At 64.3% G+C, this 57,671-nt stretch carries 48 protein-coding genes and 2 pseudogenes (2 of these 50 running past the window's edge); 24 read left to right on the forward strand and 26 right to left on the reverse strand.

The genetic code is table 11. From position 1 onward, the window contains the following. Window positions 1-68: the 3' portion of an enoyl-ACP reductase FabI gene (gene fabI, locus IOC69_RS02035; RefSeq protein WP_290541850.1), read on the forward strand. Its footprint begins 733 nt before the window's first position; the window shows 68 of its 801 coding nt (coding positions 734-801); the start codon falls outside the window, past its left edge; its stop codon occupies window positions 66-68. 177 nt (window positions 69-245) lie between these two features. On the opposite strand, the gene moeB is transcribed toward fabI, so the two are convergent. From moeB to mutS, 8 genes are read right to left on the reverse strand one after another with little or no spacing between them, the layout of a single operon-like run. Beyond that, entirely contained in the window at window positions 246-1,061 is an 816-nt protein-coding gene (moeB, locus tag IOC69_RS02040) for a molybdopterin-synthase adenylyltransferase MoeB (RefSeq protein ID WP_290541851.1), read from the reverse strand. Further along, window positions 1,061-1,501 (reverse strand): dUTP diphosphatase, encoded by a 441-nt coding sequence (dut, locus tag IOC69_RS02045; protein WP_290541852.1) that lies wholly within the window; start codon window positions 1,499-1,501, stop codon window positions 1,061-1,063. Before dut ends, moeB begins: the two co-directional genes overlap by 1 nt. Further along, window positions 1,498-2,721 carry a bifunctional phosphopantothenoylcysteine decarboxylase/phosphopantothenate--cysteine ligase CoaBC gene (gene coaBC, locus IOC69_RS02050; protein ID WP_290541853.1) on the reverse strand — a complete coding sequence of 408 codons (1,224 nt, stop codon included), beginning with the start codon at window positions 2,719-2,721 and terminating at the stop codon, window positions 1,498-1,500. Before coaBC ends, dut begins: the two co-directional genes overlap by 4 nt. Window positions 2,722-2,762: 41 nt before the next feature. Continuing rightward, window positions 2,763-4,325 (reverse strand): 2-polyprenylphenol 6-hydroxylase, encoded by a 1,563-nt coding sequence (gene ubiB, locus IOC69_RS02055; protein ID WP_290541854.1) that lies wholly within the window; start codon window positions 4,323-4,325, stop codon window positions 2,763-2,765. Beyond that, on the reverse strand, window positions 4,325-5,092 hold the full coding sequence (ubiE, locus tag IOC69_RS02060) for a bifunctional demethylmenaquinone methyltransferase/2-methoxy-6-polyprenyl-1,4-benzoquinol methylase UbiE (protein ID WP_290541855.1): 768 nt from the start codon (window positions 5,090-5,092) through the stop codon (window positions 4,325-4,327). The genes ubiB and ubiE overlap by 1 nt, the downstream gene beginning before the upstream one ends. Window positions 5,093-5,116: 24 nt before the next feature. Continuing rightward, window positions 5,117-6,667: a murein biosynthesis integral membrane protein MurJ gene (gene murJ / locus IOC69_RS02065; RefSeq protein ID WP_290541856.1), complete on the reverse strand. Its 1,551-nt coding sequence runs from the start codon at window positions 6,665-6,667 to the stop codon at window positions 5,117-5,119. An 11-nt stretch (window positions 6,668-6,678) separates the two neighbouring features. Then, entirely contained in the window at window positions 6,679-9,438 is a 2,760-nt protein-coding gene (locus IOC69_RS02070; protein ID WP_290541857.1) for a [protein-PII] uridylyltransferase, read from the reverse strand. Continuing rightward, window positions 9,435-12,119: a DNA mismatch repair protein MutS gene (mutS, locus tag IOC69_RS02075; RefSeq protein WP_290541858.1), complete on the reverse strand. Its 2,685-nt coding sequence runs from the start codon at window positions 12,117-12,119 to the stop codon at window positions 9,435-9,437. The genes IOC69_RS02070 and mutS overlap by 4 nt, the downstream gene beginning before the upstream one ends. A gap of 143 nt (window positions 12,120-12,262) precedes the next feature. On the opposite strand from mutS, the gene IOC69_RS02080 reads away from it, so the two are divergent. Beyond that, window positions 12,263-14,533: an NADP-dependent malic enzyme gene (locus tag IOC69_RS02080; RefSeq protein WP_290541859.1), complete on the forward strand. Its 2,271-nt coding sequence runs from the start codon at window positions 12,263-12,265 to the stop codon at window positions 14,531-14,533. Here IOC69_RS02080 and IOC69_RS02085 read toward each other — a convergent pair. From IOC69_RS02085 to trpS, 11 genes are all read right to left on the reverse strand, one after another. Continuing rightward, a complete protein-coding gene (locus IOC69_RS02085) occupies window positions 14,530-15,339 on the reverse strand; it encodes a GNAT family N-acyltransferase (RefSeq protein ID WP_290541860.1) in 810 nt (269 codons plus the stop codon). The two genes, IOC69_RS02080 and IOC69_RS02085, sit on opposite strands and share 4 nt — an antisense overlap. A gap of 64 nt (window positions 15,340-15,403) precedes the next feature. After that, window positions 15,404-17,245, reverse strand: a complete 1,842-nt coding sequence (locus IOC69_RS02090) for a response regulator (protein WP_290541861.1) — start codon at window positions 17,243-17,245, stop codon at window positions 15,404-15,406. A 74-nt stretch (window positions 17,246-17,319) separates the two neighbouring features. Then, window positions 17,320-18,852, reverse strand: a complete 1,533-nt coding sequence (locus IOC69_RS02095) for a YifB family Mg chelatase-like AAA ATPase (RefSeq protein ID WP_290541862.1) — start codon at window positions 18,850-18,852, stop codon at window positions 17,320-17,322. A gap of 58 nt (window positions 18,853-18,910) precedes the next feature. Beyond that, window positions 18,911-19,933, reverse strand: a complete 1,023-nt coding sequence (locus IOC69_RS02100) for a hemolysin family protein (RefSeq protein ID WP_290541863.1) — start codon at window positions 19,931-19,933, stop codon at window positions 18,911-18,913. Further along, window positions 19,920-20,393: an rRNA maturation RNase YbeY gene (ybeY, locus tag IOC69_RS02105; RefSeq protein WP_290541864.1), complete on the reverse strand. Its 474-nt coding sequence runs from the start codon at window positions 20,391-20,393 to the stop codon at window positions 19,920-19,922. Before ybeY ends, IOC69_RS02100 begins: the two co-directional genes overlap by 14 nt. Next, window positions 20,390-21,370: a PhoH family protein gene (locus IOC69_RS02110; protein WP_290541951.1), complete on the reverse strand. Its 981-nt coding sequence runs from the start codon at window positions 21,368-21,370 to the stop codon at window positions 20,390-20,392. Before IOC69_RS02110 ends, ybeY begins: the two co-directional genes overlap by 4 nt. Before the next feature lie 45 nt (window positions 21,371-21,415). After that, on the reverse strand, window positions 21,416-22,789 hold the full coding sequence (gene miaB / locus IOC69_RS02115) for a tRNA (N6-isopentenyl adenosine(37)-C2)-methylthiotransferase MiaB (RefSeq protein ID WP_290541952.1): 1,374 nt from the start codon (window positions 22,787-22,789) through the stop codon (window positions 21,416-21,418). A 91-nt stretch (window positions 22,790-22,880) separates the two neighbouring features. Then, complete coding sequence (locus tag IOC69_RS02120; protein ID WP_290541865.1) at window positions 22,881-23,657, reverse strand: 1-acyl-sn-glycerol-3-phosphate acyltransferase; 777 nt, start codon at window positions 23,655-23,657, stop codon at window positions 22,881-22,883. Then, window positions 23,654-24,763 (reverse strand): tRNA (adenosine(37)-N6)-threonylcarbamoyltransferase complex dimerization subunit type 1 TsaB, encoded by a 1,110-nt coding sequence (gene tsaB / locus IOC69_RS02125; protein ID WP_290541866.1) that lies wholly within the window; start codon window positions 24,761-24,763, stop codon window positions 23,654-23,656. Before tsaB ends, IOC69_RS02120 begins: the two co-directional genes overlap by 4 nt. 34 nt (window positions 24,764-24,797) lie before the next feature. After that, window positions 24,798-25,358 (reverse strand): NifU family protein, encoded by a 561-nt coding sequence (locus tag IOC69_RS02130; protein ID WP_290541867.1) that lies wholly within the window; start codon window positions 25,356-25,358, stop codon window positions 24,798-24,800. Between the two features lie 84 nt (window positions 25,359-25,442). Then, complete coding sequence (gene trpS, locus IOC69_RS02135) at window positions 25,443-26,483, reverse strand: tryptophan--tRNA ligase (RefSeq protein WP_290541868.1); 1,041 nt, start codon at window positions 26,481-26,483, stop codon at window positions 25,443-25,445. Window positions 26,484-26,592: 109 nt separating this feature from the next. On the opposite strand from trpS, the gene mutM reads away from it, so the two are divergent. Together mutM and IOC69_RS02145 are read left to right on the forward strand one after the other, a co-directional pair. Further along, on the forward strand, window positions 26,593-27,477 hold the full coding sequence (gene mutM, locus IOC69_RS02140; RefSeq protein WP_290541869.1) for a bifunctional DNA-formamidopyrimidine glycosylase/DNA-(apurinic or apyrimidinic site) lyase: 885 nt from the start codon (window positions 26,593-26,595) through the stop codon (window positions 27,475-27,477). A gap of 10 nt (window positions 27,478-27,487) precedes the next feature. Continuing rightward, window positions 27,488-28,261 carry an enoyl-CoA hydratase gene (locus IOC69_RS02145; RefSeq protein ID WP_290541870.1) on the forward strand — a complete coding sequence of 258 codons (774 nt, stop codon included), beginning with the start codon at window positions 27,488-27,490 and terminating at the stop codon, window positions 28,259-28,261. Between the two features lie 266 nt (window positions 28,262-28,527). Here the strand turns inward: IOC69_RS02145 and IOC69_RS02150 are convergent, their stop codons facing one another. Beyond that, window positions 28,528-28,959 carry an RbsD/FucU domain-containing protein gene (locus IOC69_RS02150; RefSeq protein WP_290541871.1) on the reverse strand — a complete coding sequence of 144 codons (432 nt, stop codon included), beginning with the start codon at window positions 28,957-28,959 and terminating at the stop codon, window positions 28,528-28,530. Then, window positions 28,959-30,188, reverse strand: coding sequence for an ROK family transcriptional regulator (locus IOC69_RS02155; protein WP_290541872.1), 1,230 nt, complete (start codon window positions 30,186-30,188; stop codon window positions 28,959-28,961). Before IOC69_RS02155 ends, IOC69_RS02150 begins: the two co-directional genes overlap by 1 nt. Window positions 30,189-30,516: 328 nt before the next feature. Between IOC69_RS02155 and IOC69_RS02160 the strand changes: the two genes are divergently transcribed. From IOC69_RS02160 to IOC69_RS02170, 3 genes are all read left to right on the forward strand, one after another. After that, on the forward strand, window positions 30,517-31,554 hold the full coding sequence (locus IOC69_RS02160) for a sugar ABC transporter substrate-binding protein (protein ID WP_290541873.1): 1,038 nt from the start codon (window positions 30,517-30,519) through the stop codon (window positions 31,552-31,554). Window positions 31,555-31,688: 134 nt separating this feature from the next. After that, window positions 31,689-32,747, forward strand: coding sequence for an ABC transporter permease (locus IOC69_RS02165; protein ID WP_290541874.1), 1,059 nt, complete (start codon window positions 31,689-31,691; stop codon window positions 32,745-32,747). Next, a complete protein-coding gene (locus tag IOC69_RS02170; protein ID WP_290541875.1) occupies window positions 32,747-33,529 on the forward strand; it encodes an ATP-binding cassette domain-containing protein in 783 nt (260 codons plus the stop codon). Before IOC69_RS02165 ends, IOC69_RS02170 begins: the two co-directional genes overlap by 1 nt. Window positions 33,530-33,549: 20 nt before the next feature. Here the strand turns inward: IOC69_RS02170 and IOC69_RS02175 are convergent, their stop codons facing one another. From IOC69_RS02175 to IOC69_RS02185, 3 genes are read right to left on the reverse strand one after another with little or no spacing between them, the layout of a single operon-like run. Beyond that, the gene (locus IOC69_RS02175) at window positions 33,550-34,488 is read right to left on the reverse strand and encodes a 3-hydroxyacyl-CoA dehydrogenase (RefSeq protein WP_290541876.1); all 939 of its coding nucleotides are present in this window, start codon (window positions 34,486-34,488) and stop codon (window positions 33,550-33,552) included. Beyond that, window positions 34,485-35,510 (reverse strand): aldo/keto reductase, encoded by a 1,026-nt coding sequence (locus tag IOC69_RS02180; RefSeq protein ID WP_290541877.1) that lies wholly within the window; start codon window positions 35,508-35,510, stop codon window positions 34,485-34,487. Before IOC69_RS02180 ends, IOC69_RS02175 begins: the two co-directional genes overlap by 4 nt. Continuing rightward, window positions 35,507-36,238 (reverse strand): GntR family transcriptional regulator, encoded by a 732-nt coding sequence (locus IOC69_RS02185; protein ID WP_290541878.1) that lies wholly within the window; start codon window positions 36,236-36,238, stop codon window positions 35,507-35,509. The genes IOC69_RS02180 and IOC69_RS02185 overlap by 4 nt, the downstream gene beginning before the upstream one ends. A 61-nt stretch (window positions 36,239-36,299) precedes the next feature. On the opposite strand from IOC69_RS02185, the gene IOC69_RS02190 reads away from it, so the two are divergent. Both IOC69_RS02190 and IOC69_RS02195 read left to right on the forward strand, forming a co-directional pair. Next, complete coding sequence (locus IOC69_RS02190) at window positions 36,300-37,835, forward strand: UxaA family hydrolase (protein WP_290541879.1); 1,536 nt, start codon at window positions 36,300-36,302, stop codon at window positions 37,833-37,835. Window positions 37,836-38,017: 182 nt separating this feature from the next. Beyond that, a complete protein-coding gene (locus tag IOC69_RS02195) occupies window positions 38,018-40,147 on the forward strand; it encodes a transglycosylase domain-containing protein (protein WP_290541880.1) in 2,130 nt (709 codons plus the stop codon). A 385-nt stretch (window positions 40,148-40,532) separates the two neighbouring features. Here IOC69_RS02195 and IOC69_RS02200 read toward each other — a convergent pair. After that, window positions 40,533-40,757 (reverse strand): annotated as a pseudogene (locus IOC69_RS02200) (IS5/IS1182 family transposase); the annotation flags it as partial. A 241-nt stretch (window positions 40,758-40,998) separates the two neighbouring features. Between IOC69_RS02200 and IOC69_RS02205 the strand changes: the two are divergent. From IOC69_RS02205 to IOC69_RS02220, 4 genes and pseudogenes are all read left to right on the forward strand, one after another. Beyond that, window positions 40,999-41,352, forward strand: a complete 354-nt coding sequence (locus tag IOC69_RS02205; RefSeq protein ID WP_290541881.1) for a hypothetical protein — start codon at window positions 40,999-41,001, stop codon at window positions 41,350-41,352. Between the two features lie 34 nt (window positions 41,353-41,386). Continuing rightward, a complete protein-coding gene (locus IOC69_RS02210) occupies window positions 41,387-41,857 on the forward strand; it encodes a DUF2271 domain-containing protein (RefSeq protein WP_290541953.1) in 471 nt (156 codons plus the stop codon). A 12-nt stretch (window positions 41,858-41,869) separates the two neighbouring features. Continuing rightward, window positions 41,870-44,077 carry a PepSY domain-containing protein gene (locus IOC69_RS02215; protein ID WP_290541882.1) on the forward strand — a complete coding sequence of 736 codons (2,208 nt, stop codon included), beginning with the start codon at window positions 41,870-41,872 and terminating at the stop codon, window positions 44,075-44,077. After that, window positions 44,058-44,951 (forward strand): annotated as a pseudogene (locus IOC69_RS02220) (FAD:protein FMN transferase); the annotation flags it as partial. The gene IOC69_RS02215 and the pseudogene IOC69_RS02220, both read left to right, overlap by 20 nt. Before the next feature lie 41 nt (window positions 44,952-44,992). Here the strand turns inward: IOC69_RS02220 and IOC69_RS02225 are convergent. Continuing rightward, a complete protein-coding gene (locus IOC69_RS02225; RefSeq protein WP_290541883.1) occupies window positions 44,993-45,901 on the reverse strand; it encodes a LysR family transcriptional regulator in 909 nt (302 codons plus the stop codon). Window positions 45,902-46,079: 178 nt separating this feature from the next. On the opposite strand from IOC69_RS02225, the gene pxpA reads away from it, so the two are divergent. The 11 genes from pxpA to IOC69_RS02280 all read left to right on the forward strand — a co-directional run. Further along, window positions 46,080-46,808, forward strand: coding sequence for a 5-oxoprolinase subunit PxpA (pxpA, locus tag IOC69_RS02230; RefSeq protein ID WP_290541884.1), 729 nt, complete (start codon window positions 46,080-46,082; stop codon window positions 46,806-46,808). Between the two features lie 24 nt (window positions 46,809-46,832). Then, entirely contained in the window at window positions 46,833-47,063 is a 231-nt protein-coding gene (locus IOC69_RS02235; RefSeq protein WP_290541885.1) for an acetyl-CoA carboxylase, read from the forward strand. A 2-nt stretch (window positions 47,064-47,065) separates the two neighbouring features. Then, the gene (locus tag IOC69_RS02240; protein ID WP_290541886.1) at window positions 47,066-48,433 is read left to right on the forward strand and encodes an acetyl-CoA carboxylase biotin carboxylase subunit; all 1,368 of its coding nucleotides are present in this window, start codon (window positions 47,066-47,068) and stop codon (window positions 48,431-48,433) included. A 16-nt stretch (window positions 48,434-48,449) separates the two neighbouring features. Then, window positions 48,450-49,325, forward strand: a complete 876-nt coding sequence (locus tag IOC69_RS02245) for an allophanate hydrolase subunit 1 (protein ID WP_290541887.1) — start codon at window positions 48,450-48,452, stop codon at window positions 49,323-49,325. Next, complete coding sequence (locus IOC69_RS02250) at window positions 49,315-50,283, forward strand: biotin-dependent carboxyltransferase family protein (protein ID WP_290541888.1); 969 nt, start codon at window positions 49,315-49,317, stop codon at window positions 50,281-50,283. Before IOC69_RS02245 ends, IOC69_RS02250 begins: the two co-directional genes overlap by 11 nt. 91 nt (window positions 50,284-50,374) lie before the next feature. Beyond that, window positions 50,375-52,165, forward strand: a complete 1,791-nt coding sequence (locus IOC69_RS02255; RefSeq protein WP_290541889.1) for a hydantoinase B/oxoprolinase family protein — start codon at window positions 50,375-50,377, stop codon at window positions 52,163-52,165. A 20-nt stretch (window positions 52,166-52,185) separates the two neighbouring features. Next, a complete protein-coding gene (locus IOC69_RS02260) occupies window positions 52,186-54,270 on the forward strand; it encodes a hydantoinase/oxoprolinase family protein (RefSeq protein WP_290541890.1) in 2,085 nt (694 codons plus the stop codon). 9 nt (window positions 54,271-54,279) lie between these two features. Further along, entirely contained in the window at window positions 54,280-55,023 is a 744-nt protein-coding gene (locus IOC69_RS02265) for an ABC transporter ATP-binding protein (protein WP_290541891.1), read from the forward strand. Next, the gene (locus IOC69_RS02270; protein WP_290541892.1) at window positions 55,020-55,742 is read left to right on the forward strand and encodes an ABC transporter ATP-binding protein; all 723 of its coding nucleotides are present in this window, start codon (window positions 55,020-55,022) and stop codon (window positions 55,740-55,742) included. The genes IOC69_RS02265 and IOC69_RS02270 overlap by 4 nt, the downstream gene beginning before the upstream one ends. A gap of 1 nt (window position 55,743) precedes the next feature. Further along, complete coding sequence (locus IOC69_RS02275; protein ID WP_290541893.1) at window positions 55,744-56,658, forward strand: branched-chain amino acid ABC transporter permease; 915 nt, start codon at window positions 55,744-55,746, stop codon at window positions 56,656-56,658. A gap of 2 nt (window positions 56,659-56,660) precedes the next feature. Further along, window positions 56,661-57,671, forward strand: the 5' portion of a protein-coding gene (locus tag IOC69_RS02280) for a branched-chain amino acid ABC transporter permease (RefSeq protein ID WP_290541894.1). Its footprint extends 60 nt past the window's final position; the window shows 1,011 of its 1,071 coding nt (coding positions 1-1,011); it begins with the start codon at window positions 56,661-56,663; the stop codon falls past the right edge of the window.

The raw sequence follows: 57,671 nt of genomic DNA on the forward strand, positions 1-57,671 counted from the left end.
TCCACTATGTGGATTCGGGATACAACATCATCTCCATGCCACGCCCCGAAGACCTGAAGGCGGTTTGAGAGAACTCAGGGCAGGCTGATTGGATCAGGGACAGCGTCCTTCTGAGCGCCAGCCTGGAGGAAATTCTCGAAACGCTGTTCGTGGCCATCTGCATGGGGGCAGGGCCGCCGGTTATATGCTGGGTCCACGCGCACCGGCGCCTACAGACCGATTGCGCAGGCGGGAGGCAAGACGGCCTACATGTCGATATAGTTTGAATGCATCAGCGAGGTGATGCTTGGATTTCGTCCGTTGAGCGGGTTATCGGGGTTCCAGGCGAGCTTCGTTTCGTAGAAGCGGGCCGCCAGCGCGTCATACATCAGCAGGCGGCCGGCGAGGCTTGCGCCAATTCCGAGGATTTCCTTGATGACTTCCATCGCCTGCATCGAACCAAGAATGCCGGGCAATGCACCGAGGATGCCGGCCTCCTCGCAAGCTGGAAACAGCCCGCGCGGAGGCAGTTCGCCCATCAGACAGCGGTAGCTGGGCCAAGGCGTGCCCTCGGGTGATGATGCGTGCGGCTTGAAGGTGGAGATCTGGCCATCGAACTGTCCGACTGCCGCCGTCACCAGCGTCTTCTTCGCAAAGTAGCAGGCATCGCTGACGAGATAGCGCGTGGGGAAGTTGTCGCAGCCGTCCGCGACGATGTCATAGCTCGAGATGATATCCAGCGCGTTCTCTGCGGTGATGCGACAGACATGTTCCACCACCTTAACATGCGGATTCAGGCCCTGCATGGTCTCTCGGGCGCTTGATGTTTTCGAAATGCCGACGCGTGCGCTTGTGTGGATAATCTGCCGCTGCAGGTTGGAGAGGCCCACCGTATCGTGATCGACGATGCCGATTGCGCCGATGCCGGCCGCCGCCAGATAGTAGAGCAACGGCGCGCCGAGGCCGCCAGCGCCCACGACGAGAACCTTGGAGTCCTTCAGCTTGCTCTGTCCCGGACCGCCGACTTCATGCAGAACGAGATGGCGCGCATAGCGCTCGATCTCGTCGGGAGACAAAACCATCAGCGGTGTCCTGAGGAACCGAAGCCGCGGGCGCCCCGTGCCGTCTCGTCAAGCAGGTCCACTTCCGACCAACCGATGCGCGTCACGGAGGCGATCACCATCTGCGCGATGCGGTCGCCGCGGGCGATGGCGAAGTCATCCTGTCCGTGATTGATCAGCGGCACCTTAACCTCGCCCCGATAATCGCAGTCGATGGTGCCGGGCGAATTCAGAACTGTCACGCCGTGTTTCACGGCAAGGCCGGAACGCGACCGCACCTGGGCCTCATAACCTTCGGGCAGCGCTATGGACAATCCGGTCGGCACCAGGTGGCGTGCCCCGGGCTTCAGGATCACGGCCTCGGCCGCCCGCAAGTCCATGCCCGCGGCGCCCGCTGTTTCATAGGCCGGCAGCGGGAGGTCTTCATTGTTCGGAAGCCGCTTGATCTCGACACGGATCATTCTGCGGCCTTCCGATCCGGCGCCAGCATCCGGGCAAGGCGCTCCATCAGCTTCCGCGCCACTTCATCCTTGCTCATGTTCGGCCAGTTCTCGATTCCCGCAGTGGAGACGAGATGCACGGTATTCCGGTCGCCGCCGAACACGCCTGACTCCCTGCCGACGTCATTCGCGACGATGAGGTCACAGCCCTTGTTCTTTAGCTTCTCAGCGGCATGTTCCGTCACCTTCTCGGTTTCGGCGGCAAAGCCGACGACGATGCGGGGGCGCCTGGGATCGCGCGAAATCGTGGCGAGGATATCCGGGTTCTCCGCAAGCGACAGACCGGGCGGCGCGTTTCCCGTCTTCTTGAGCTTTTCGGCAGCCTCCGCCGCCACACGCCAGTCCGCGACGGCGGCCGTGAAGACGGCGATGTCAGCTGGCAATTCGCCTTGGCAGATTTCAAGCATCTCCTGCGCAGTCTCGATGGGCATCATCTGGACGCCCGGCGGTATCGGCAGGGAGACCGGGCCGGAGACCAGGATCGTCTCGGCGCCGAGTTCCACCGCCGCCCTGGCGATGGCATAACCCTGCTTGCCCGAAGAATAGTTGGAGATGAAGCGCACCGGATCGATCGGTTCGCGGGTCGGTCCGGCAGTGATCAACACCTTTTTCCCCGCCAGCGGCTGTGCCCTGGGCTTCAGCATGCCCACGATAGCCGCGAGAATCTCGTCGGGTTCCGCCATGCGACCGGGGCCGAATTCACCACAGGCCATCTCGCCGTCATTGGGACCGGTCAGAGCAAGGCCGTCGCGCTTCAGTGTCTCCACGTTGCGCACGGTGGCCGGGTGCCGCCACATGCGCAGGTTCATCGCCGGGGCAATCAGCACAGGCTTGTCCGTGGCGAGAAGAGTGGTGGTGGCGAGGTCGCCGGCGAGGCCGTTGGCCATCTTGGCTATCAGGTCCGCCGTTGCCGGCGCAACGACGACAAGGTCCGCCGCACGGGAGAGCTGGATATGGCCCATTTCCACTTCATCGGTCAGGCTGAACAGCGAGGTATGGACCTTCTCCCCCGACAGCGAGGCGAGAGACAGGGGCGTCACGAACTGTTCGGCCGCCTTGGTCAAAATGATGCGGATGGCAGCGCCCCGGGTTTTCAGCAGGCGAACCAACTCATGCGCCTTGTAGGCGGCAATGCCGCCGCCGACGATGAGGAGGACCGATTTTCCCGCAAGCGAGGTCATGACCTATTATGACAGCAAAGGCTTCAACCTGCCAACCGCCCTCAGGTGATGAGCTTAATGGCGATGGCGGCGAGCGAAACGGCGCCCAGGGCGAGCCAGAAGCGAGTCCACCGGGCATGGCGGGCCTGGGAAAGGGCCAATTGCTCCGTCGTCTCCCGGTCGAGCCTCAGGCCTCCGGTCGCGGCCATAGCCGAGAGCATGGTTGTGGCGCGTTTGGCGTCCGCCAGCATGGCGGGAAGGCCGGCAAAAATCTGGCCCAGTGAACCCGCCGCCTCCTCCAGCTTGCCTGCAGGTCCAAGCTTGCGCTTGATCCAGCCGCCGACCACCGGTTCCGCGGTCACCCACATATTCAGATCCGGGTTCAGCGTGCGCGCCACGCCCTCGACCACCACCATGGTCTTCTGCAGCAGCAAGAGCTGGGGCTGGGCTTGCATGTCAAACTGGGCGGTGATTTCGAACAGCTGGGTGAGCAGCCGCGCCATGGAAATCTGGTTCGCCGGCCGGTCCATGATCGGCTCGCCGATGGAGCGGATTGCCTGAGCGAAGACGGCTGGATCATGGTGGCGGGGCACGTAGCCTGCCTCGAAGTGTACTTCGCTCACCCGCAGGTAATTCCGCGTGATGAAGCCATAAAGAATTTCAGCCAGGAACATGCTCTCCTTCGGTCCGAGCCTGCCGACAATGCCGAAATCGACGGCGACGAGATTGCCGGAGCGATCGACGAACAGGTTGCCCTGGTGCATGTCGGCGTGAAAGAAGCCGTCGCGGATCGCGTGGCGCAGGAAGCTCTGGATCACCGTGTCGCCGAGCTTCACCAGGTCAAAACCCTGCGCCCGCAGCGCTTCGACATCGGCAATCGGCGTGCCATCGATCCATTCGGTGGTGAGAACGTCGCGGCCGGTGCGTTCCCAGTTCACCCTCGGCACGCGAAAGCCGGGATCGTTCTTGGTATTCTGCGCCATTTCCGATAGTGCCGCCGCCTCCATGCGCAGGTCGAGTTCCTGCCGCATGGATTGCTCCAGCATGTGCACGGCGGCAACCGGGCGCAGCCGGCGGCCCTCGGCACTGAAGCGCTCCATCAGGCGCGCCGCAAAATAGAAGCTGCCGAGATCGGCGGCGAAGCGCTTGCCGACACCTGGCCGCAAAACTTTAACTGCGAATTCGCTGCCATCCGCACCGCGCGCCTTATGCACCTGGGCGATGGAGGCGGCCGCGACTGGCGGCCCGAACGCGGTGAACAGCACCTCAACGGGTGCGCCCAGGTTGCTGCGGATGATTTCCCTGGCAGTCTCGGTGGGAAAAGGCGGCAGCCTGTCCTGGAGGGCCTTCAGCTCGAAAGCACGCCGCGGACCCACGAGATCAGGGCGTGTCGCCAGGAACTGGCCAAGCTTGATGTAGCTGGGGCCGAGCGAGGATAGGGCGGCAGCCACCGCCATGTCGCCGTTGTTTTCGGGTTTTCGGGTTCCGAACCTGGCAATGGACAGCCCGAGCCGTGCCGCCCAGGGGAGCTGGCGGATCTGCTCCGGCGTCATCAGCGCGTCATAGGCCGCCAGCGTGCGGCCCGCACGCAGAAGGGCGAGGCTGTGCCGGATTTGTGAATACATCAGATGCGCCAGCCCGAATGGATCGCCACCACGCCGCCCGTCAGGTTGCGGTAGCTGACATTGGCGAAGCCCGCATTCTCGATCATTGCCTTGAAGTCGTCCTGCTTCGGGAAGGTACGGATCGACTCGACAAGATAGCGATAGGGACTGCCATCCCCGGTCACCACCTTGCCGATGGCGGGAACGACGGTGAAGGAATAAGCGTCGTAGATATTGTCCATCAGCGGCACGTCCATCTGGCTGAATTCGAGGCAGAGAAAACGTCCACCGGGCCTCAGCACGCGGTGCGCCTCCGCCAGAGCCTTGTCGATGTGAGTAACGTTGCGAATGCCGAAGGCGATGGTGTACCCGTCGAAGGCCTTGTCCGGAAAGGCCAGCGCCTCGGCATTGCCGACGGTGAAGCCGCAGCGTCCCAGCAGGCCTTCCGCCTCAGCGCGCTTTCTGCCCTCGTCCACCATTTCAGGTGAAATGTCGGCGACCGTCACGCGCACATTGGGACCACCCGACCGCAGGATACGGAAGGCAATGTCGCCCGTGCCGCCTGCCACGTCGAGGTGATTGAAGTCCGCCTGCCCACGCGGCGGGTTGAGCATGGCCACCAAGTCGTCCTTCCACAGCCGGTGCAGGCCGCCGGACATGAGATCGTTCATCTGGTCATAGCGCTCTGCGACCTTGGAGAAGACCTCGTTCACCAAGCCCTGCTTCTCGGCCTCACCCACGCGGCGGAAACCGAACGCGACGTCCTGTTCGTTGTTCTTGTCTGTCATGGGAGAAGCTTTAGCCATAATTCTTCAGCGTTTCAGCATCGACTTCAATTCCGAGAGCCGCATGGCACCCGTCAGGTGCGCCAGCACGAAATAGCTGACGATGCCGCCGCAAACGAGTACCGCAAGCCCCCAGGCGGCGGCCAGAAAACCCGCGTGTTCGGCATAATTGCCCTCCAGTGCCCAGGCCCCGGCCAGCAGCAGCCCGCCCATACCAAGCCCGGATGCGACAATCCGCGGCAGGCGGTGTCGGGCTCTCTCGTCGAGGGAGAAGAGCCCCCGGCGGGACAGGGTGACGCCCAGCAGGATGGTGTTGGTCCAGGCGGCCAGCGAAGTGGCGAGCGCGATGCCGACATGGCCCATGACGTGGGACAGGACGAGGCTGCCCACCACGTTGACGCCGACGGAGATCACGGCAAACTGCATTGGCGTTCTGGTGTCCTCGCGGGCGTAGAAGCCGGGCTGGAACACCTTGGAAAGTGAAAAGGCAACGAGGCCGGAGGCGAACGCCAGGAGAGCCGGCGCCACGGCGAAGGTGTCCGCCCGCGTGAAGGCGCCATGTTCGAAAACCGTGTGGATGATGGGGTGCGGAACAGCCATCAGCGCAATTGCCGCAGGCAGCGTCAGAAACATGGAAAGTTCCAGCGCTCGGTTTTGGCTGGACAGCGCGCCCGCCTCGTTTCCCGCGCGCAGCTTGCGGGACAGGTCGGGCAGCAACACCACGCCGATCGCCACGCCGATGACCCCGAGCGGCAGCTGGTAGAGACGGTCAGCATAATAGAGGAAGGCCACGGCTCCCGGCAAGGTGGTGGCGATCATGGTGGCAACCACGAGGTTGATCTGCATGACCCCGCCCGAGATAATGCCCGGAATCGAGAGTGTGATGACCTTTTTCACATCCGGCGTCAGACGCGGCCAGCGCGGCACGAGGCGCATGTCCGCCCGCCTGCAGGCGATGGCGAGCAGCGCATATTGCGCGATGCCCGAGGCAAAGAGGCCCCAGGCAAAAATGTAACCGGTTTTCGGTGTATTGCCCGTGGCCATGAGCCACGCCACCAAGTTGGAAGCAATCATCACGACATTCAGCAGGATTGGCGCTGCCGCGGCCGCGGTAAACCTGTTGAGGCTGTTGAGCACCCCCGACTGCAGTGCCGTCAGCGACATGAAGAGGAGGTAGGGGAAACAGATGCGGGTTAAGTCCACCGCCAGCTGGAAGGTTTCTCCACTGGCGTGAAAGCCGGGAGCGATCACATAAATCACCAGTGGCATGGCGATCATCGCCGCAGCCGAAAAGACGATCAGCCAGGCCAACAGGAAGGAGAAGACCTCGATGGCAAAATCCCGCGCCCTGGCCTCGCCATCGCTCTCCACGCGCTTGGCGAACAGCGGTACGAAGGCGTTGTTGAAGGCGCCCTCGGCGAACAGCGCACGGAACAGATTGGGAAAGCGCTGCGCGACGAAGAACGCCTCGGCAACGAAACTTGTTCCCAGGGCGAAGGCGATGAGCTGGTCGCGGACGAAGCCGAGCAGGCGGCTCACCAAGGTGAGGCTGCCGACGGTCGCGGCAGATCTGAGCATCGACATGGATCTCAAGCCTTCATTGGAGCTTGCGCCGCCGGTTTGAGGATGTTGCCCAGCGCGTTCTCGATCTGCCTGTGGCGCGTGGCGTTCTCGATTTTGGCTCCTGTCAGGTCGGTGACATAGAAGACGTCCACCGCCTTCTCGCCAAAGGTCGTGACATGAGCTGATGCGATGTTGAGGTTAAGCTTGTAGAGCGCTTCGGTGAGATCGTAGAGCAGGCCGATGCGGTCCAGCCCGTTGATTTCGATGACCGTAAAGCGGTTTGAAGACTGATTGTCGATGATGACGCGCGGCTCCACCGTGAACGCCTTGATGCGCTGCTGCGGTTTGTGGGCCCTGGCCACGGCTTCCTTCAGCCATAATTCGCCGCGCAGCGCCTTGCGCACCAGTTCGGCGATGCGCTCCGCCCTGCGGCGCTCGTCCTCCTCCTCGGGGAATTCGCGCTGGATCAGAATGGTGTCCAGCGCCATGCCGTCGGTGGTGGTGAAGATCTGCGCTCCGGCGATGTTGGCGCCTGCCGCCGCACAGGCGCCGGTGATCAGAGCCAGGAGCCGCGGGTGGTCCGGCGTATAGATCGACAGTTCGGTGATCGCGGTGAAAGCATCGGTCTCGAAGCTGGTGACCACGCTCTTCGGCGCGGCGCCGCCAATCATTCCGGCATGCTTCACCTGCTTGTCGGTGGAGCTGCCGAGCCAATAAGCGTCGTAGTGCCGTGCTGCGTAGGCTGATTTCTGCTCGCCGGTCCAGCCGGGCAAACGTTCGAAGAAGGCGGCCTGTGCGCCCGCCACGCGCTCCTTCCGGGACACCGCGGTGTGGCCGCCCGTCAGCACCGGTTCGGCTTCGGCGTAGAGCGTGCGCAACAGCTGACCTTTCCAGCCGTTCCACACGCCGGGTCCGACGGCGCGAATATCGGCGACGGTGAGAATGAGCAGGAGTTTCAGGCGTTCGACGCTTTGCACCACCGCGCAAAAATCAAGGATCGTTTTGAAATCGTTGAGATCCCGCATCTGAGCGGTTTCGCTCATCAGCAAATGATGGCGGATGAGCCATGCGACGGTTTCCGTCTCCGACGCCGTGAGCCCCAGCCGTGGGCAGAGCTCCAGCGCGATGCGTTCACCGGCGATGGAATGATCCTCCTTCCGTCCCTTCGCGATGTCATGCAGGAAGACAGCGACATATAGAAGGCGGCGGCTGGTGATTGTCGGGAAGATTGCGGTGGACAGTGGGTGGTCATCCGACAGCCGCCCGCGCTCGATGGCGGAAAGGTGGCCCACCGCCCTGATGAGGTGTTCGTCCACCGTATAGTGATGATACATGTTGAACTGCATCAGCGCCACGATCCGGCCGAAGGGCGGAATGAAACGGCCGAGCACGCCCGCCTCGTTCATCATGCGCAGAACGATGTCCGGATCCTCGATGGCGGTGAGCAGTTCGAGAAAGATCGCGTTTGCCTCCGGATCGTCGAGAATGTCGCGGAGGAGACCAAGCGACTTCCTCAGCAGCTTCAGCGTGTCCGGATGAATCTCGGCTCCGTGGCGGCCGGCGGCGGCGAAGAGCCGAATGATGTTGACCGGATTTCGTGCGAAGATATCGGGTGAGCTTGGCGCCACACGGCCGCCCTCCACCCGGAAGTCGGGTGCGTCGCGCAGCGTGCCGGAACTCCTGGAGATGAGACGGCCGAGCACGCGGCCGAGGCCGGGCACATCCTTCATCTGCCGTGCTTCGAGGCTCGCACACAGGATGCGCGTCAGGTCGCCCACGTCCTTGGCGACCAGAAAGTAGTGCTTCATGAAGCGTTCGACGTGCTTCAATCCGCCATGCGACCTGTAGCCGAGCCGCTCCGCGATGTCGGACTGACGGTCGAAGCTCAGGCGGTCATTGCCGCGCTTCGACAGGAAATGCAGGTGGCAGCGCACCGCCCAGAGCAGGCGCTCGCATTTCTTGAAGATTGAGAGTTCATCCTGGCTGAATGCGCCTTTCTCCGCCAGCTCGTCGGTCGAGTTCGTGGCGTAGATGTACTTGGCGATCCAGAACAGCGTGTTGAGGTCGCGAAGCCCGCCCTTGCCATCCTTCACGTCTGGTTCGACGATGTAGCGGCTCTCGCCCACCTTCAGGTGGCGGAGGTCACGTTCGCCCAGCTTGTCCGCAATGAATTCCCTGGCCCCCTTGGACACGATCTCGCGCCGGAATTCGCTGACCAGCCGATCGAACAGCATTTCGTCGCCGCAAATGTAGCGCGCCTCGAGAATGGCGGTAAGAATGGTGTTGTCCGACTTCGCGAGGCGGATGCATTCATCGATGCTGCGCGTTGCGTGTCCTACCTTCTGGCGCGTGTCCCACAGGCAGTAGAGGATGAACTCGACGATGTTCCGCACCCGCTCTGTCTGGCGGGCCGGCAGCACGAAGAGCAGATCGATGTCGGAACCGGGCGCCAGCGTGCCACGGCCGTAGCCACCCACCGCGACGATGGCGATCCGCTCCTCTCCGCCGCGGGCGGGGAACAGCGTGGTGCAGGCCAAATCGAACAGGCTGCGGATGAGTTCGTCTTCGGAAAGGCTTAGTGACTCGGCACAGCGTGTTCCGTCGCCATCGGCGATGAGCTGATTCTCGGCGAGCGCTTGAGAGTGTTCGAGCGCCGCCTTCAGCGCCCTCACGATATTGGGGCGCAGGTTGGTCTTGTTCGTGCCTGCATCGGCAGCCGCAGCCGCAAGCTGGTCGCGCAGCTGGTCAAGCTTCACGGAGGAACCGGTTGCAAGGGCTGTCCTCACGCCTGCCGCGCCCCCAGAAGGCTCTTCAGCTCGTAGATCAGGGTCAGCGCATCGCGCGGTGACAGGTCATCGGCCACCACCTGCGCCAGCTTCTTCTCGACGGCACTTTCCTTTTCCGGCGGTGACGGCGGTGCGGCGGAAAACAGTGGCAGTTCGTCAAGCAGTCCTGATGCCTGTGATGTTAATCCGTCGCGCTCCAGCCGTTCGAGCACCTTTTGTGCGCGGCTGATCACCGCCGGCGGCAGGCCTGCGATCTGGGCCACATGAATGCCGTAGGAGCGGTCGGCCACGCCCGCCACCACCTCGTGCAGGAAGATGATCCGGTCCTGCCACTCCTTCACCTTCATGGTCGCGTTGGCCAGGTGGGTGAGCCTGCCGGCGAGCTGTGTCAGCTCGTGGTAATGGGTTGCGAAGAGGGCGCGGCACCGGTTTACGCCATGCAGGTGCTCGAGCGTTGCCCAGGCGATGGAGAGGCCGTCATAGGTGGCCGTGCCCCTGCCGATCTCGTCGAGGATGACGAAAGATTTTTCGGTGGCCTGGTTGAGGATGGCTGCCGTCTCCACCATCTCGACCATGAAAGTGGAACGGCCCCGCGCCAAATCGTCGGCCGCGCCGACGCGGCTGAACAGCCGGTCGACCCCGCCGAAATGCGCCTCTGCCGCGGGTACGAAAGAGCCCATCTGCGCCATGATGACGATGAGCGCGTTCTGGCGGAGATAGGTAGACTTGCCGGCCATGTTGGGGCCGGTGAGCAGGCAGAGCCGCTTGGCCTCTCCCGAGATCTCGCAATCATTGGCGACGAAGGAACCGGTAGCCTGGTCCTGCAGCGCGGCCTCAACCACGGGATGCCGCCCGCCGCGAACCGTGAAGCGGGTCGATCCATCGACGCGCGGCCTCACATAACGCCGCCGCTCGGCCACTTCGGCAAGCGCCGCGGCGGCATCAAGCTGGGCCGCCGCATCGGCGATCTTGGAGAGAAGGTCGCGCCGCGCCGTTACGCGCGCACAGAGGGACTGGAAGATCTCCTGCTCCAGCGCCAGCGCCTTCTCCGCTGCCGCCGCAATGCGCTGGTCCAGCGAGGCGAGCTCGGCTGTCACGAAGCGCATGGCGTTCGCCACCGTCTGACGGTGAATGAACAGGCCCGCCTTGTCAGGCGACTGCAGGGCTGCGGCGGAGGTGGCGGTCGCCTCGATAAAGTAGCCCAGCACATTGTTATGCTTTACCTTGAGCGACTTGATCCCCGAGATCTCGCAATAGCGTGTCTGCAGCCCGGCGATCACGTGGCGGGTTTCGTCGCGGAGCGACCGGTTCTCGTCGAGGCCGGCGGAATAGCCCTGCTTCACGAACCCGCCATCGCGTGCGAGGACCGGCAAATCGACGTCGAGAGCGGCATCGAGTTCCCTCGCCAGGTCGAGGTCGCTCCAGCTCAGTGTCTCGCAATTCTTGTCCAGGTTTTCGGGCAGACCGCCGATCGTGGCGCTGGCGCCGATGCGGTGGGCAAGATGCCCTGCGATCATCAGCGCGTCGCGGATGCCGGCCAAGTCGCGCGGGCCCCCACGTCCGATGGCGATGCGGCCGAGCGCCCGTTCGAGATCGGGCATGGCGGCGAGCAGCTTTCGCACGTCCTCGCGCAAGGACGCATCGGTCACGAAATGCGCAACGTCGTCAAGCCGGTTGGCAATGGCATAGGGATCGCAGAGCGGCGTCGAGAGCCTGGCGGCAATGCAGCGCGATCCGGCGGCGGTGATGGCAAGATCGATCACCGAGAGCAGGCTGCCGCGCCGTTCGCCGGCAAGCGTGCGGGTGAGTTCGAGATTGGCGCGCGTTGCCGGGTCGATGAGCAGCACGGAGGAGGCCATCTCACGCCGCGGCGCGCGGAGATGCGGGGCCTTTCCGGCCTGGGTGAGGACGATGTATTCGAGCAGGCCGCCAAGCGCCGAGACTTCGGCGCGCGAAAAGCTGCCAAAACCGTCGAGCGCCTTCACGTCGAACCGTTCCTGCAGACGGCGCTCCGCGGTCAGCGAGTCGAAGCGCGCCGAGGGAAGCGGCGTCACCGGCGCTGCCGACCTGTCCAGCAGGTTCATGAACGCGGGGTCTGTCAGCAGCCCGTCGGCGGCGATGATTTCGCGCGGGTCGAGACGGGCCAGGTCGGCGGAGAGCCGTTCTGCGGACGTCTGCATCACCGCGAGTTCACCCGAGCTGATGTCGGCCCAGGCGATGGCCATCTCGCCCGACGCCTTGCTGCGCGTGACGCTCGCGAGAAAATTGTGGCTCCGCGAGTCGAGCAAATTGTCTTCCGTCAGGGTGCCGGGAGTGACCAGGCGAACGACGTCACGCTTCACCACGGCCTTGGAGCCGCGTTTGCGGGCCTCCGCGGGGTCTTCGAGCTGCTCGCACACGGCGACCCGGTGGCCCATGCGTATCAGCTTCTGGAGATAGGCGTCCGCGGCGTGGACAGGAACGCCGCACATGGGGATGTCCTCGCCCTGGTGCTTGCCGCGCTTTGTGAGCGTGATGCCGAGGGCATTGGCGGCAACCTCGGCATCCTCGAAGAACAGCTCGTAAAAGTCGCCCATCCGGAAGAACAGCAGGCTTCCCGGATTGGCCTGTTTCAGCACCAGGAATTGCGCCATGACGGGCGTTGCGCGGCTGGAGGGTTCCCCGCCGGCTCCTTCGCCCATATGGTCCATCCCGTTCACGGCGCTTTCCATAGCAGGAATCGACCAAAGAGGTACAAGCGGCGATTTCGGAACGCTTGAGTGTCTCCTGCCTCCTCTTTAGTCTGGCAGGTCCGCCGTCGAGGATTGTATTTTGGGGCAAAAACATGGACCAGAAGCCGCGCCGTCCGACCATCACCGATGAGGAGGCCCTGCAATTCCACCAGCGCGGCAAGCCTGGCAAGCTGGAAATCACCCCGACCAAGCCCATGGCAACCCAGCGTGACCTGTCGCTGGCCTACAGCCCCGGTGTGGCCGTCCCGGTTCGCCGCATTGCCGAGGTGCCGGAAACGGCATATGACTATACGGCGAAGGGGAACCTCGTGGCCGTCATTTCCAACGGCACGGCCATATTGGGCCTGGGCGATCTCGGCGCGCTGGCCTCCAAGCCCGTGATGGAAGGCAAGGCCGTGCTGTTCAAGCGCTTCGCGGACGTCGATTCGATCGACCTTGAGGTCGATACGAGGGACGTCGAGCAGTTCATCAACGCCGTGCGCTATCTCGGCCCGTCCTTCGGCGGCATCAATCTGGAAGACATCAAGGCGCCCGACTGCTTCATCATCGAGCAGCGTCTGCGCGAGGTGATGGATATCCCGGTCTTTCACGACGATCAGCACGGCACGGCCATCATCGCCACCGCCGGTCTGATCAATGCCCTCCATCTGACGAAGCGCGACCTTAAAACGGCAAAGATCGTGTGCAATGGCGCAGGCGCCGCTGCCATCGCCTGTGTCGAGCTCATCAAATCGCTGGGCGTGCCCAATGGCAATGTCATCCTCGCCGATTCCAAAGGTGTGGTCTACAAGGGTCGCACCGAGGGCATGAACCAGTGGAAGTCGGCCCATGCGGTGGACACCAGGGCGCGGTCACTGGCCGATGCCATGGAGGGGGCGGACGTGTTCTTCGGCCTCTCGGTTGCCGGGGTGCTGACGTCCGCCATGGTCAAGAGCATGTCCGCGAATCCCATCATTTTCGCCATGGCGAACCCGGACCCGGAGATTACGCCGGAGGATGTGCTGAAGGTGCGCCAGGACGCAATCATGGCCACCGGCCGGTCCGACTACCCCAACCAGATCAATAACATCCTGGGCTTCCCATATATCTTCCGCGGCGCGCTGGACGTGCGCGCCCGCACCATCAACGACGAGATGAAGATCGCCGCCGCCCACGCACTCGCGGGCCTCGCCCGTGAGGATGTGCCGGACGAGGTGGCGGCTGCCTATCATGGTCCCCGCCCTTCCTTCGGCCGCGATTATCTCATCCCCGTGCCTTTCGATCCGCGCCTCATCTCCACCATACCTGTCGCGGTGGCCAAGGCGGCGATGGAGAGCGGCGTGGCGCGGCGCCACATCGCCGATCTCGATCAATACGCCCAAATGCTCTCGGCCCGCCTCGATCCCATTGCGGGCACCCTGCAGAGCGTCTTCGGAAAGGTGCGCGTGGCGCCCAAACGCGTCGTCTTTGCCGAAGGCGAGGAAGACCGCATGATCCGGGCTGCCAACAGCTATGCCAGTGCTGGCCTCGGCCGCGCCATCCTGATTGGCCGCGAGGCGCAGATTCAGCAGACGCTGGCGAGCAGCGGGCTCGAACTGAACGAAAACGTCGAAATCTCCAACGCCCGCGTCTCCGAGCGCAATGTCGACTATGCCACCTTCCTCTATGAGCGGCTGCAGCGGAACGGCTTCCTGCTGCGCGATTGCCAGCGCATGGTGAACCAGGACCGGAATGTCTTCGCCGCCTGCATGGTGGCGATGGGCGATGCGGACGCCATGGTGACGGGCCTTACCCGCAACTTCTCCGTGGCCCTCGACAACGTGCGCCAGGCGATCGACAACCGGCCCGGCCACCGCCCGATCGGCGTTTCCATGGCGCTCGTCCGTGGACGGACGGTCTTCATTGCCGACACCTCGATCCATGAGCTGCCGTCGCCCGAGGAGCTGGCCGACATTGCTCAGGAGGCCGCGGGCGTGGCGCGCCGCTTCGACTACGAGCCGCGTGTCGCCTTCCTTTCCTACTCCACATTCGGCTATCCGCGCGGCGAGCGCGCAGCCTATGTGCGCGACGCCGTCGGCGTGCTTGACCGCCGCAACGCCGACTTCGAATATGATGGCGAGATGGCAGCCGACGTTGCCCTCTCGCGCGAGGCGATGGCGCTTTACCCCTTCTGCCGCCTCACCGGGCCGGCAAATGTGCTGGTGATGCCGGCGGCGCACTCTGCCTCGATCTCGACGAAGATGCTGCAGCAACTGGGCGGTGTCACCGTCGTGGGGCCGCTGCTCACGGGTCTTGATCGGCCTGTGCAGATCGCGGCGATGTCGGCCACCGCCTCCGACATTCTCAATCTCGCCGCCATAGCGGCCTATGACATCAACCGTTAGGGGGCTCCGAAGTGCGCGAAATAGCGCGGATGAATGACCGAGACAGGCAGAATGACCAGCACGTCGATGGTGTTGAACTGGCGGTCGATCACCGCGCCGTCGCCGATGTAGCAGCCCAAGCGGAGGTAGCCTTTGACGAGCGGAGGCAACTGCTTCAATGCCCGCCTTGTGTCGATCCCGCCGTGCGGCAGGCCGCGCATCTCGATGCGGTGGCTGTCGTGCGCGCGCACGGCCCATTCCGGGGGTGCAGCGGCCGTGGCGAGGAAACTCAGCGAAAGGGCGTGTGCGCCCGGCTCTGTGCCCTCCAGGCTTGCGCAGCCGAGCATCACGTCCAAGCGGTGGGCACGCACGTAATTCCAGATGCCCTGCCACAACAATTCCACCACTGGCTTTGTGCGGTAAGGCCTCAGCACACAAGACCGCCCAAGTTCCAGGAAGCGCAAGCCGGGGTGTGCGGCAATCAGCGGCGCGATGTCGAATTCAGCCTGCGTGTAGAAGCCGCCACAGGCCTCGGCCACCTCTTGCCGCAGCAGGCGATAGGTGCCGATCAGCTCACCGTCGCGGAGATAGATGACATCTCCGGTGGCCGAAGCGCCTCGCTTCACCACCAAAAGATGATCGCAGATGGCGTCAAAGCGGTCGACGTCCATGCGCCGTGACGCCATGTCGCCGACGGGTGTCGCGCCCAGCTCATCGTAGAATATCCTGTAGCGAAGCTGCTGGCAGGCGAGAACTTCGTCAGGCCCGCTGGCCTGCCGCAGAAGCAGGTCCCCCTTTTCGACGCTGATGTCCCGTGATACCCGCAATGTCGGTGGCTCCCATTGCCTGATTGCCACAGACAGATATCAAGTGAAAGTTTGGCGACGGCGGTCAGGCAACCGCGTGACGTTTCATAAGTCGCGAGATTGCTTCCTCCAGCCCATCGCGGTCGAAGGGTTTGGACAGATAGCCGTCCATTCCGGCTTCGAGGCAGGCGTTGATGTCCTGGCGCCTGACGTTGGCGGTGAGCGCAAGGATGGGAATCCGCGGCAGGCCGCGGTCTGCTTCCTTCCGCCGGATTCTGCGGGTTGCCTCAAGTCCGTCCAGCACCGGCATCTCCACGTCCATGATCACGAGATCGGGACGCTTGCAGGCCGCAAGGGCCTCTAGAGCGTCTTCGCCGTTGCCGGCGGTGGTCACGCTGTAGCCTTCGCGGCGCAGAAGCGTGCTGGCCAGCAGCATGTTCACGGAGTTGTCCTCCGCCAGCAGAACATGAATCTGACGCCTCGATTGGAGAGAGATGACGTTGCGCTGCGACCGCAGCGTGACCGAAGGGTCGGGCATCTCGTCACGCGGCCCAACAAGCCGCAACAGTGAATGGCGACGGAAGGGTTTCAGAAGGTAGCCTGAAAAGTTTTTGGCCAGGAGATCGGCAAACTGCCGCCGTTCCTCGCTGCGCAATATCAGGCAGATGCGTCGTTCCGGTGCATTGCCCAGTTGCGACCAGGCATTGTGCAATATCTCGGCGAAATCGATGTCGCACAGCACGGTCGTATGGGAAGCGGCATCCGCATCCCCCAGAAAGCGGAGCAGCTCATGCGGATGATTCAGCATCCGCACGCTTGCGCCGCTGTCTTCCAGCGTCTCGCGGATGTGGTCGGCGGTGATCGAGGGCGACGCGGCCAGCGCGAAGCGGCGGCGGCTCAGCAATTCCTTCGTGCCCGCCTGCACGGCCTCGGCGAGGGGCAGAACGACGTCAAACGACGACCCCTCGCCCGGCGCGGACCGCACGGAGATTGTGCCGTTCATGGCCTCGACAAGGCGGCGGGAAATCGTCAGGCCCAGGCCTGTTCCTCCGTAGATCTGGCGCGTGCCGTCGTTGGCCTGGGTGAATTCCTCGAAAACATGCTGCTGCTCCGCCTCGGACATGCCGATGCCGGAGTCGCTCACTGTGATGGCCAGTCTGCTGTCCTCGCTCAGTCTTGCACTTATGCCGACGCCGCCCGAGGGCGTGAATTTGATGGCGTTGCCGCACAGATTCAGCAGGACCTGCCGCAGCCGCCGCTCGTCGCCGCGGATTTGCGGGGGGATTCGCATGGAGATGAAACTCGAGATCTCGATGCCCTTGGCATGCGCCCGCGGCGCCAGCAGCTCGGTGACGGATTCGATCAGGGCTGCAAGATCGAAGGGCGCCTCCGAGACATCGACGTTCCGCCGCTCGGCGATCGAGTCATCGAGCAGTTCGTCGACGATCGAGAGCAGGGCGCGGGCGGAGGAATCGGCCGTCAGGGCATAGTTGCGCTGCTCGGGCGTGAGTGGCGTTTCCATCAGCAGGCCGATCATGCCGAGGATGCCGTTCATCGGCGTGCGAATCTCATGGCTGGTGATCGCCAGAAAACGCGACTTCGCCACATTGGATGCCTGGGCGCGAAGATTGGCCTCCTGCAGGGCGTCAGCGGCGGCGGCAAGCTGCGCCAGCCGACGGTCGGTGGCCTTGCGCCAGAGAATCTGACCCAGCACCAGTCCGGCGGAAATGAGAAGTCCGATTGCTGCCAGCGCCGCTGTTATGACTGATGGCAGGGAGGGAAGCGCCGGCGCCGCGGCAATGCCCGCGAACAGCAGCATCAGCGCGGCAGAGGCGATGAGCCCGCTGTGGTTCACGCCGACCGGGCCCCCGGCGGCGACGGGTGAGTCCGGGGAAATCACGGCGTTGGCGTGAGGTTTCAGGCGCATGAACTGAACATGGCATGCGCCGCTTTGGAATGTTTTGTGCGCGAATGGACGTGGTAAAGAAACCGTAAACGGCCTCACGCTGCTGAAACGAAAGCGGCCAGCTTCTGCCGGTAACTCAGGGCCTCGGCGATGTGAATGCGCGCCACCTGCTCGCGCCGGTCCAGATCGGCAAGCGTACGCGCCACCCGCAGCACGCGGTGATAGCCGCGCGCCGAGAGCTTCATCGCATCCGCCGCGTCCCGCAGCAGCGTAAGGCCCGGCTGATCGGGCCGGGAGATATCTTCCAGCAACGCTCCGTCCGCCTCGGCATTGGTGCGCAATTCGGGCTTGCCGAGCGCGGCGAAGCGCTGGGCCTGAGTCTGCCGGGCTGCCAGAACGCGGCGCGCCACGTCCTCGCTCGCCTCCTTGGGAGGCGGCAGGCTCAGGTCTGAAGCCTTCACCGCCGCCAGTTCGATCTGGATGTCCATGCGGTCGAGGAGGGGGCCGGAAATGCGCGCCTGGTAATCGGCCGCGCAGCGCGGGCCATTGCGGCAGATATGGCCAGGTTGCCCGGCGAAGCCGCATTTGCAGGGGTTCATGGCCGCCACCAGCTGGAAGCGGGCAGGATAGGTGACGTGATAGTTGACGCGGGCCACGACCGTCTCTCCCGTCTCCATGGGCTGACGCAGGGACTCGAGCACGCGGGGCTGAAATTCGGGCAGCTCGTCAAGAAACAGCACACCATGATGGGCAAGCGCCATCTCTCCCGGCTTGGCGCGCAGGCCCCCACCCACCAGCGCCGGCATGGAAGCGGAGTGATGAGGCGCGCGGAACGGGCGGCGGCGCGACAGCTGGCCGTTCGACAGTTCTCCGGCAAGCGACGCCACCATGCTGATATCCAGCATCTCGCGCGAGTCCAGGGGTGGCAGTATTGAGGGGAGGCGCTGCGCCAGCATGGATTTCCCGGCCCCGGGAGGACCCACCATCAGAAAGTGATGGCCACCTGCCGCCGCCACCTCGAGCGCGCGCTTGCCGGTCTCCTGCCCCTTGACGTCCTTCAGGTCGGGAAGTTGTTCGGTCTCCGCTGCCACGGCGGGCTTGGGCCGGGTCAGAACTTGCGTTCCCCGCACATGGTTGATCAGCTGGATCAGGTTTTCCGGCGCCAGAATGTCGGCATCCTCCGCTGCCCAGGCGGCCTCGGCCCCGGAGGCCTTCGGACAGATCAGTCCCATGTCGCGCCCATTGGCGGCGATGGCGGCGGGCAATACACCGGACACGGCCATCAGCGCACCGTCGAGCGCCAGTTCCCCCATGGCCACATAGCGGGTGAGGAAATCCTGCGGGATAATGCCAAGCGCCGCGAGCACCGCGAGGGTGATCGGCAGGTCGAAATGGCTGCCTTCCTTGGGCAGGTCGGCAGGCGAGAGGTTGACGACAAGCCGCTTGCCGGGGAGAGCCAGCCCGATGGCATGGAGGGCGGCGCGGATGCGTTCCCGGCTTTCGGCGACCGCCTTGTCGCCAAGCCCCACCACGCTGAAGGCGACTTGCCCGGACAGGAAGTGCGCCTGCACGTCAACGGGCACGGCCTCGATGCCCTGAAACGCCACCGTTGCCGCGCGAGACGTCATTCACCATCCTCCATAACCTGACGTTACAGGAGGTTAGAATATCAGTCAAAACTTTGGATCAGCCAGAGGATCCGTCGCCTGCGGCCTCGGCATTCGGCGGGCTCACGTTGCGGGCATTGATCCGCACCCGCTTCACCCGGCGGGGATCGGAGTCAAGAATCTCGAACTCGAGGCCGCTTTCATGCCGGATGATCTCGCCGCGCGTCGGCACGCGTCCGGCGATCTTGAAGATCAGCCCTGCCAGCGTGTCGGCCTCTTCCTCCTCGTCCTCCGGCAACAGGTCGATGCCAAGCAGGGCTTCCAGCTCTGCGAGATCGACGCGTCCATCCGCGAGCTGGATTCCCTCTTCCACCGGCTTGATTTCGAGATCCTCTTCGGTGTCGTGCTCGTCGGCAATGTCGCCAACAATCACCTCCACAAGATCCTCGATTGAGACCAGGCCCTCGGTGCCGCCATATTCGTCGATTACGATGGCAAGATGCGTGCGGCTTGCCTGCATCCGCACAAGAAGGTCAGTGGCCGGCATGGAGGGCGGAACGAACAGCACGTCGCGGTTGAGGCCAGCCTGCTTCACCGTCGTCGACAGCGCGGCGGCGGCGATGCTGAGGCCGGGCGGCGGCGCCTTCTCGGTCTTCTCGATTTTCCCGGACTTCGCGGTGCGCCGCTTGCGCGTGCCGCGCGAGGCCATCCAGCGCAGGAAGTCCTTGACGTGAATCATCCCGGTGACGCCGTCCAGCGTCTCGCGGTAGACCGGCATCCGCGAGTGGTTGGCATCGATGAACTTTGACAGCAGCTCCTGCATGCTGTCGGTCTCGTCGACGGCCACGATGTCGACACGCGGCACCATCACGTCGTCGACGCGGAGGCCCGAGAATTCGATGATGTTGAGCATCATCGATTTTGCTTCCTCGCCCACCGTCTCGCCGGGGTTTTGCGCCTCGTGGCTTTCGATAGCGCCTTCCAGGCTCTCGCGGAGGCCCACGTCCCGGCTGCGGCCAAAGCGGCTTCTCAGGCGTTGCCAGAGGCTCTCCCGCAGGGTTTCGGAGGGCGCCGTGCCGCCCGGGCGGTCAGTCTCGCTCATAGGGATCGGATATGCCCAGGCGTTTCAAAATGCGCGTCTCGAGCGCTTCCATCGCTTCAGCCTCGGCGTCGCCTTCATGGCCGTAGCCCAAGAGGTGCAAGGTGCCGTGAACAATAAGGTGGGCAGTGTGGTCATGCAATGTCTTGCCCTGCACCGCCGCCTCGCGGGCGATCGTCCCATGGGCCAGGACGATGTCACCAAGCGGACGCGGCTCGCCCTCCGGAACCGGCATGTTGTCAGGGGCCGGAAATGACAGGACGTTGGTCGGCGTGTCCTTGCCGCGCCATTCGGCATTGATCTCGGCGATCCCGGCATCGTCCGCGAACAGCACGGCGACGGCCCAATTGCCTCCGTTGCGTTCGGCTTCCGCGAGGGCGGCCTCGACAGCCGAATGAGCAAGCTCCTCAATTCCTGCCATGGCCAACCAGGCATCGTCCTCGACCTCGATGGAAACGGTCATTTCCTCGGCTTCGGCGCCTTCTTGTCATAGGCCGCCACGATGCGACCGACCAGCGCATGGCGCACAATGTCCGAATTGCTGAAACACACTGACGCAACGCCCGCCACGCCCTTCAGCACGCCCACCGCATCCGGCAAACCCGATGAGATTCCGGACGGCAGATCGACCTGCGTCGGATCGCCCGTCACCACCATCCGGCTGCCCTCGCCAAGCCGGGTCAGAAACATCTTCATCTGCTGCGGCGTGGTGTTCTGCGCCTCGTCGAGAATAATGAACGCGGCGGAAAGCGTTCGACCGCGCATGAAGGCAAGCGGCGCAATCTCGATCTGGTTTTCGGCAATGCCCTTCGCCACAAGGCTCGCCGGCATCATGTCGTAAAGAGCGTCGTAAAGGGGCCGGAGATAGGGATCCACCTTCTCCTTCATGTCGCCGGGCAGGAAGCCCAGGCGCTCGCCGGCCTCCACCGCCGGGCGCGACAGGACGATCCTGTCCACCTCGCCGTTCATCAGCGCTTCCGCGGCGCAGGCCACGGCAAGGTAGGTCTTGCCGGTGCCCGCTGGCCCGATGCCGAAGACCAACTCATGCTTGCGGATCGCCTCGATATAGGCGCCCTGCGTGGGGGTGCGCGGCGTGACCAGCTTGCGGCGGGTGCGGATGGCCCCGCCTGGAACATTGGTTTCCTGGGCTTCGCGCATGCGAATTGCACCATCCACCTCGCCCTTGGTGATGTCGAGACCCCGTCTGGCGCGATTATAGAGCGCCATCAGCACGTCGCGCGCCGCGTTGCGGCCCGAATCACTGCCGCGCACGGCGAGGCGGTTGCCGCGCGGCGTGATATCGACGCTGAGCCGGTGCTCAAGCACGGCGAGATTTTCGTCATGTTCGCCGCAGAGCAACAATAACAACCGGTTATCGTCGAAGGAAAGGGTGAGAATATCCGACTCTTCTTGCCGGGAGCCGGATGCATGGCTGCCGATCTGGGCCGCAGTGACGGGCGGATTCAAGGAATGACTTCTCCGTATTTAGACTGCCCCGGCATAATGGCCCGAAAGGCTGTTGGATCCAACGCCCGATATGTGGGTATCCACGATCATTCCGATAAGCCCGGGTTCTGCCTGAATATGGACGGACTGGAGATAGGGCGATCGACCGACCAGCTGGCCAGCGTCGCGTCCGGGCTTTTCGAGCAGAACGGAAAGGGTGCGGCCCACCATCGCTCCATTGAACGCGGTCTGCTGGGCATGGACCAGCGCCTGCAGCTCCTGCAGCCGAACTGACTTCTCAGCTTCAGGTATTTGTTTCGCGCTCTCCGCCGCCGGAGTGCCCGGCCGGGGCGAGTATTTGAACGAAAAGGCACTGGCGTATCCGACCTCGCGGATGAGACTCAGTGTCGACTCGAAATCATTGTCCGTTTCGCCCGGAAAACCGACAATAAAGTCGCCAGAAACTGCAAGATCTGGTCTTGCCGCGCGGAACTTCTCGATCAAGCGAAGGTAGAATTCAGCTGTATGTCCGCGGTTCATCGACTTCAGTATCGTATCGCTACCTGATTGCACCGGAAGATGCAGGTAGGGCATCAGCTTCGGATTCTCGGCGTGGGCGGCAATCAGCTCGTCCGTCATGTCCCGCGGATGGCTCGTCGTGTAGCGCAGCCGTTCGATACCTTCGATGCGTGACAGTTCGGCGACGAGGCCCGCCAGCCCCAGGCTGCGGCCCCGGTCGTCCATACCGTGATAGGCATTGACGTTCTGGCCGAGCAACGTGAATTCCTTGACCCCCTGCCCGGCCATGCGCCGCGCCTCTTCCACGACCTGCGCCACCGGGCGGGAGAACTCCGAACCGCGCGTATAGGGCACCACGCAGAAACTGCAGAACTTGTCGCAGCCCTCCTGCACGGTGAGGAAGGCGGTAACCCCCTTGCGCGGTTGCGCCTTGGAATCGAGCTCCCCGAACTTGTCCGCGGCGGGGAACTCGGTCTCGACCACCGCCCTGCCCGACGCGCTCCGCCGGGCCAGCAGCTGCGGCAGGCGATGGTAGGTCTGGGGGCCGAACACCAAATCAACGGCCGGGGCACGCCTCACAATCTCCTCGCCCTCAGCCTGGGCCACGCATCCGGCGACCGCTATCAGCATCTCGGCCCCAAGTTCCGCCCGCGCGCGCTTCATCCGCCGGATCTTGCCCAGTTCCGAATAGACTTTCTCGGCGGCCTTTTCGCGGATGTGGCAGGTGTTGAGGATGATCAGGTCCGCCCCCTCCGGCGTTGCCGTATCGGCATAGCCCAGGGGCCCGAGCACATCGCGCATGCGCTCGCTGTCATAGACGTTCATCTGGCAGCCATAGGTCTTGATGAAGACCTTCTTCAGGGCGTTGTCCATGGGCGGAGGCCTCTCGGGCATTTTACGGTCAAGTGGAAACCGGTTGACCTTGGAAAATGCGACCAAACAAAGAGATAGAGCAGGTTTCGATTCCACCGAACCGAAACCTCCTCTAGCGGATTTTCGCTCCGCGGTGAAGCGCCAGGACGAGGCCGCGGCGCACCTCCTCTTCGGCATGACGGGCAAGCGCCTTGCGATTCAGCTCGCCGCTCGGTGAGAGGGGCTTATGGCAGATGATTTTTACCTCGATGGGGCCGGAGCTAACGGCGCCCAGCAGGTGCGGGATGAGCTCCATATCGCCATACCAGGCGTAGGAGGGAAGAAGGCGGCGGTTCATCGGCAGGTTCCGGTGGCCACAATAGGCCAACGTCACCGGCTGTACGACAACGCCAGGAATCTCGGCGGCGCCGAAGAAGGAACTCTTGAAGGGCAGTACGCTGCGCCCATCGCCCGAGGTGCCCTCGGCAAACAGCACGAGGATGTCGCCCGCCTTCAGGCGCTCCCGCATCTCGTCACGCGCGCCACCGGTGGCATGGCGGCGGTCACGGTTCACGAAGACGGTGCGCTGCAGCCTCGCAAGGCTTCCGAAGAAAGGCCACCCCGCAACCTCCTTCTTGGCAATGAAAGATACCGGCGCCACCGCGCTCAGCACGACAATGTCCAACCAGCTGACATGGTTTGCCGCCACCAGAAGCGGCCCTTGCTCCGGCAACCTGCCGACCACTTCCACCCTCACGCCAAGCATGCGGCAGACAAGGCGATGATAGTGCAGGGGCAAGGCCTTTGCCATTCCCGGCCACAGCCAAACGAACAGCTGCTGCAGCGCCATCAGGGGCAAGGTAAGCACGCCGAACAGGATCAGCGCCACACCCTGAAGGAACCGGTTCACGGGTGAAGCTCGCGGCGCAATACGATGGCATCCTCAAAGCCGCCATGACGCTTGTAGTAACCCTTGCGGCGGCCCGCTTCGGCAAAGCCCGAACCGGTGTAGAGCGCTTGTGCCGGCAGGTTCGATGCCGCCACCTCCAGGAACAGGTGGCGAACCCCCCGCGCTGCCAGAACTGCCAGCTGCCACGCCAAAAGCTGATGTGCAACGCCGCGCCGCTGCACGGCGGGACGCACGCCAATGGCGATGATTTCCGCCTCATCCAGGGCCTGGCGGGTGACGATGAAGCCAAGAGGGTCTCCGCCATCATGCGCGAGCGCCGCCTCCGTTCCAGGCGTTGACAGCATCTCCGCAAAGGTCTGTGCGTTCCAACCGTCATCGAAGCTTTCGCCGTGCAGCGCGGCAAGAAGCCCGTCCGCCGCAAGTCCTGCCGGCTCGATCCTCATCGCTTTGAACTTTCGCAGTCCTGCCGCTTGCGGCCTGGCGTCGGGCGTCCGCAAATAGAGCGGGGCAGGCCTGTTGCCTGCGGCGGCTCCGGCATAAATCCTTGCGAACCGCGACGCAACCGGCAGCGGAAAAGCTTGCGAAAGTATGAGGTCACCGCGCCCGCTTGCCGCCACCGCGGACCGGGCCGCCGTCCCCAGCACGACCGTCTTGCCCGGCAATCCGGCTGCAACATGAGCCGCAACCGCCACCTGCGGTCCCATGATCAGCTTGCGGTCGGCATCGAACAGGGCGGCATAGACTTCGTCATTGCGTGCATCCGAAACGACGAGCAGATGAGATCGTGCAGTCTCGTTCGCGGCGATGGCCGACAGGCTGTCGATGCCGATCACCGGAATACCGCGCGCCAGCCCCAGCCCGCGCGCCATGGCAAGCCCGATGCGTACACCGGTGAAGGCGCCGGGGCCAGTGGTCACGGCAACTCGGTCGATCTGAGACATGGCGAGGCCGGAACATGCCATTACCTCCGCCACCATGGAAGGCAGGGCCTCGGCGTGGCCGCGTTCCATCTCCACGAGGGCAGCCGCCAGCGGCAACGCAACCTCCGTGTCGATCACGGCGGCAGAACAGGCGGCCATCGCGGCATCGAGGCTGAGGATCTTCATGGGGCGGCGTGATAGGCCGCCCCGGGTCCAAAGGTCAAACGGCGCGGACTTCGCTCACTTCCGGGACGAAGTGGCGGAGCAGGTTCTCGATGCCGTGCTTCAGCGTGGCGGTGGAAGACGGACAGCCGGCACAAGAGCCCTTCATGTTGAGATAGACCACGCCTTCGCGGAAGCCGTGGAAGGTAATGTCTCCACCGTCCTGCGCCACGGCCGGACGCACCCGCGTGTCCAGCAGCTGCTTGATGGTGCTCACCACCTCGGCGTCGCCTTCCTCGAAGAATTCCCCGTCCGCAGCCTCGGCCTTCAGCGCTTCGCCAAGCAGCACCGGCGCGCCGGAGAGGTAATGGTCCATGATAAAGCCGAGAATCGCAGGTTTCATGTGCTGCCATTCCGCACCCGACCGGGTGACGGTTATGAAGTCCTGTCCGAGGAATACGCCCACAACACCATTCACCGAGAAGAGCTTCTGGGCGAGCGGCGACTCCGCTGCGGCCTCTGCATCCCGGTAGTCGCGGGTAATGCCGGGCAGCACGGGCTTGCCCGGCAGGAATTTCAGCGTGGCGGGATTGGGGGTGGCTTCCGTCTGGATGAACATGTCCGATTCCTCTGCTCGGGAATTACATAGCCCGAGTTTAGAATCATTTCAAACTGTTCCGGCGCGGCACGCCATCTCAGCCTGTCAGGAAACGATGAAACCCACGATTTCGCGCGCCTTGCGCATGATGGGCGCGGCAATCGCCCGGGCCCGCGCGGAACCATCCCTCAACACGCTTTCGACATAGGGCCGGTCGGCCTGCAACCTTTTGGTTTCCTCGCCAACCGGGCCAAGCCGGGCAACCGCGAGATCGGCGAGGGCGTTCTTGAACGCTGAGAACTGGCCGCCGCCATACTGGCCCAGCACCTTGTCCAAGCTCTCGCCGGAAAGGGCGGCATAGATGCCGGTCAAGTTGTCGGCTTCGGGGCGGCCCTTGAGGCCTTCCGCTTCGCTCGGCAATGGCTCCGGGTCGGTCTTGGCCTTGCGGATCTTCCTGGCGATGGTGTCGGCATCATCCGTCAGGTTCAGCCGCGACAGGTCGGAGGGGTCCGACTTCGACATCTTCTTGGTCCCGTCACGAAGGCTCATGACACGCGTCGCGGGGCCGGTGATGTAGGGCTCGGGCGGCACGAAGAACGTGCCATCGGCGAAGCCTGCCGCCTCGATCGCCTCCCTATAGTCGAGGTTGAATTTGTTGGCGATGTCACGCGCCAGTTCGAGGTGTTGCTTCTGGTCCTCGCCCACCGGAACGTGAGTTGCATGGTAGCCGAGGATATCCGCGGCCATCAGCACCGGATAGGTGTAGAGGCCGACGGAGGCTGCCTCCTTGTCCTTGCCGGCCTTCTCCTTGAACTGAGTCATGCGGTTCAGCCAGCCGATGCGCCCGGTACAGCCGAGAATCCAGGCGAGTTCCGCGTGCTCCGCCACCTGTGACTGGTTGAAGATGATGCTTTTCCCGGGATCGAGGCCGCAAGCGAGATAGGCCGCCGTGACATCGACGATGGCGCGGCGCAGTTCCTTGGGATCCTGCCAAACCGTGATCGCATGCATGTCCACCACGCAGTAGATGCACTCATGCGTGTCCTGCATGTGGATCCAGTTCAGCATGGCCCCCAGGTAATTGCCGAGATGCAGATTACCTGTCGGCTGCATGCCGGAAAAAACGCGCGGGACGAAATTGGACATCAGGACCCCTCTTGATCGGAAGCGCGCCGCTTATGCCCGCTATCGGGAGCCCTGAAAAGAGCCCCGCGCATGGCTTGCCATCGCCACCCCGGCACGGTCTAAGAAGGCCATGCCTGAGCTTCCGGAAGTCGAAACCGTCATGCGGGGGTTGAAGCCCGTGCTGGAAGGCCGCCGCATCGCGGGAGTCACCCTGCGGCGGGCGGGCCTGCGCTTTCCCTTCCCTCCGCGCTTTTCCGAAAGGCTGGCGGGAAGCCGGGTCACAGGACTCTGGCGCAGGGCCAAATACATTCTGGCCGGCCTCGACTCGGGCGAGGTTCTGCTGGTCCATCTCGGCATGACCGGGCGCTTCACCGTGTTGCAGGGTCAGCAGGCGCGGAGCCTCGGTGAGTTCTATTTCGAATCCGCAACCGGCGAAGCGGGGCACGGGCCGCATGATCACGTGGTGCTTGCGCTCGATGACGGCACGCATGTGGTCTACACCGATCCGCGCCGCTTCGGAATCATGGATCTTTTCCCGGAAGCGGAGGCCGGCAGTCATAAGCTGCTTTCCGGCATCGGCGTTGAACCGCTCGGCAACGAATTCAACGTGGGCTATCTGGCCGCATGCTTCCGCGGCAAGGCAGCCCCACTCAAGGCGGCGCTGCTCGACCAGCGCATCATTGCCGGTCTCGGCAACATCTATGTCTGCGAGGCGCTGTTCCGCGCCCGGCTGTCTCCCCGCCGCAAAGCCCGGACCCTGGCCAGAAAGAAGGGCCATGACCCCCGCCTTGATGCATTGATGCGCCACGTGCGCGAGGTTCTGGCGGAGGCCATCGCCGCGGGCGGCTCCACGCTCCAGGACTTTGCCCACACCGATGGCGCAGCAGGCGCGTTTCAGCAGCGCTTCCTCGTCTACGGCCGTGAGGGCGAGCCCTGCATGAACTGTGGAGCGCCCGTCAAAAGGCTTGTGCAATCGGGCCGATCAACCTTCTATTGCCGCCACTGTCAGACATAGGACGGACGCCATGGCCTTTCAGAACATTATCGTCGAAATCCGCGGCCAGGTGGGCCTCGTGACCCTCAACCGGCCGCAGGCGCTCAATGCGCTGAACGAAGCGCTGATCGCCGAGCTGAATGAGGCGCTGAGTGATTTCGAGTCGAATCCCGGGATCGGCTGCACCGTGATCACCGGCGCCGAAAAGGCCTTCGCGGCGGGCGCCGACGTGAAGGAGATGGCGCAGAAGGGCTATGTCGAATCCTATCTTGGCAAGTTCCTCGATGGCTGGACGCGCATTGCGGAAACCCGCAAGCCGGTGATTGCGGCCGTCTCGGGCTTCTGCCTCGGCGGCGGGCTGGAGCTTGCCATGATGTGCGATATCGTCATCGCGTCGGAAACCGCGCGCTTTGCGCTTCCCGAGATTACCCTGGGCATCATGCCGGGCGCGGGCGGCACCCAGCGCCTGCCGCGCTTTATCGGCAAGGCCAAGGCCATGGACCTGATCCTCACGGGCCGCATGATGGACGCGGCGGAAGCCGAGCGTTGCGGCCTCGTCGCCCGTGTCGTTCGGCCGGAAAATCTGTTGGACGAGGCCATGGCAGCCGCCGCCAAGGTCGCTTCATTTTCCACCCCCATCGTCATGATGGCCAAGGAAACCGTGAACCGCGCCCAGGAAATGAGCCTTGCAGAGGGGGCGCGTTTCGAACGCCGCCTGTTCCTCTCGATGTTCGCCACCGAAGATCAGAAGGAAGGCATGCAGGCCTTTGTCGCCAAAAGGAAGCCGGATTTTCGCAATCGATAAGGAAAGCCAGAGTGTACCAGAGCTTGCACGAAGGACAGGAAAATGATATAATTTTTATATAAATCTAAAAATCGTTAAGCTTTGCAATGTGTCCGCTGCGAACGATGTGGTGTTTCTACCCTTCTCCCATCGTAACACCACCCCGCCAGCGCTGCGCTTGTTCTGACAATCTGCCGGACCTCGAACGCCTCGATCAGAGTCCGAAATTAATGGTACGGAAGTGATTCACGGGGGACCGCTCTTTGCGGTCTATGCCTTTTGCCTTTTCAAGTCGGATAGATGACGCCTTTCTTGACGACGATATTGCCATAGAGCCGCGGTTCACTTGACGCGACGACGGCAAAGCATGCCTTGACCTTGTTGTAAAATTCATCGCCGACCAGTGGCACGATCTTCTGTTTCGGCTCGTGTTTCAGCAGCACGGCACTGAAATCCTCGAACACCGGTTCCATGCGCATGGGCTCCAGGTGGGCCGCCGGCCGCCATACGGCTTCCGGCGTCATGTCGTCGACCGGCATCACCGAGAGTATGGCATCCAGAATGCGCGGCGCGCCATGGCCATCGAGGCGCACCACCCGCTTGCCATGCTCCTCGGCGGGGTAGTTGCCGTCAACAATGGCGATCTCGTCGCCATGGCCCATGGCGCGCAGAACGCGCAGGAGATCGGGGCTCAGCAGCGGATCGATTCCCTTGAGCATCAGGCCTTCTCCTTGAACAGCACATTGCGGTTGATGATGAAATTGTCGAACAGCGGCAGGCTTGCAGCTCCCAGCGCGCGGGCATCCGCGCCGACCGTGCCTTGGAGCACCGGGAATTCGGCTAGTCCCTTATGGTCGACGCGGGTCAGAGCCTTCTGCACCTCGTCCACGAAGCGGGTCCGCACGCGGAGCGGCACTGCGCCGTCGATGACGATGGCTGAACAGTCGAGCACCGCCATCACGCCGACCGCGGCGGCGGCCACGTCAAGCGCTGCGCGGGTGAGCCAACGGTCAAGCGCGGGGCCCGCCCCCTTCCAATCCCCAAGGTCGCGCCACAGGAGTTCCGGGTCACCGCCATCGCGATGGATGTCACGCTCAAGGGCGGCAAGCGAGGTCGAGTGCACCAGCTGCGCCGATTGGCCCCGTTCGGACGTTATCGGGAATGACGCGAGCGCCCCGGCATTGCCATGCCGACCAAGATAGAGGCTGCCATTCAGCACCACGCCGCCGCCGATGAAATAACCCAGGTAGAAATAGGCGAAATCCTGCAAGTCACGGCCTCTGCCGAAGAGCAGCTCCGCCGCGCAGGCGGCAGAGGCATCGTTGCAGAAGTGGATGGGCCAGGAGAACAGCTTGGCGATCTCCGCCTGCAGGTCCAAGCCCTTCCATGCCATCAGCACGTCGGACGGCGCACCGACATCCTCCGCCCAGTTCCACAGCTCAAAAGGGGCGGCAATGCCCATGCCGCTGATGCGCCCGCGCTGCTCCCGGTCGAGTCCGGACACGAGTTCTTCAACCCCTGATTTCACGAAGCCCATCAGTTCGGCCGGCGATGGGAAGGTATAGGGGCGATGGATGGTGTGGCGAACACGGCCGGCCAGGTCGAGCAGCATGAGGTCGCCAGACCGCCGCCCCACCTTCAGGCCGATGGAAAAGGCGCCGTTTGAATCCAGTTCGAAGGGCACCAGCGGCTGGCCCACCTTGCCGCGCTGCGGCGTGCGGCGCCGCAGCAACCCGTCCGCCTCCAGCTGCCGCACGATCACCGACACCGTCTGGGCCGAAAGCCCTGTCAGCCGCGCCATTTCCGCCTTGGGCAGCTGGCCGTGCAGCCGGACGAGGGAGAGGATCAACCGCTCGTTGTAGAGCCTCGCACCGCGCTGTGTCGTACCCCGCGTCAGCGGCGTTCCCTCCAGGCTATGCCTTCCCGGGGTGCCCCAATCTGCTGCCACGGTAGATTTTTCCGCTCCGTCCGTCGATCTGGGCTAGCACATGCTCCGTTCAAGCGGAATCGCTTCAACGAAAAAACATGAGCGAAGTCAATAGCTTGAGCATGATATCTTCGCAGAATCGGTTCCACTTTTGCGGATCATGCGCGAGTAAGATTTCCAGCAATGGAACCTGGAGTCAATGGATAAGTCACGCAGCTTTATTTATTGACTCATACCCCGTCTTGCACTCTTATACCTTGAGGATCGGTTAGGGAGACCATTCCCAGTGCCGGACCTGACCTAAGAACCCAGTCGTCAGTTCAGAGGCCCCGATCAGGGGCACGCATAAATGGGAGGATCCAACGTGAAGTCGTCATTGAAAGTCATTCTCTTGGGCGCCGCTGCCACGGCGCTGTTCAGCGCCGGGGAGGCTCACGCCGGAGTCGGTGCCTGCCTTATCACGAAGACCGAGACCAATCCGTTTTTCGTCAAGATGCGTGAGGGCGCCACGGCCAAGGCCGCGGAGCTGGGCATCAATCTCAAGACCTATGCCGGCAAGGACGATGGCGACAATGAAGGCCAGGTCGCGGCGATCGAAACCTGCATGGCCGATGGGGCGAAGGGCATCCTGATCACTCCGTCCGACACCAGGGCCATCGTGCCATCGATCAAGAAGGCGCGTGACGCCGGTATCTTGGTGATCGCTCTTGACACGCCGCTTGAGCCGATTGACGCCGCTGACCAGACCATGGCGACAGACAACTTCCAGGCTGGTTTCCTCATCGGCGCCTATGCCAAGGCCAAGCTCGGCGATGCCGCGAAGGATGCCAAGGTTGGCTTCCTCAATATCAATCCCAAGCAGGTCACGGTTGACGTGCTGCGCAACCAGGGCTTCATGAAGGGCTTCGGCATCGACGTGAAGGACCCGAACGTCATCGGCGATGAAACCGACCCGCGCATCGTCGGCAACGATTACACGAACGGCAATCCGGAAGGCGGCCGCAAGGCCATGGAAAACCTTCTCCAGATCAACCCCGACATCAACGTGATTCACACGATCAACGAACCTGCAGCCGCCGGTGCCTATGAGGCCCTGAAGGCCGTGGGCAAGGAAAATCAGGTGCTGATCATGTCGGTTGACGGCGGCTGCCCTGGCGTCAAGGATGTCGCGGCCGGCATTATCGGCGGCACGTCGCAGCAATACCCGCTGCTCATGGCCTCAATGGGCGTCGAGGCCATCAAGAAATTCGCCGACACTGGCGAAAAGCCGAAGGCCACTGAAGGCAAGAACTTCTTCGATACCGGCGTTCAGCTGATCACCGACAAGCCGGTTGACGGCGTGCCCTCCATCGACACCAAAAAGGGTCTGGAACTCTGCTGGGGCTGATACCCCACAGCTTGTCTGATAAGCTCTGATAGAACTCAGGAGGGCGGCCCTCGCGGCCGCCCTCGTTGCAGCGACAACAGGAAACGGTTCAGGCGGAAACCACCGGCAAGCCGCGGCGGGAAGGGGTTAAGCCCATGACGCAATCGCAGGAATTCGAAAAGACACTGGAACAAAGCGACAGCGCTGTCGTGCATTTCCGCGACGGCGATTCGGCCATCCGGCGCTTCCAGCAGTTTCTGCATGCCAGTCCGGCGGCCGTACCGCTGATTGTGCTGATGCTCTCAGTGGCGATTTTCGGCGTTCTGGTGGGCGGCAAGTTTTTCAACGCCTACTCCCTCACCCTGATCATCCAACAGATCACCATTGTCGGAATTGTGGGCGCGGCGCAGGCGCTGATTATCCTGACAGCTGGAATCGATCTGTCGGTCGGCGCCGTGATGGTGCTATCGGCCGTTGTGATGGGGCAGTTTACATTCCGCTATGGAATTCCGGTGCCAATCTCCATCCTTTGCGGCCTTGCCTGCGGAACTCTATGCGGGTTCATAAATGGCTGGCTGGTGGCAGTGATGAGGCTGCCGCCCTTCATCGTCACCCTTGGCACTTGGCAGGTGTTCAATTCGATCAAATACATCTATTCCCGTAACGAGACGATTCGTGGCCAGGATATCGAAGCCCAAGCACCGCTGTTGCAGCTGTTTGGCGCGCAGATCAATATCGGTGGCGCTGTGTTCACGCTCGGTGTCGCCTTCATGTTCGGCCTGGTGCTGCTTCTCTGGTATGTGCTGAATTATACCGCCTGGGGCCGGAGGCTCTATGCGGTAGGAGATGACCCCGATGCTGCCGAGCTCTCCGGGGTACCGGTGAAGCGGATGTTGATCACAGTTTACACCCTGGCGGGTCTGATTTGCGGTATGGCGGGCTGGGTGCTGATTGGGCGAATCGGATCGGTATCGCCCACGTCGGGCGAATTCGCGAATATCGAGTCGATCACAGCTGTGGTGATCGGCGGCATGTCATTGTTTGGCGGCCGCGGTTCCATCCTCGGCATGATTTTCGGCGCGCTGATTGTCGGCGTGTTCTCGCTGGGACTGCGTCTTTATGGCGCCGATGCGCAATGGACCTGGCTGCTGATCGGCGTTCTCATCATTGGCGCCGTCGCCGTCGATCAATGGATCAGAAAGGTAGCTGGCTGATGTCACAGGCTCCCATTCTCACGGCGCGGGGCCTCGTCAAGCGCTACGGACGCGTCACCGCGCTCGATAAAGCCGACTTCGATCTCTATCCGAACGAGATTCTGGGGGTGATCGGCGACAATGGCGCCGGTAAATCCACGCTCATCAAGGCGATCTGCGGCGCGGTCATTCCTGACGAGGGCGAAATCAGGCTTGAAGGCAGGGTATTGCACTTCAAGTTGCCAATGGATGCCCGTCTCGCCGGCGTCGAGACGGTCTATCAGAATCTCGCGCTGTCGCCCGCCCTGTCGATTTCCGACAATATGTTTCTCGGCCGCGAGATTCGCATGCAAGGCTGGCTGGGCAGCGTCTTCCGCATGCTTGACCGCCGGACAATGGAGAAGAGGTCCCGCGAGAAGCTCTCGGAACTGGGGCTGATGACAATTCAGAATATCGGTCAGGCTGTCGAAACGCTCTCCGGCGGGCAGCGCCAGGGCGTTGCCGTGGCGCGCGCTGCGGCTTTTGGTACCAAAGTGCTTATCATGGACGAGCCCACAGCCGCACTGGGCGTAAAGGAATCGCGCCGCGTTCTGGAATTGATCCTCGACGTGAAGCGCCGTGGCCTTCCCATCGTTCTCATTTCGCATAACATGCCGCACGTCTTCGAAGTGGCGGACCGAATCCACATTCACCGCCTGGGCAAGCGGCTCTGCGTCATCAACCCCAAGGACTTCACCATGTCGGATGCGGTCGCCTTCATGACCGGCGCCAAGACTCCTCCACCCGAGCTGATGGCGGCCTGACTTGACAGCGCACCGCCGCCTCAGCGCGGTGTTCTCTTTTCCTGCGCACGCTTGTGAGCGGCAAGCGCCATCATACGCCGGTCCCGCCAGGCCGTGGCGTCTCCCAGCTTCTCACTTGGCACAGTGGCGCGACGCTCCGCGTCAAGTTTCGTGCCCATGTCGTCAGGCCACGGCCTGGCGGCGGACTGGCTGTTGCCGACGCGGCGAATGGTGGAACCATAACGATCAAGATAGTCGGCAACGCCATTCGGCGCATTGAGATCGATTGTCTCAATGGGCCCCATGAAACTCCAGCGCAGGGCGAGGCCATCCGTGAACGTCTTGTCCAGGTCCCCGGCCGTCACATAGCCTTCGGCGATCAGCCGGAAAGCTTCATTGAGCACTGCCAGCTGAAGGCGGTTCAGAATGAAACCCTCAATCTCCCGTTTCACCACAATGGGTGACATGCCGCAGCTGGCCATGAACTCCCCGGTGCGCGCAATCACATCCGGCGAAGTGAAATCCGCTCCGCACAGCTCAACAATCGGCGCGAGGTGGGGCGGGTTCATGGGATGCGAGACGAGGCAGCGCCGCCGTGTCGCAAGCGCCCCGAAAATGATTGACGGCATGATGGCCGAAGTCGAACTGGAGATGATGGCATCAGCGGGGGCAATGCGTTCCACCTCGGCGAACAGCATCTGTTTCGGCTCCGCACGCTCGACGATGTTCTCCTGAACGAATGCCGCGCCGGTCAAGGCCTCAGCGAGGCTCTCCGCACCCGTGATGTGCTGGCGGACAGGCTCGGCATCCCCGATCAGGCCCTGCTCCGCCAGTTGCGGAAGGGTGCGCGCGATGTGAGAAAGAGCCCTCCCCACTTGCTCCGGTTCCTGGTCCCACAGCACCACCTCATGTCCACCCCGGGCGAAGACCATCGCCCAGGATCGCCCGATCAGGCCCGACCCGAGGAGCGCAACTTTCACCGCGGCACCGGCGCGTCGTCATGGAGCAGGCCCTGGGCCTTGAGGTCCTTCCAAAGCGCCCTGGGAATCTTTGCGTCGAGAGCCGCCACGTTCAGCGCCACTTCCGTCGGGCTGACCCCGCCGGGTATCACGCTGACCACGTTCTTGTGATGCATGGGAAAGCGCAGGGCAGCTTGCGCCAGCTTCACCTTGTGTCGCTTGCAGATGGCTTCGATTCTCGCTGCGCGATCGAGAATGGCCTTGGGAGCCCGATCATAATTGTACCACGCCCCCGGCTTCGGCCCCGTGGCGAGGATTCCCGAATTGTAGGGCCCTCCGAGCACGATTCCGATGCCGCGCTCCTCGCACAGCGGCAGGAATGAGTTGAGCGCGTCCTGCTCAAGCAGCGTGTAGCGCCCGGCCAGCAGGAAGATGTCGACATCGGAATTCCGCGCGAGAATCTCGCAGACCTCCCACTCGTTCACGCCGGCGCCGAAGGCCTTGATCACCTTCTCGCCGCGCAGCTTCTCCAAGGCCTTGATGCCGCTGTTGAGGATCGTTTTCACATGCGCGTCACGCGCCGCGACGGTCTTGTGGTTGAAGACGTCCACATCGTGGATGAAGATCACGTCGATCGAGTCCACGCCGAGACGTTCCAGCGAAAATTCGATCGACCGCATGAAGCCGTCGTAGCTGTAGTCGTAGATCTCGCGCCGTGCCGGCGTATCGAAGAACTTGCCGATGCCGGTGCGCTGCTTGGAATCGCAGACTTCGAGAAGCCGCCCCACCTTGGTTGAGAGCACATAGTCCTTTCGCTTCTTGCCGAACAGAAAGCGGTTGAGCCGCGTTTCCGCTAGGCCGAGGCCATAAAGCGGCGCCGTATCGTAGTAGCGGATGCCCGCTTTCCATGCGGCGTCCAGCGTCTTCTGGGCGGCTTCCGGGTCCACGGCCTTGTAGAGATTGCCGATGGGTGCTGTCCCAAAGCCAAGTTCGGTGAAGGAGATGGTCTCCCCCGAAGGCGCCTTGAAAATGCGCTTCCTCATGCGTCGATTCCTCCCGTACTGTTGAGATCGGCGAAAAGCCCGGGCCTTTCGCGCGCGAATGATTCGAGTTCCGCCATCACCGCATCGAGGTGCCGATACATGGCTTTGCAGGCTGCGTCGCCGTCATGAGCTTCCAGTGCGGCAAAAATCGCCTGATGCTCGGCCAGTGTCAGTTCGAGGCGGCGGCGTGTGTTGAGAAGTTGCCGCACGCGGTCGAAGCCCAGCCGCGCCGTCTCGGTGGCGTTCCGCACACGCTCGAATCCGAGATGATCCTGCAGCAGAGCATGGAAAGCGAGATCGAAACCGTGAAAGCCTTTCAGGTCCTTCGCTACGACGGCTGCCGTCTGGTAGCGAAGGTTGCTGGCCAGCTGTTCGATCAGGGCAGCCGAAGCATGCGGCGCCAGCCGCCGCACCGTCTCCACCTCCAGCGCCCGGCGCAGGAACATGTTCTCCCGCGTATCGGAGATCTTGATGAGCGCAACACGCGAACCGTTTTGCGGAATAATCTCGACGAGACCTTCGGCGGCGAGACGGTTCATCGCCTCTCCGACGGGAAAGCGCGATACGCCCATGCGCAAGGCGATGGCCTGCTTGTCGAGGAACTCACCCGGTTTCAGATCCAGCTGAACAATGGCCTCGCGCAGCGCGGCATGGACCCGGGCGGTTGCGCCCTTCGCCGCCGTGCGGCCCGGGCTCAAGAAATCATAGGTGACGGCGGCCTCTGGCATGCTAACATGTTAGCGATATTCCAACGGCGGGCAAGCCCCGCACATTGAAGCGAGCCTCACGATGATTGCACCCGTGCCGAAAACGCCCCGCATGCTCCGCCTCTCCCCCGCCGATAACGTTCTCGTCGCCATCGACACCATCGACAAGGGTGCGGATGCGCCGGAAGGCATCACCGCGCTGGACCGCATCGGCAAGGGCCATAAAATGGCATCCGCGGCAATCAAAACGGGCGAGGCCGTGCGGAAATTCGGGCAGATTATCGGCTTTGCCAAGCAGGACATTGCCAAGGGCGCCTGGGTGCATGAGCACAACACCGGCATGCAGGATTTCGACCGCGACTACGCCTTTGCGGAAGATGCGGCGCCGGAGGACATCCTGCCCCTGGCGCGGCAGGCGACGTTCCAGGGCATCCGCCGCGCCAACGGTAAGGCCGGAACGCGCAACTATATCGGCGTGCTCACCTCGGTGAACTGCTCCGCAACCGTGGCGGGGTTCATTGCAGAGGAGGTGAAGCGCTCCGGAATTCTCAATGATTACAAAAATATAGATGGCATCGTGGCGCTGAAAATGGACAATGGGTGCGTCGTCGATTACCGCGGCGTGATCTTCGACATCCTGAAGCGCACGGCCTGGGGCTATGCCACCAACCCCAATATGGGCGGGGTGCTGATGGTTGGGCTGGGCTGCGAGGGGTTCCAGATTCCGCGTTTCAAGGAGGCCTATGGTGTTGTAGAGAATGAACTTTTCCGTACCATGACGATCCAGGAAAAGGGCGGGACGCGAAACACGGTGGCAGCGGGCGTTGCGGCGGTCCGCGAAATGTTGCCCTACGTCAACAACGTCACGCGCGAAACGTGCCATGCCTCGGAGCTGATCGTGGCGCTTCAGTGTGGCGGATCAGATGGTTACTCGGGAATCACGGCCAACCCGGCGCTCGGGGCGGCAGTCGACATACTGGTGCGGCATGGGGGGACCGGCATCCTGTCGGAAACGCCGGAAATCTATGGCGCGGAGCACCTTCTCACCCGGCGGGCGGCGAACCGCGAGACCGGCGAAAAACTGGTCGAAATCATCAAATGGTGGGAGGACTACACCAGGCGTAACAATATGGAAATGAACAATAATCCGTCTCCGGGCAACAAGCTGGGCGGGCTCACCACCATCCTCGAGAAGTCGCTGGGCGCGGCGGCCAAGGGCGGCTCGACGACGCTGCGGCATGTTTATCGCTATGCCGAGCCGGTGACGGGGCGCGGATTCGTTTTCATGGACACGCCGGGCTATGACCCGGTGGCGGCGACGGGGCAGGTGGCGGGCGGCGCAAACCTTCTTTGCTTCACCACGGGGCGTGGCTCGGCGTATGGCTGCAAGCCGGTTCCATCGATAAAACTGGCAACGAATACAGATATTTACAACCGCATGATCGACGACATGGACATCAACTGCGGCGACATTCTCGACGGTGTGCCGATCGCGGATAAGGGCCAGCAGATCTTCGAACTGATGCTGAAGGTGGCGTCCGGCCAGAAGACCAAGTCGGAAGAGCTCGGCTATGGCGACAATGAGTATGTTCCCTGGCATGTCGGCGCGATGATGTAGTTGCATTTGGTGTTGCCGCCGGATGCTTTTCGGTTGCTGTCCGATGCATTTTGGCAGCTGTCCCAGTCATCATTGCACCATGATTGGCAACCATTGATTTTCCCAGGCGGGAGACCCCGGGTTCACCTTGCGTAAGGTGAACCCCGGCTCGTCTTGCCCGCGTCCGGTGGTCCGGGGGAGAGATGGGTCGGTCGGGCAGGAAAGGCGAACGGGGGCAGCGCGAGGAGCCGCGGCTGTTCTCCGCCACGGGCGGCGGCAAGGGCCGCGGCAGCAAGGCTCCCGCCAGGGCCTCGCCCAAGCCGGCCGCCGCGCCCCGCGCGCCGCGCCGCCGCCGTTCCTTCCTGTGGCCCGTCATCCGCTTCGGCGTCACGCTGGCCTTCATTGCCGGCATGGGGTTTGCCGGGCTCTTCAGCTATATCTGGATGACGCTTGACAGGCAGGGCCTGCTGCAGATCCCGGAGCGCGAGCCGGGCATCATGATCCTGGCCAATGACGGCTCGGTGCTGGCCGAGCAGGGTTCCTTCAACGGCGACGAGGCGCGGATCGCGGACCTGCCCGACTATGTGCCCAATGCCTTCATCGCCATCGAGGACCGGCGCTTCCGCAGCCACTATGGCATCGACCCCATCGGCGTGCTGCGCGCCATCTACGTCAACCACCGCTCCGGCCGGCTGACGCAGGGCGGCTCGACCCTGACCCAGCAGCTTGCTAAGAATTTGTTCCTTTCGCCCGACCGCACCCTCGGGCGCAAGCTGCAGGAGGCGGTGCTCGCCGTGTGGCTGGAGAAGCATTATTCGAAGGACGACATCCTGCAGCTTTATCTGAACCGCGTCTATTTCGGCTCGGGCGCAATGGGCATCGAGAAGGCCGCGCAGGTCTATTACAGAAAATCCGCCGCGGAGCTGACGCTGGCCGAAGCGGCAACGCTGGCCGGCGTCGTCAAGGCGCCAAGCGCGGCGAACCCGATCTCCGATCCGCGGGCCGCCGCGGACCGCGCCAGGCTGGTGCTGCAGAGCATGGCGGACGGAGGCTTCATCACCGCTGAGGAGGCAGCCGCGGCGATCGCCAATCCGGCCGCGGCCAGGACCGACAGCTACATGCCGGCCAGGAACTTCGTGATCGACTGGATCGGCGAGCAGCTGCCGGAATTCGTCAAGGACTATCAGCAGTCCCTCGTGGTCGAAACCACCATCGACCCGGCGCTGCAGACCAGCGCCGAACTTGCTGTCGCGAAGGAGCTGAGCGCACAGGGCGCGAAGCTCAAGGTGTCACAGGGCGCCATGGTGGTGCTGGACGGCTCGGGCGCGGTGCTCGCCATGGTGGGCGGCAAGTCCTACCGGAAGAGCCAGTTCAACCGCGCCACCAGGGCGAAGCGCCAGCCCGGCTCGGCCTTCAAACCCTTCGTTTATCTGGCCGCTCTCGAACACGGCTTCACGCCGGACTCGGTGGAGGTTGACGAGCCGGTCAAAGTCGGCAACTGGACGCCGGAGAACTACCGCAAGAAGTATCTGGGTCCGGTGGCGCTGGAGACCGCACTCGCGCTGTCGCTCAACACCGTTTCGGTGAAGCTCGTGTTGCGGCTGGGTCCGCAGGCCGTCATCGCCGGGGCGCGCCGCCTCGGCATCGTTTCGCCGCTGAAGGACGACGCCTCGATCGCGCTCGGCACCTCCGAGGTGACGCCGCTTGAGCTGACCGCGGCCTTCGTGCCCTTCTCCAACGGCGGCTATCCGGTGGCGCCCCATACGGTGACGCGCATCAGGACGCGCGACGGCCGCGTCGTCTATGAGCGCAATGGCTCCGGCTTTCCAAGGGCGATTGACGACAATGACCTCCATGGCATGAACCGCATGATGCGCCTCGTCGTGACCGGCGGCACCGGCACGCGCGCCGCCTTCCCCGGCTTCGACATCGCCGGCAAGACCGGCACCAGCCAGGATTACCGCGATGCCTGGTTCATCGGTTACACCAGCGACCTCATCGCCGGCGTGTGGGTTGGCAATGACGACAATTCGCCCACCGACAAGGTGACGGGCGGCCTGATCCCCGCCACGATCTGGCGCGAGGTGATGGAGCCCGCGCACCGCGGCCTGACGCCGCGGCCCCTGCCGGGCGCGCCGCGGGTGGCGATGACAGCACCCGCCCAGGTGACCGGCCAGCAATATGACCAGGGCGCGGCGGAAGAGCCCGCGCCGCCCCCCGAGACCAACGCCCGAAGCTTCTTCGAGCGGCTGTTCGGCGGCAGCCGCCAGGACACTCAGAATACGAAGCACACCAGCGCACGCGAGCGTGCGCTGCGCGACAAGCCTGACTAAGCTTATGGCATGATCCGGATCCAAGGCTTGAGCATGATCTTCTCGCAAAACCGGTTCAACTTTTGCGGATCACGCTCCGGAGCGGCGGGCGCCTGGGTGAAATAGGTATGATTTCCCCCCACTTCCGGTGAGGGAAAGTCCGCCGGGAACGCAGCGGCTGGCACGTTCCCTCATCTACCGTTGCTGATCGCAACGGGGTCTTCTCCCGCTGAAACGGGAGAAGGCGGCGCGCATTGCGAGGGGCTGAGCGTCCCCGCCCGGCCCGTCAAGCGGCCTGCAAAATCGCGATCTGTCCAGCGGATCTCATTTCGCATTTTCGACCGCAATTGTCATAAGAGAAGCATGATCCGCAAAAGCGGTTCCACTTTTGCGGATCATGCTTCAGGCGAACCGTGAAGAACGCCAGCAGCAGCGATGCCTTCAACAGCTGCGCAGGCGGGATCGAGGGACGGCCCCTGTGCGAATAGAGCTTCGAGAACTCCCCTGACAATCCCGCCAAAACCTCCTCCACCAGCAAGCGGATCGCGCGAAGCGGATGATCCGCCGGAATCCGGTCCTCTATATCGACATACGAGAACAGCTGCCTTGTCCCTTCCGTCACACCGCGCATTGCAAATCACTGCCGTCCTGCAAGACAGACTGACTCTCATCACAAAACTAAAACCGACACGTCTTTCAGCAGCCTGTTAATGCCTTTTGTCCCCAAGGGGAATTGCCGCGTCCCCCGACTCCCACCGGCTCCCGCCATCTCCCTCTTCCTGACGGCAAGCTGAAGCGGAAAATCTGCCTCCGTCAGGAAGCCCTCAGTTGCCGGCGGCAGTTTGCGTGGCGCCAACACAGGAGACCCTGACATGAACAAGAAAACCCTGACCCTGCTTTTCGCATCCGCCGCCCTGACCGCCGCCGCGGGTCTGCCGGCCTTGAGCGCTCTCCATGACGCGGCGTCCGGCGATACCGCCGCACCTCTTTCAGCCTTTGCCGGATCGGATGACCAGCAGCGCCCGACGATGCTGGCCGAGGACGATCACGAGGACGAGGGCGGCGGCGTCAGCCGCGCCGGATCGGACGATGAGGAAGGCGAATGCGGGGATGACGATGGCAATTGCGGCCCCGCGGCCGCAGCGCCCGCCCCCGCCGGCAGCGTTCCGCCGCCGCAGAACGGCCTGTTTGACAACAGCACCGCACCCAAGGTGCAGGTCAAGTAACGCTGACGCCGAGCCTGGGAGAATCCCGAATATGATGAAGTCCCTTCTTGCCGCCCTGGCGCTGACCACGGCGCTGTCCCTGCCCACGGCGGCCATGGCCAGGCCGGTGACGCTGAGCGCAAAGCTTAAGGATTACGGCGGCAACAATGCCTATCTGGCGCTCTATGTGACCGACAAGAACAACAATTATGCCGGCACCCTGTGGCTTGCCGGTTCGCGCACGCGCTACTTCGAGCACCTCGCAGGCTGGTACAATGCCACGGGCGGCGACACCTCGCAGATCAACGGCATCACCGGCGCCTCGGTCGGCTCGGGCCGCACGCTGGAGGTGACGCTGGACCTCAAGGATGCGCTGTTCGACCAGGGCTACACGCTGCACATCGATGCCGCGGCGGAGAACATGCGCGACAGCCCCAATGACGTGGTGGCGCCGCTCACCGCCGCTGGCGCAGGCACGCCCGTGAAGGGCCGCCGCTACATCTCCTCCTTCCACTATTCGATGTAGGGCCGCGTGGCGATGATCCGCTTGCTTCACCGCTGGCCGGGGCTTCTCGCCCTGCTGCCCGTCCTCATGCTGGCGCTGAGCGGTGCTGCACTGTCGGTGTTCCCGGCGGCCGGCCGCCTCACCGCGCCGCCGGCGGCATCGTCGTTGAGCGTGGCGGATCTCGCCGGGCGCATCGCGGCGCATTATCCCGGCGTCGAGCAGATCAAGCGCGCGCCGTCGGGCCGCATCACCGCCTACTGGTTCAATGGCGACGTGGCCGAGGCGGCGACGATCGACCCATCGACGGGCGAGGCGGTGGCATCCGCCGACCCGAACCAGGCACAGCGCTGGCTCACCAACTTCCACCGCTCGCTGTTCCTCGGAGATGGCGGGCGCATCGTGATGGCGGCGGGGGCGCTGGCCATGCTGGCGCTCTCCGTCTCCGGCCTGCTGCTGGTGGCACGCCGTGCGGGCGGCTGGCGGCGCTGGTTCGCGCCTTTGAAGGGCCCGCTCGCCGGGCGGCTCCATGTCGAGATCGCGCGCATCGCGGTGGCTGGCCTGATGCTGTCCTCCGTTACCGCACTCTACATGACGGCCTCGACCTTCGGCCTGCTTCCGGACCAGCCGGCGGCCCTCGTGATGCCGGCGGATGTGAGCGGCAAGCCGCCCATGTCGGTGGCCACCATCGGCGCGCTGAAGGCAACGCCGGCCGCCGGCCTGCGCGAACTGTCCTTCCCCGCAGCCGACGATCCGGCGGACGTGTTCACGCTGCGGACCGGCACGGGCGCGGGCTATATCGACCAGGGCACGGGCGCCATGCTGGTGTGGCGCGGCCTCACCGGCTGGGAGCGTGTGTCCGAAACCGTCTACATGCTGCATACGGGCCAGGGCGCTCCGGTGCTCGGGCTGATCCTCGGGCTGATGGCGCTGGGCGTTCCGCTGATCGGCGCCACCGGCACGCTGATCTGGCTCGCAGGCCGCGGCAGCCGCCCGCACCTTGAGGGCAATGCGCCGCTCGCCAGGGCCAGCACCGTCATCTTCGTGGGCAGCGAAGGCGGCAGCACCTGGGGCTTCGCGGCAAGCCTGCACAAGGCGCTGCGCGGGGCGGGCCTCGAGGTGCATGCCGCACCGCTCGCAAGCTTCGATGCCGGCACGCTCACGCATGCCCATCGCGTGCTCATCCTCGCCGCGACCTATGGCAATGGCGACGAGCCGGCCTCCGCCAAGGGCTTCCTGGCAAAGCTCGCCGCGGTGCAGGCGCCGCCTGCCGCGCCGCTCGCCGTGCTGGGCTTCGGCGACTCGAGCTTCCCCGCTTTCTGCGGCTATGCGCGGCGCGTCGCGGAGCTTGCCGCGGCGAAGGGGTGGACAGAGCTTCTCGATATGGCCATGGTGGACCGCCAGTCGCCGCAGGATTTGGCGCGCTGGGGCAGCGGCCTTTCAACCAGGCTGGGCCTGCCGCTGAACATCGAACACCAGCCGGTGCTGCCGGCGGCCACTGCGCTGACGCTTGTGTCGCGCCGCGACTATGGCGCAGATGTGCAGGCTCCGAGCGCCATTCTGCGCTTTGCGGTGCCGAAGTCCCCGCTGTGGCGGCGCCTTACCGGCAAGGGCTTCGCGCGCTTCGAGGCGGGCGACCTCATGGGCGTGATCCCGCGGGGCTCGGTCGTGCCGCGCTTCTATTCGCTGGCCTCCGCCTCCGGGGATGGCTTCATCGAGATCGTGGTGCGCCGCCAGCCGGGCGGATTATGCTCCGGCCAGCTCACCATCATGGAGCCGGGCGACACGGTGTCGGCCTTCCTCAGGCCCAATCCGGCCTTCCGCCTGGGCGGGGGGAAGGAGCCCGTCATTCTGGTCGGCGCCGGTTCGGGCATCGGACCGCTTGCCGGATTCATCCGCGCCAATGCCCGGCACCGCGCCATGCACCTGTTCTTCGGCATGCGCCATGCGGCGAGCGACTTCCTCTATGGCGAGGAGATGGCGGAGTGGCATGCGCAGGGCCGTCTCACCAGCCTCATCACCGCCGCCTCGCGCGGCAGGAGGCCGCATTATGTGCAGGATGCGCTGCGCGCCGAGGCGCAGGAGGTCGTCCGGTTGATCCGCGGCGGCGCGCGCATCATGGTGTGCGGCGGGCGCGAGATGGCCGCGGGCGTGAGCGAGGCGCTGGCGCATATGCTGGCGCCCGCGGGACTCACCCCGGCCATGCTGCGGGCCGAAGGACGCTATGCCGAAGATGTCTACTGAACTCACACGCCACGCGCTGAATGGCGCCACCATGGGCACGCGCTGGTCGGCGCTGTTCTTCACCGGCGGGGGGTTCGACGCGGCGCCGCTGCAGGCCGCACTGCAGGCGGCGGTGGACGAGGTTGACCGGCAGATGTCAAGCTGGAAGCCCGACAGCGACCTGATGCGCATCAACCGTGCGCCGGTTGGCGAATGGATTGACGCTCCGCACCGGCTTCTCGACGTGCTGCGCCTGGGCCTTGCCATCGGGCGGGCCTCGGGCGGGGCCTTCGACGTGGGGATGGGCGATGCGGTGGCGGCCTGGGGCTTCGGCCCCGAGCAAGCCTCCGGCGAGCGCATCCGCCGCGCGCTGTCCGCCAGGCGGCGGCCAGGCTGGGAGACGATCGAAATCGGCGAGGGCCGGCTGAGGAAGACAGAGCCGGTCACGCTTGACCTCAATGGCATCGCCAAGGGCTATGGCGTCGACCGCCTGGCCGCAACATTGCGGGAATTCGGCATCACCGCCTTTCTCGCCGGGATCGACGGCGAGATGCGCGCGGCGGGCCTGCGCCCTGATGGAGCGGCCTGGAGCATCGCGGTGGAACAGCCTGACCCCCTTCGCCGCGCGGCGCATTCGGTGCTGGCGCTGGAGGATGGCGCGGTGGCGACCTCGGGCGATTACCGCCACTTCGTCGATGCCTTCGGCCGCAGGCTCTCGCATACGATGGACCCGCAGCGTGGCGCGCCGCTCGCCGCGGGCCCCGCCTCGGTGACGGTCGTCGCGCGCAGCTGCGCGGAGGCCGATGGCTGGGCGACCGCGCTGATGGTGCTGGGCGCGGCCAGGGGCGCCGCACTCGCCGCTGGGCTTGGCCTCAACGCGCTGTTCCTGACGCGCGCGGCGGATGGCCGGATCGAGGCCACCGCGGTCTGGCCGCCTCAGCTGCCGGCGCCGCCGAAGGACAGGCTCATGAACTCCTGGAAGGTGCGCGCCGCGGGGCTCTGCTCGCGCGATGGGTTCCAGGCCAGCCCGACGTCCATGGTCGGGATCTCCGCCACGATGTTGCGCAGTTCGATGCGCTGGCCCTCGAGTGACCAGGGGCGGTAGACCATGTCGGAGAGAATGGTCACCCCCATGCCGTCCGCCACCATGGAGCGCACGGCCTCGACCGAGGAGGTGGTGAATATGACGCCGGGCCGCAGCCCCGTGGGCTTCCAGTAGCGCCCGGCGGTCTGGTGGGCCTCGTCCACAGTGAGCATCACATAGGGTTCCGCCGCCACGTCCTCCAGCGTGATCGCCTCCGCCGTCAGCAGGCGGTGTTCCACCGGCAGCCATAGCCGGCGGCGGGAGCGGATCAGCGTCTCATAGGCCAGCCGCTTCCTGTCCTGCAGGTTGGAGACCAGCATGACCGCCAGGTCCAACGAGCCATCCCTCAACCCGCCCTCGATGGCGTTGCGGGGCAGTTCATGGAGTTCCGCCCGGATGCGCGGGTAACCGCGTGCAAAGCGCGTGTAATGGCGGGGCAGGAAGTAACCCGCCACCGTGTAGGACACGCCGATCCGCACCGTGCCGCTGATCGCCGTGTCCTCGGTGAGCGGCGCATGCTGCGCCGCGTTCACCGCCGCCATGATGTTGCGGGCATGCTGCAGGAAGCGCGCCCCCTCGGCGGTGAGCGACACGCCGCCGGGCAGCCGCTTGAACAGGGCCACCCCGGTGTCCTCCTCCAGCTGCTTGATCGCCGCCGTCACCGCCGATTGCGAGACGTTGAGTTCGATCGCCGCCTGGCTGACCTGCCCGGCATCCGCCGTGGCGATGAAATAGCGCACCTGCTTGAGGGACAAGGTCATATCTGGTTTTCCGATGGCGGGATGCAATTTTTCTGATTTTACAATATTTCCTTTGTCCCGCAATCTCCCGGGGAGGGATGGCGCTTAAAGCGTTTTCAGGTCAAGCTGACACCGGTTGACCGTCGAAAATGCGACCAGACAAAAAGATAGCGCGGGACGCACAGGGCAGGAGGTTCAGGTGACAGTCATCAACTGTGACATGGGCGAGGCTTTCGGCCTCTACAAGATGGGCGACGACGCGGGGCTCATGCCCCTGATCGATGTGGCCAATGTGGCCTGCGGCTTCCACGCCTCCGACTTCAACCACATGCGAACCACCGTGCAGCTCGCCAGGAAGCATGGCGTGAAGGTGGGGGCGCACCCCTCGCTGCCCGACCTCCAGGGCTTCGGCCGCCGCGAGATGAAGATGGGGCGTGACGAGCTCGCCAACTGCATCATCTATCAGGTCGGCGCGCTGAAGGGCTTCCTCGAGGCCGAGGGCATGGCGCTGAACCACATCAAGCCGCATGGCTCGCTCTATGGCATGGCGGCGCGGATGGAGGAGGTGGCCCAGGCGGTGGCCGATGCGGCGGATGTCTTCAAGGCGCCGCTGATGGGCATGATCAACACCTTCCACGAGAAGGTCTACACGGCGCGCGGCCACAAATTCATCGCCGAGTTTTACGCCGACCTCGACTATCGCGATGACGGTTCGCTGATCATCACCCGCGAGCATGAGGCGAAGGACCCCGCCCATGCCGCCGCGCTGTGTCTTCGCGCCATCCGCGAGGGCAAGGTCAGGGGCGTGGGCGGGGGCGATGTGGCGGTGCGCGCCGATGCCATCTGCGTCCATTCCGATACGCCCAATGCGGTGGCCATCGCGCAAGCGGTGCGCCAGGCCGTGAAGCCCCGCATCGACGCCGCCTGACATTTCCAGAAACGAGGACAGACAATGGCCCAGCTTCTCTCGCCGCTCCCCGGAACCTTCTACAGGAGGCCCGCGCCCGACAAGCCCGCCTACAAGAATGACGGCGACAAGGTCGCCAAGGGCGATGTCATCGGGCTGATCGAGGTGATGAAGTCCTTCACCGAGGTGAAGGCCGATGCCGCGGGAAAGATCACCTTCATCGCCGGGAACGAAGAGCCGGTGATGGCCGGCCAGCCGCTGGCGGAAATCGGCTGAGCATGATCATCCGCAAGCTCCTCATCGCCAATCGCGGCGAAATCGCGGTGCGCATCATCCGCGCGGCGCGGGAGCTCGGTATCAGCACCGTGCAGGCGCACTCGGCGGTCGATGCCGGGATGCTGGCGGTGAAGATGGCGGACGAGGCGGTCAACATCGGCCCGCCGCATGCGGCGAAATCCTATCTCAACATCGGGAACATTCTGAAGGCGGCGGCGGAGACGGGCGCCGATGCCGTGCACCCGGGCTATGGCTTCCTCGCCGAGAATGCGGCCTTCGCCGACGCGGTGGAGGCGGCAGGCCTCATCTTCATAGGCCCCAGGGGCGATTCGATCCGCGTGATGGGCGACAAGGTGGCGGCGCGCGTGGCGGCGGAAGCGGCGGGCGTTCCCGTGGTGCCCGGTTCCAACGGCCGCATCGACGATCCCGAACATGCCAGGCATATTGCCATGGCCGTTGGGTTCCCCGTGATGATCAAGGCGGCGGCGGGCGGCGGCGGACGCGGCATCCGCATCGCCCATGACATGGCGGAGTTCGAGGCGCTGATGCCGCAGGCCTCCACCGAGGCCAAGGCGGCCTTCGGCGACGGAGGTCTCTATATCGAGAAGGTGATCGAGCGGGCGCGCCACATCGAGGTGCAGGTGCTGGGGGACGGCCGGCGCGCCATTCACTGCTTCGAGCGCGAATGCTCGCTGCAGCGCCGCCGCCAGAAAGTGTGGGAGGAGGCGCCCTCCGCCGTGCTGCCGCAAGCGGTGCGCGAAAAGCTCTGCGCCTCTGCCGTGGCCCTGGCCGAAGCGGTGAGCTACCGCGGCGCCGGCACGCTCGAATATCTCTATGACGACGAGACGCATCGCTTCTACTTCATCGAGATGAACACCCGCATCCAGGTGGAGCATCCGGTGACGGAGATGATCACCGGCATCGACCTCGTGCGCGAGATGATCCGCATCGCCGGCGGCGGGCCCCTGTCGGTCCGGCAGGAGGACGTGCGGATGCGCGGCCACGCCATCGAGGTGCGCATCAACGCCGAGGACCCGGCCAGGAATTTCCAGCCCGCCCCCGGAACCGTGACGGCGCTCCGCATTCCCGGCGGCCCGGGCACGCGCTTCGACACCATGCTCTACCAGGGCTGCGAGGTGCCGCCCTTCTATGACTCGCTTCTTGGCAAGCTCATCGTCTGGGACGAGACGCGCCAGGGCGCGATTGCCCGCATGGCGCGGGCGCTCGACGAACTTGAGGTCGAAGGCCTGCCGACCACAAAGCCGCTGCACCGGCTGCTGGCGCGGGATGACAGTGTGGCCGGGGCCCAGTTCCACACGCGCTGGCTCGAGCCATGGCTCGAGGCAAACGCCCACAGACTGAACTCATGAGGAGGATGGCGCAGCAATGAAGACGCGGTATTCCTATGGAGGCGACGAGCACATCTTCGTCGAGTGCGACGAGGAAATGTCGCTCGAAGCCTTCTTCAAGTCGCTGTCCATGGCGGCGGCGGTCAAGAAGGCCAGGATCAAGGGCGTGACCGAGATATGCCCGGCCAATGCCTCGATGCAGGTGAAGTTCGATCCGGACGTCATCAAGCCCGCCGCCATGCTGAAGGAGCTGAAGGCGATCGAGAAGGCGGCGGCCAGGGCCAAGCCCGTCATCAGGTCGCGCATCATCGAGATCCCGGTGCTCTACAACGACCCGTGGACGCACGAAACGCTGATGCGCTTCCGCGAGCGCCACCAGGACCCGACGTCGACCGACATCGAATACACCGCGCGCATCAACAACCTTGACGGCGTCGACGGCTTCATCAAGGCGCATTCGGGGGTGCCCTGGTTCGTGTCCATGGTGGGCTTCGTGGCGGGACTTCCCTTCCTCTACCAGATGGTGGACCGCAAGCGGCAGATCCAGTCGCCGAAATACCTCCGTCCACGGACGGATACGCCGAAGCTCACCGTGGGCCACGGCGGCTGCTTCGGCTGCATCTATTCGGTGCGCGGCGCGGGCGGCTACCAGATGTTCGGCATCACCCCGGTGCCGATCTATGACCCCAACCAGAAGATCAAGCACCTGAAGGATTTCATGTGCCTGTTCCGGCCGGGCGACATCGTCAGGTGGAAGCCCATCGGCCGCGAGGAATATGACGCCACCGCCGCGGCGGTGGAAAAGGGCAAGTTCAAGCTCAAGATGAAGGACGTGACCTTCGACCTGTCCGAATTCAACAAGGACATGGATGGTTACAACGCCAAGCTGATGGGGGCGCTCAATGGCCGTTAACGTCATCAAGCCGGGCCTTTCCACCACGGTGCAGGATCTGGGCCGCCCGGGCTATTACAACATCGGCATCCCGCTGTCGGGCGGCATGGACCGGCTGGCGCTCAAGGCCGCCAATCTGCTGGTGGGCAACAAGGAAGGGGCCGCGGCGCTCGAGGCCGTGTTCATGGGTCCTGAGCTGAAGTTCACCGAGGATGCCACGGTGGCCGTGACGGGCGCGGAGCTTCCGCCCCGCGTCGACGGGACCCCGCGCGAGACCTGGACCTCCTTCAGGGTGAGGAAGGGCCAGACGCTGTCCTTCGATTTCCTCAAGAAGGGGGCGCGCGCCTATATCGCCATTTCGGGCGGCATCGATGTACCCGCCGTGCTGGGCTCGCGCTCCACCTACACGCTGGGTGCGCTGGGCGGTTTCAAGGGCCGCAAGATCGAGGCCGGCGACAAGCTGCCGGTGGGCAAGGGCCGGGGTGCGAAGGAAGGCCGCGCCATTCCGGAAAAGCTGCGCCGCGCGCCGGGGGCTCCGGCGGAGCTCCGCATGCTGCCGGGCCTCTACTGGCACCGCATCACCGCGGATGCCGGCAAGCATTTCTTCGAGGATATTTGGAAGGTGGCGCCGGAGGCGGACCGCATCGGCTATCGCTTCCGCGGCGGCCGCCCGCTGGAATTCGTTCCGCGCGAGCAGCCCTTCGGGGCGGGCTCGGACCCCTCCAACATCGTCGATGCCTGCTACCCTTACGGCTCGATCCAGGTGCCGGGCGGCACGGAGCCGATCGTGCTCCACCGCGACGCGGTGTCGGGCGGCGGCTATTTCATGGTGGGCACCGTGATCTCCGCCGACATGGACCTGATCGGGCAGCTGCAGCCCCACACGGCGGCGCGCTTCGTCGAGGTGACCATGGCGCAGGCGCTGAAAGCGAGGCGCGACCAGGCGAAGCTCTACGACAGGCTCAAGGCATCGCTCTGATGCAGTCAGCCGCCGGCAGGATAGCGCCCCGTCCCGCACGCCCCGCAGAAGAGAGGACCGCATGATGGCCAAACCGGCACGAAAACCGGCAGTGAGGAAACCGGCCGCGAAACAGCCCGCCGCGGCCAAACCCAGAAAGCCGAAGGTGGACCCCATCACCCTCTCGGTGGTGCGCGGCGTGCTGGAAACCACCCAGCGCGAGATGACGCTGGCGCTGGAAAAGACGGCGCGCTCCTCCGTGTTCAACCTCGCGCATGACTATTCCACCGCGCTGTTCAACGCCAAGCCGGAGATGATCCTGCAGGGCCAGGACATTCCGATCCATCTCGGCTCGCTCATCCCCGCCATGAAGTCGGTCGCCAGGTTTTTCGAGGGCGACATTCACGAGGGCGACCTCATCCTCCACAACGACCCGGCCTTCGGCGGCAGCCACGCCATCGACACCTGCATGTATAAGCCGGTCTTCTACAAGGGCCGCCTCGTCTACTGGACGGTCTGCAAGGGCCATTTGACCGACATCGGCGGCCCGGTGCCCGCGGGCTACAACCCGAACGCCAGGGAGATCTATGCCGAGTGCCTGCGCATTCCGCCGGTGAAGATCTGGGATCGCGGCAAACCGCGCCATGACGTGCTCAACATGATCCTCACCAACATGCGCGCGCGGCGCGACCAGGAGGGCGACTTCAACGCCTTGATCGGCGCCTGCCAGGTGGGCGAGCGCAATCTCATCGCCATGCTCGACAAGTATGGCGAGGAGACGGTGGATGCCTGCATCAACGAACTCCTCGACATGGCCGAACGCCACATGCGCGGCCTCATCAGGACAGTGCCGGACGGCGCTTACGAGGGTGTCGCCATCCTCGAGGACGCGGGCCACGGCTTTGGAGATTTCGAGATCAAGGCAACGGTGACGATCAAGGGCGACAGCTGCCGCATCGCCATCTCGTCGCCGCCGCAGATTCCCTATTTCATCAACTCCTATGAGGGCAACTCGCATTCGGGCGTTTATTTGGGCCTCATGATGTTTGCGGCCCTGCCGCCGCCCTACAACGAGGGCCTCTACCGCTGCGTCTCCGTCGATTTCGGGCCCAAGGGCACGATCTGCAATGCGCGGGAACCAGCGCCTCACATGAACTGCACCACCACGCCGATGGAAACTTTGACCGACGCCGTGCGGCTTGCCTTCGAGAAGGCCATGCCGTCCAGGGTGGCGGCCAGCTGGGGCCATGCCAATGGCCTCAACATTGCCGGCTGGGATTCGCGCACCAACGAGGAATTCGTGACCATGGTGCTCGCCACCATCATCTCGGGCGGCGGCGCCACGCCGCAGCAGGACGGCTGGCACGCGGTGGGGCCTGAATGCTGCTTCGGCGCGCTCACCAGCGGCGATGTGGAGCTGCTTGAATATTCCTATCCGATCATCATCCACAGATATTCCCTGATGACCGACAGCGGCGGCGCGGGGAAATTCCGGGGCGGCTCCGGCACGGCCTGGGAGGTCGAGCCGCTCGACAGGGAAATGCTGTGCATCGGCTTCGGCGAAGGCCGCCGCATCCCCGCCATGGGTGCCGCGGGGGCGGCCTCGAAGGATATCGACTCCAAGGTCGGCCGCGTGATGCTGACGCGCGGCGGCACGCGCGAGGTCAAGCGCACCAACATCATGGAGACGATCAAGCCCGGCGAGACCGTGACCAACATGAACCCGGGAGGCGGCGGTTACGGCAACCCCCATGAACGCCCCATCGAAAAGGTGGTGTGGGACGTCAAGAACGGCCTTGTCTCGATCAGGGGCGCAAGGGAGGATTATGGCGTGGTGATCTCGAACCCGGAAACCCTCGATGTCGACATGGCCGCCACGCGGCGGCTGAGGTCGGCGGCGTAATCGGGAAGGGGGAACGGACCATGCGCACCACCTATCGTCTGGGCATCGATGCAGGCGGCACCTTCACGGACTTCGTCGTCGCCAACCGCAACACCGGCGACGTCAAGCTGTTCAAGACGCTTTCGACCCCATCGGACCCCACCAAGGCCATCGAGAACGGGCTGAAGCTGATCGCCGACGATTTCGGCATCGCGCCGCCGGATCTTGTCTCGGACTGCGATCTGTGCATCAACGGCACCACCGTGGGCCTCAATGCGCTGATCACCCACCGCGGCGGCAAGACCGGCCTCATCTGCACGGCGGGCCATGAGGACTCGATCGAAATCCGCAATGGCCACAAGGAAGACGGCTTCCGCTACGATCCGGAATATCCCGCCGCCACCATGCTGGCGCCGCGTTACCTGAGAAAGGGCGTGCGCGAGCGCGTGCTCTCCGATGGCTCGGTGCGCGTCAGGATGGAAGACGGCGATGTGCGCGCGGCCTGCGAGGTCTTCGCCAGGGAAGGTGTCGAAACCGTCGCCATCTCCTTCGTCTGGTCGGTGCTGAACCCGGAGCATGAGCGCCGCGCCGCCGAAATCGTCCGCAAGATGTTGCCGGACGTCATTCTCACGGTCGGCTCCGAGCTCTATCCGCAGGTGCGCGAATACACCCGCACCTCGACGGCGGTGGTGAATGCCTATCTCGCTCCCGTCATGCGCAAATATGTCAAGGCGGTGGATGGCTATTTCCGCTCGCTGGGGGCGAAGCAGCCGGTGCGCTACTTCCAGTCCAACGGCGGCCTTGCCATCGGCCAGGCGATGACGGACCGTTCCGTCTATGCCATCAACTCAGGCCCCGCGTCAGCACCGCAGGCGGGCCTTTACGTTTCGGCACCCTTCAGGAAGAAGAACGTGATCACGGTCGACATGGGCGGCACCTCCTTCGACATCACGCTGACCAAGGACGGCCAGACCAACCTCAACAAGAATATCGACTTCCTGCGCTACCGGATCGGCGTGCCGATCATCCAGGTTGAAACGCTTGGCGCCGGCGGTGGTTCGGTCGGCTGGATCGATTCGCTGGGCCTCATCCAGGTCGGGCCGCAGTCGGCGGGCTCCGAGCCAGGCCCCGCCTGCTACGGCCGGGGCGGCAGGGAGCCCACGACGTCGGACGCCAATCTCGTGCTGGGCTATCTCAACCCTGACGGCCTCCTGGGCGGCAAGCTGCCGCTTGATCTCGGGAAGGCGAAGGAGGCGATCAGGATCAAGGTGGCGGACAAGCTCGGCATCACGGTCGAGCGCGCGGCCTATGGCATGTACACCATCGTCAACAACAACATGGTGAACGGCATCCGCCGCGTTTCGGTGGAGCGCGGCTATGACCCGCGCGACTTCGTGCTGGTGGGAGCGGGCGGCGCCACCGCCGCGCACATCACCGCACTCGCCCGCGAGATGGGGATCGACACCATCATCCTGCCGAAGCTCGCCTCCGGCCTCTGCGCCTTCGGCCAGATCATCTCGGACGTGAAGTATAATTACATGGCCACGGCGCCCTTGAGGCTCGACAATGCCGCCGCCTGCAAGCGCATCGACACGCTGTTCGGCGAGATCGAGAAGCAGGGCGTGGCGCATCTGAAGGCTGACGGCTTCAAGGCCGGCCAGATCGGCGTGAAGCGCAGCCTCGACATGCGCTATGTCGGCCAGGTGCATGAATGCACGGTGGACATCGGCACATTCCCGATCAACGAAAAGACCATCGGGAAGGTGAAGGACGCCTTCCACCGCCGCCACGAGGAGCTCTATACCTATTCCGAGCGCCACAATGCGGTGGAGGTGGTGAATATCGAATCCACGCTTTATGGCCGCATCGACAAGCCCAAGGCGCCGAAGCTGAAGACGGGAACGCCTGTTTCCAAGGCGCTGAAGGGCCACCGCAAGGCGATCTTCGAGGCGTCGGGAAAATCAACCAGGACGCCGATCTATGATGGCGCCAGGCTGGGCGCGGGCGCGCGCCTCCCGGGTCCCGCCATCATCGAGGAGGTGACGACCACCATCGTCATCGAGCCGGGCTGGACCGCGACGCTCGATGCCAGCGGCTCCTACGTCATCACGCGCAAGAAGAAGTAACCGGGGGTCATGGTCCAGTCGCTGTCCGCATCGGACGTTTCCGTTTCCTTCGAGGGGCTCCGCGCCCTCTCGAACGTGACGCTGGACGTGCCGCGCGGGCAGGTGACGGGCCTGATCGGGCCCAATGGCGCGGGCAAGACCACGCTCGTCAACGTGCTCACCGGCTTCCAGAAGCCGGCCGGCGGAACGGTGAGCCTCGATGGCGAGAGCATCGGCGGCGTTCCGCCCCACCAGGTGCGGCGGAAGGGCATTGCCCGGACCTTCCAGTCGGGCCGGCTCTTTGCCGATCTCTCGGTGCTCGACAATCTGGAGGTGACGGGGGTTGGCCTCGGCCTCTCCCGCCGCGAGGCCGCGAGGAAGGCGGACCGGATGCTGGAGTGGATCGGCATCCCGCACCTGGCCGAGCGCGCCGCGGGCGGGCTTCCCTATACGGATGAACGCCGCGCCGCCATCGGCCGCGCGCTGATGCTGGGGCCGAAATACCTGCTCCTCGACGAGCCCGCCGCCGGAATGTCGGCGGACGAGGCCAATGATCTCGCAGCGCTGATCCGCCGTGTTGTCGCCGAGGTCAAGTGCGGCGTTCTTCTCATCGAACACAATATCGGCCTGGTGCTCACCGTCTGCGACCATATCCATGTTCTGGACTCCGGCGAGGTGATCGAGGCCGGGCCGCCCGCCTCGATCAAGGCGTCCGAGCGCGTGCGCCATGCCTATATGGGCACCCAGGCCGAAGCGGAAGGAGCGGTGCTGTGAGCCTTCTCTCCGTCGAGAATATCTCCGTCCGCTATGGCCAGCTCACCGCGCTGCGCAAGGCCTCGATCAAGGTCGACGAGGGCGAGACGTTGTTCGTGACCGGCCCCAATGGCGCGGGCAAGTCGACGCTGCTCAAGGCCATCGCCGGCGCCGTTGCCCCGCGCGAGGGCTTCATCCGGTTCGCCGGGCGGCAGATTGCCGGCAGGGCGCCGGAGGATATCGCGCGGCTCGGCTTCTCCATGGTGCCGGAAGGCCGCGACGTGTTCGGCGGCCTCACCATCGAGGAGAATCTGCGGCTTGGCGCCGGCATGCGCGCCGACAAGGACCAGGCGGCGAAGGATTTGGAGCAGGTCTATTCCGTCTTTCCCATCCTCAGGGACCGCAAGGACCGGCAGGCGGGCGTGCTTTCGGGCGGCCAGCAGCAGATGCTGGCGATCGGCCGCGCCCTGATGGCGGGCCCCCGCCTCATCGCCATCGACGAGCCGTCGCTGGGCCTCGCCCCCAAGGTTATCGACGATGTCTATGCAACCCTCGTCCGCCTGCGCGACAGCCGCGGCCTCACGCTGCTCATCGTCGAGCAGAGCGCCACGCGGGCAAGCCTCACCGGCGGCCGCATGGTGCTGATGCGCTCCGGCGGGGTGGCGCTCGAAGGCGACGCGCGCGAACTCGTCAGGGGCGATGCGCTGCGCCAGGCCTATTTCGGCTATGGGGAGCATTGAGATGACGGCGCTGCTCCAGATCCTCTTCGATGCGCTGAGCCTCGGCAGCCTCTATGCGCTGGGTGCGCTCGGCATCGCGCTGATCTTCGGCGTCATGCGGCTCGTCAACTTCGCCCATGGCGACTACATCGCCTTCTGCGTCTTCGCCATGCTGTGGCCGTCGATCGACGCCGCCGCCATCGTTTTCGCCGGCAACCTGCCGACCGTCATTCTCGTGCCCTTCATCCTCGCGGTGGGGGCGGGGCTGTCGGTCCTCTCCGAGATCGTGGTGTTCCGCCGCTTCCGCAACGCCAATCCCGCCACCATGATGATCGCCTCCTTCGCGCTGGGCTTCGTCATCAAATATTTCCTGCTGATGCTCTATTCGAGCCGCCCGAAGTCGATCGACCTGTGGTCCAACCTCACCCGGCAGATCGAGATCGCCGGCGCGCGCATCCCGCCCCTGCAGGTCATCACCATCGGCGTCACCATCGTCATCCTCATCGCCCTCACCGCCTTCCTGAAGCGCACCCGCTTCGGCCTCGAGATGCGCGCCGCGGCGGAGAACTTCACCATGGCGCGCATGCTGGGCGTCAGGGCGAACCGCGTCATCATGCTGGCCTTCGCGGTCAGCGGCATGCTGGCCGCCGCGGTCGGCCTCATCCTCGTCACCCAGACGGGCACCGTCGATATCCAGATGGGCGCCAACTTGATGCTGGTCGCTTTTGTCGCCACCGTCATCGGCGGGCTGGGCAGCCTGCCCGGCGCGGTGCTGGCGGGCTATCTCATCGGCGCGGCCACCGTCATCATGCAGGTTGTCCTGCCGCCGGACGCGCGGCCCTTCCGCGATGCCTTCGTCTATGGCGCGGTCATCGTCATGCTCATCTGGCGGCCGAACGGTTTGTTCGCCTCCAGGGCCGCAAAGCAGAGAGTGTGAGCATGGCCGGCCGCCCCTCGATCCTCGCCCGCACCTGGACCACGCCGGTCATCCTCATCATCATCCTCGCCGCGCTGCAGCTTGCGGCGTTGGCGGTGGGTTCGGGGCCGTTCAACCAGACCATCATCGAAATCTTCATCCGCGTGGTGCTGGTGGTGGGGCTCTATGTCTTCATCGGCAATTCCGGCGTCATCAGCTTTGGCCACATCGGCTTCACCTGCCTCGGCGCCTATATGACGGCCTGGCTCACCATGCTGCCAGCCATCAAGAAGTCGAAGCTCAAGGGCCTGCCCGACATCATCCTCGACAACAAGCTGGCCTATGGCTGGGGCCTGCTGGCCGCGGTGATCTTCGCGGGCCTTGCCGCCTTTGTCGCCGGCAAGGTGCTGATGCGGCTTTCTGGCATCGCCGCCTCGATCGCCACCTTCGCGGTGCTGGCCGTGATCATCCAGGTCTATTCCAACTGGGACAGCGTCACGGGGGCGCAAAGCTCCGTCGTCGGCATCCCCATCGTGCGCGTGGTCTGGCCCTATTTCCTCTGCGCCGGCGCGGCGGTGCTGGTGGCCTATGCCCACCAGATCTCGCGTTCGGGCCTGGCGCTCCGCGCGGCGCGCGACGAGGCCACGGCGGCGGCCGCCTCGGGCGTCGACATCCCGCGCGAGCGGCTCGTCGCCTTCACCATTTCGGGCGGCATCATGGGCCTCGGCGGCGCGCTGTTTGCCCATTCGGTGGGCGTCGTGACGCCCGACACCTTCTATCTCGGCCTCACCTTCATCACGCTCTCGATGCTCGTGGTCGGCGGCATGAATTCGCTGTCGGGCGCGGTGCTGGGCGTCGTCATCCTCTCCATCATCATCCAGCTCCTGCGCTGGATGGAGAAGGGAGTGGATATCGGCGGCGCCAGCTTCGCCCTGCCGCTGGGCGTGCAGGAAATCGCCATCGGCGCCGTCATGATCGTGATACTGATGTACCGGCCCGCCGGCCTCACGCGGAACCGTGAGCTGGTCTGGCCG

This window comes from Aestuariivirga sp. (assembly GCF_020252405.1).
In the GTDB taxonomy this organism is placed as follows: domain Bacteria; phylum Pseudomonadota; class Alphaproteobacteria; order Rhizobiales; family Aestuariivirgaceae; genus Aestuariivirga.

Bases quoted from the DNA above. Each gene is read 5' to 3' on its own strand.
- IOC69_RS02250 (WP_290541888.1), top strand. From the start codon at position 49,315: ATGGCCGTTAACGTCATCAAGCCGGGCCTTTCCACCACGGTGCAGGAT.
- IOC69_RS02240 (WP_290541886.1), top strand. From the start codon at position 47,066: ATGATCATCCGCAAGCTCCTCATCGCCAATCGCGGCGAAATCGCGGTG.
- IOC69_RS02145 (WP_290541870.1), top strand. From the start codon at position 27,488: ATGGCCTTTCAGAACATTATCGTCGAAATCCGCGGCCAGGTGGGCCTC.
- IOC69_RS02260 (WP_290541890.1), top strand. From the start codon at position 52,186: ATGCGCACCACCTATCGTCTGGGCATCGATGCAGGCGGCACCTTCACG.
- moeB (WP_290541851.1), bottom strand. From the start codon at position 1,061: ATGGTTTTGTCTCCCGACGAGATCGAGCGCTATGCGCGCCATCTCGTT.
- murJ (WP_290541856.1), bottom strand. From the start codon at position 6,667: ATGCTCAGATCTGCCGCGACCGTCGGCAGCCTCACCTTGGTGAGCCGC.
- IOC69_RS02265 (WP_290541891.1), top strand. From the start codon at position 54,280: ATGGTCCAGTCGCTGTCCGCATCGGACGTTTCCGTTTCCTTCGAGGGG.
- IOC69_RS02130 (WP_290541867.1), bottom strand. From the start codon at position 25,358: ATGTTCATCCAGACGGAAGCCACCCCCAATCCCGCCACGCTGAAATTC.
- IOC69_RS02235 (WP_290541885.1), top strand. From the start codon at position 46,833: ATGGCCCAGCTTCTCTCGCCGCTCCCCGGAACCTTCTACAGGAGGCCC.
- ubiB (WP_290541854.1), bottom strand. From the start codon at position 4,325: ATGTATTCACAAATCCGGCACAGCCTCGCCCTTCTGCGTGCGGGCCGC.
- ubiE (WP_290541855.1), bottom strand. From the start codon at position 5,092: ATGACAGACAAGAACAACGAACAGGACGTCGCGTTCGGTTTCCGCCGC.
- IOC69_RS02165 (WP_290541874.1), top strand. From the start codon at position 31,689: ATGACGCAATCGCAGGAATTCGAAAAGACACTGGAACAAAGCGACAGC.
- IOC69_RS02170 (WP_290541875.1), top strand. From the start codon at position 32,747: ATGTCACAGGCTCCCATTCTCACGGCGCGGGGCCTCGTCAAGCGCTAC.
- IOC69_RS02095 (WP_290541862.1), bottom strand. From the start codon at position 18,852: ATGACGTCTCGCGCGGCAACGGTGGCGTTTCAGGGCATCGAGGCCGTG.
- mutS (WP_290541858.1), bottom strand. From the start codon at position 12,119: ATGGGCGAAGGAGCCGGCGGGGAACCCTCCAGCCGCGCAACGCCCGTC.
- IOC69_RS02185 (WP_290541878.1), bottom strand. From the start codon at position 36,238: ATGCCAGAGGCCGCCGTCACCTATGATTTCTTGAGCCCGGGCCGCACG.
- IOC69_RS02210 (WP_290541953.1), top strand. From the start codon at position 41,387: ATGAAGTCCCTTCTTGCCGCCCTGGCGCTGACCACGGCGCTGTCCCTG.
- dut (WP_290541852.1), bottom strand. From the start codon at position 1,501: ATGATCCGTGTCGAGATCAAGCGGCTTCCGAACAATGAAGACCTCCCG.
- IOC69_RS02090 (WP_290541861.1), bottom strand. From the start codon at position 17,245: ATGCGCCTGAAACCTCACGCCAACGCCGTGATTTCCCCGGACTCACCC.
- IOC69_RS02150 (WP_290541871.1), bottom strand. From the start codon at position 28,959: ATGCTCAAGGGAATCGATCCGCTGCTGAGCCCCGATCTCCTGCGCGTT.
- IOC69_RS02160 (WP_290541873.1), top strand. From the start codon at position 30,517: ATGGGAGGATCCAACGTGAAGTCGTCATTGAAAGTCATTCTCTTGGGC.
- IOC69_RS02100 (WP_290541863.1), bottom strand. From the start codon at position 19,933: ATGAGCGAGACTGACCGCCCGGGCGGCACGGCGCCCTCCGAAACCCTG.
- IOC69_RS02225 (WP_290541883.1), bottom strand. From the start codon at position 45,901: ATGACCTTGTCCCTCAAGCAGGTGCGCTATTTCATCGCCACGGCGGAT.
- ybeY (WP_290541864.1), bottom strand. From the start codon at position 20,393: ATGACCGTTTCCATCGAGGTCGAGGACGATGCCTGGTTGGCCATGGCA.
- IOC69_RS02245 (WP_290541887.1), top strand. From the start codon at position 48,450: ATGAAGACGCGGTATTCCTATGGAGGCGACGAGCACATCTTCGTCGAG.
- IOC69_RS02190 (WP_290541879.1), top strand. From the start codon at position 36,300: ATGATTGCACCCGTGCCGAAAACGCCCCGCATGCTCCGCCTCTCCCCC.
- miaB (WP_290541952.1), bottom strand. From the start codon at position 22,789: ATGCCCGAGAGGCCTCCGCCCATGGACAACGCCCTGAAGAAGGTCTTC.
- trpS (WP_290541868.1), bottom strand. From the start codon at position 26,483: ATGTCCAATTTCGTCCCGCGCGTTTTTTCCGGCATGCAGCCGACAGGT.
- tsaB (WP_290541866.1), bottom strand. From the start codon at position 24,763: ATGAAGATCCTCAGCCTCGATGCCGCGATGGCCGCCTGTTCTGCCGCC.
- coaBC (WP_290541853.1), bottom strand. From the start codon at position 2,721: ATGACCTCGCTTGCGGGAAAATCGGTCCTCCTCATCGTCGGCGGCGGC.
- IOC69_RS02080 (WP_290541859.1), top strand. From the start codon at position 12,263: ATGGACCAGAAGCCGCGCCGTCCGACCATCACCGATGAGGAGGCCCTG.
- mutM (WP_290541869.1), top strand. From the start codon at position 26,593: ATGCCTGAGCTTCCGGAAGTCGAAACCGTCATGCGGGGGTTGAAGCCC.
- IOC69_RS02180 (WP_290541877.1), bottom strand. From the start codon at position 35,510: ATGAGGAAGCGCATTTTCAAGGCGCCTTCGGGGGAGACCATCTCCTTC.
- IOC69_RS02205 (WP_290541881.1), top strand. From the start codon at position 40,999: ATGAACAAGAAAACCCTGACCCTGCTTTTCGCATCCGCCGCCCTGACC.
- IOC69_RS02195 (WP_290541880.1), top strand. From the start codon at position 38,018: ATGGGTCGGTCGGGCAGGAAAGGCGAACGGGGGCAGCGCGAGGAGCCG.
- IOC69_RS02215 (WP_290541882.1), top strand. From the start codon at position 41,870: ATGATCCGCTTGCTTCACCGCTGGCCGGGGCTTCTCGCCCTGCTGCCC.
- IOC69_RS02275 (WP_290541893.1), top strand. From the start codon at position 55,744: ATGACGGCGCTGCTCCAGATCCTCTTCGATGCGCTGAGCCTCGGCAGC.